This is a genomic window from Streptomyces phaeoluteigriseus (assembly GCF_001896135.2).
GTDB classification, from domain to species: domain Bacteria; phylum Actinomycetota; class Actinomycetes; order Streptomycetales; family Streptomycetaceae; genus Streptomyces; species Streptomyces phaeoluteigriseus.
Genome location: NZ_MPOH02000001.1, coordinates 26,272 through 80,916 on the forward strand (window position 1 = coordinate 26,272; position 54,645 = coordinate 80,916).

Annotated in this window: 55 protein-coding genes and 6 pseudogenes (1 of these 61 only partly in view); 28 read left to right on the plus strand and 33 right to left on the minus strand. The window is 70.3% G+C overall.

Going from position 1 to position 54,645, the window contains the following annotated elements; all coding sequences use genetic code 11:
• Positions 1-959: 959 nt before the first annotated feature.
• Together BM536_RS00115 and BM536_RS42045 are read left to right on the plus strand one after the other, a co-directional pair.
• The gene (locus BM536_RS00115) at positions 960-2,450 is read left to right on the plus strand and encodes an alpha/beta hydrolase family protein (protein WP_073497148.1); all 1,491 of its coding nucleotides are present in this window, start codon (positions 960-962) and stop codon (positions 2,448-2,450) included.
• A gap of 2,297 nt (positions 2,451-4,747) precedes the next feature.
• Positions 4,748-5,071, plus strand: a complete 324-nt coding sequence (locus tag BM536_RS42045; protein WP_245873192.1) for a peptidoglycan-binding domain-containing protein — start codon at positions 4,748-4,750, stop codon at positions 5,069-5,071.
• A gap of 37 nt (positions 5,072-5,108) precedes the next feature.
• On the opposite strand, the gene BM536_RS42050 is transcribed toward BM536_RS42045, so the two are convergent.
• Together BM536_RS42050 and BM536_RS00130 are read right to left on the minus strand one after the other, a co-directional pair.
• The gene (locus BM536_RS42050) at positions 5,109-5,312 is read right to left on the minus strand and encodes a helix-turn-helix domain-containing protein (protein WP_245873183.1); all 204 of its coding nucleotides are present in this window, start codon (positions 5,310-5,312) and stop codon (positions 5,109-5,111) included.
• 5 nt (positions 5,313-5,317) lie between these two features.
• Complete coding sequence (locus BM536_RS00130) at positions 5,318-6,781, minus strand: AAA-type ATPase lid domain-containing protein (protein ID WP_245873184.1); 1,464 nt, start codon at positions 6,779-6,781, stop codon at positions 5,318-5,320.
• A 293-nt stretch (positions 6,782-7,074) separates the two neighbouring features.
• On the opposite strand from BM536_RS00130, the gene BM536_RS00135 reads away from it, so the two are divergent.
• The 7 genes from BM536_RS00135 to BM536_RS00165 all read left to right on the plus strand — a co-directional run bounded on the left by BM536_RS00135 (position 7,075) and on the right by BM536_RS00165 (position 14,302).
• Positions 7,075-8,100, plus strand: coding sequence for an NAD(P)-dependent alcohol dehydrogenase (locus BM536_RS00135; protein ID WP_094102334.1), 1,026 nt, complete (start codon positions 7,075-7,077; stop codon positions 8,098-8,100).
• An 18-nt stretch (positions 8,101-8,118) separates the two neighbouring features.
• Positions 8,119-9,720 carry an extracellular solute-binding protein gene (locus BM536_RS00140; RefSeq protein ID WP_073497158.1) on the plus strand — a complete coding sequence of 534 codons (1,602 nt, stop codon included), beginning with the start codon at positions 8,119-8,121 and terminating at the stop codon, positions 9,718-9,720.
• Between the two features lie 81 nt (positions 9,721-9,801).
• Positions 9,802-10,680, plus strand: a complete 879-nt coding sequence (locus BM536_RS00145) for a carbohydrate ABC transporter permease (protein ID WP_073497160.1) — start codon at positions 9,802-9,804, stop codon at positions 10,678-10,680.
• A complete protein-coding gene (locus BM536_RS00150; protein ID WP_073497162.1) occupies positions 10,677-11,522 on the plus strand; it encodes a carbohydrate ABC transporter permease in 846 nt (281 codons plus the stop codon). The genes BM536_RS00145 and BM536_RS00150 overlap by 4 nt, the downstream gene beginning before the upstream one ends.
• Positions 11,519-12,607 carry an ABC transporter ATP-binding protein gene (locus BM536_RS00155; protein WP_073497164.1) on the plus strand — a complete coding sequence of 363 codons (1,089 nt, stop codon included), beginning with the start codon at positions 11,519-11,521 and terminating at the stop codon, positions 12,605-12,607. The genes BM536_RS00150 and BM536_RS00155 overlap by 4 nt, the downstream gene beginning before the upstream one ends.
• A gap of 1 nt (position 12,608) precedes the next feature.
• The gene (locus BM536_RS00160) at positions 12,609-13,688 is read left to right on the plus strand and encodes an ABC transporter ATP-binding protein (protein ID WP_073497166.1); all 1,080 of its coding nucleotides are present in this window, start codon (positions 12,609-12,611) and stop codon (positions 13,686-13,688) included.
• A 281-nt stretch (positions 13,689-13,969) separates the two neighbouring features.
• The gene (locus BM536_RS00165; RefSeq protein WP_073497168.1) at positions 13,970-14,302 is read left to right on the plus strand and encodes a putative quinol monooxygenase; all 333 of its coding nucleotides are present in this window, start codon (positions 13,970-13,972) and stop codon (positions 14,300-14,302) included.
• Positions 14,303-14,385: 83 nt separating this feature from the next.
• Here BM536_RS00165 and BM536_RS44605 read toward each other — a convergent pair.
• The 3 genes and pseudogenes from BM536_RS44605 to BM536_RS00180 all read right to left on the minus strand — a co-directional run.
• Positions 14,386-14,574, minus strand: a pseudogene (locus BM536_RS44605) (IS110 family transposase); the annotation flags it as partial.
• 233 nt (positions 14,575-14,807) lie between these two features.
• A complete protein-coding gene (locus BM536_RS00175) occupies positions 14,808-15,182 on the minus strand; it encodes a VOC family protein (protein ID WP_073497183.1) in 375 nt (124 codons plus the stop codon).
• Positions 15,183-15,205: 23 nt separating this feature from the next.
• Entirely contained in the window at positions 15,206-15,727 is a 522-nt protein-coding gene (locus BM536_RS00180) for a cupin domain-containing protein (protein ID WP_073497181.1), read from the minus strand.
• Positions 15,728-16,060: 333 nt separating this feature from the next.
• Here BM536_RS00180 and BM536_RS00190 point away from each other — a divergent pair, with 333 nt between their 5' ends.
• A complete protein-coding gene (locus tag BM536_RS00190; protein WP_245873185.1) occupies positions 16,061-16,441 on the plus strand; it encodes a hypothetical protein in 381 nt (126 codons plus the stop codon).
• Between the two features lie 48 nt (positions 16,442-16,489).
• Positions 16,490-16,822, plus strand: coding sequence for a glyoxalase superfamily protein (locus BM536_RS00195; protein WP_073497173.1), 333 nt, complete (start codon positions 16,490-16,492; stop codon positions 16,820-16,822).
• 440 nt (positions 16,823-17,262) lie between these two features.
• Here BM536_RS00195 and BM536_RS00200 read toward each other — a convergent pair whose 3' ends face one another.
• On the minus strand, positions 17,263-17,898 hold the full coding sequence (locus BM536_RS00200) for a TetR/AcrR family transcriptional regulator (protein WP_073497175.1): 636 nt from the start codon (positions 17,896-17,898) through the stop codon (positions 17,263-17,265).
• A 110-nt stretch (positions 17,899-18,008) separates the two neighbouring features.
• On the opposite strand from BM536_RS00200, the gene BM536_RS00205 reads away from it, so the two are divergent.
• Positions 18,009-18,398, plus strand: coding sequence for a VOC family protein (locus BM536_RS00205; protein ID WP_073497177.1), 390 nt, complete (start codon positions 18,009-18,011; stop codon positions 18,396-18,398).
• A gap of 45 nt (positions 18,399-18,443) precedes the next feature.
• A complete protein-coding gene (locus tag BM536_RS00210) occupies positions 18,444-19,055 on the plus strand; it encodes a dihydrofolate reductase family protein (RefSeq protein WP_073497179.1) in 612 nt (203 codons plus the stop codon).
• A 57-nt stretch (positions 19,056-19,112) separates the two neighbouring features.
• Here BM536_RS00210 and BM536_RS44610 read toward each other — a convergent pair.
• Positions 19,113-19,355, minus strand: a pseudogene (locus tag BM536_RS44610) (DUF6417 family protein); the annotation flags it as partial.
• Positions 19,356-19,811: 456 nt separating this feature from the next.
• Here BM536_RS44610 and BM536_RS00215 point away from each other — a divergent pair.
• Positions 19,812-20,234, plus strand: coding sequence for a pyridoxamine 5'-phosphate oxidase family protein (locus BM536_RS00215; protein WP_073491471.1), 423 nt, complete (start codon positions 19,812-19,814; stop codon positions 20,232-20,234).
• Positions 20,235-20,702: 468 nt separating this feature from the next.
• Here the strand turns inward: BM536_RS00215 and BM536_RS00220 are convergent, their stop codons facing one another.
• Both BM536_RS00220 and BM536_RS00225 read right to left on the minus strand, forming a co-directional pair.
• On the minus strand, positions 20,703-21,401 hold the full coding sequence (locus tag BM536_RS00220; protein ID WP_073491503.1) for a response regulator: 699 nt from the start codon (positions 21,399-21,401) through the stop codon (positions 20,703-20,705).
• 253 nt (positions 21,402-21,654) lie between these two features.
• Positions 21,655-22,284, minus strand: coding sequence for a DoxX family membrane protein (locus BM536_RS00225; protein ID WP_073491504.1), 630 nt, complete (start codon positions 22,282-22,284; stop codon positions 21,655-21,657).
• Between the two features lie 172 nt (positions 22,285-22,456).
• Here BM536_RS00225 and ppk2 point away from each other — a divergent pair, with 172 nt between their 5' ends.
• Entirely contained in the window at positions 22,457-23,260 is an 804-nt protein-coding gene (ppk2, locus tag BM536_RS00230) for a polyphosphate kinase 2 (RefSeq protein WP_073491472.1), read from the plus strand.
• 9 nt (positions 23,261-23,269) lie between these two features.
• Here the strand turns inward: ppk2 and BM536_RS00235 are convergent.
• Positions 23,270-23,477 (minus strand): annotated as a pseudogene (locus BM536_RS00235) (universal stress protein); the annotation flags it as partial.
• A 19-nt stretch (positions 23,478-23,496) separates the two neighbouring features.
• On the opposite strand from BM536_RS00235, the pseudogene BM536_RS42060 reads away from it, so the two are divergent.
• The 4 genes and pseudogenes from BM536_RS42060 to BM536_RS00255 form a co-directional block, all read left to right on the plus strand.
• Positions 23,497-23,997 (plus strand): annotated as a pseudogene (locus BM536_RS42060) (SulP family inorganic anion transporter); the annotation flags it as partial.
• A gap of 349 nt (positions 23,998-24,346) precedes the next feature.
• Positions 24,347-25,564, plus strand: a complete 1,218-nt coding sequence (locus tag BM536_RS00245) for a globin domain-containing protein (RefSeq protein WP_094102335.1) — start codon at positions 24,347-24,349, stop codon at positions 25,562-25,564.
• A gap of 340 nt (positions 25,565-25,904) precedes the next feature.
• Positions 25,905-26,357, plus strand: coding sequence for a cyclic nucleotide-binding domain-containing protein (locus BM536_RS00250; RefSeq protein ID WP_094102336.1), 453 nt, complete (start codon positions 25,905-25,907; stop codon positions 26,355-26,357).
• A 119-nt stretch (positions 26,358-26,476) separates the two neighbouring features.
• Positions 26,477-27,142, plus strand: a complete 666-nt coding sequence (locus BM536_RS00255) for a CBS domain-containing protein (protein ID WP_211362788.1) — start codon at positions 26,477-26,479, stop codon at positions 27,140-27,142.
• A 239-nt stretch (positions 27,143-27,381) separates the two neighbouring features.
• On the opposite strand, the gene BM536_RS00260 is transcribed toward BM536_RS00255, so the two are convergent.
• The 3 genes and pseudogenes from BM536_RS00260 to BM536_RS44615 form a co-directional block, all read right to left on the minus strand.
• Positions 27,382-29,121, minus strand: coding sequence for a sensor histidine kinase (locus BM536_RS00260; RefSeq protein ID WP_094102337.1), 1,740 nt, complete (start codon positions 29,119-29,121; stop codon positions 27,382-27,384).
• 130 nt (positions 29,122-29,251) lie between these two features.
• Positions 29,252-29,449, minus strand: coding sequence for a hypothetical protein (locus tag BM536_RS42065; RefSeq protein ID WP_245873186.1), 198 nt, complete (start codon positions 29,447-29,449; stop codon positions 29,252-29,254).
• Positions 29,409-29,519: pseudogene (locus tag BM536_RS44615) on the minus strand (type I glyceraldehyde-3-phosphate dehydrogenase); the annotation flags it as partial. The gene BM536_RS42065 and the pseudogene BM536_RS44615, both read right to left, overlap by 41 nt.
• 375 nt (positions 29,520-29,894) lie before the next feature.
• Between BM536_RS44615 and BM536_RS00270 the strand changes: the two are divergent.
• From BM536_RS00270 to BM536_RS00280, 3 genes are all read left to right on the plus strand, one after another.
• Positions 29,895-30,800 carry a universal stress protein gene (locus BM536_RS00270; RefSeq protein ID WP_073491475.1) on the plus strand — a complete coding sequence of 302 codons (906 nt, stop codon included), beginning with the start codon at positions 29,895-29,897 and terminating at the stop codon, positions 30,798-30,800.
• A gap of 36 nt (positions 30,801-30,836) precedes the next feature.
• Positions 30,837-31,859, plus strand: a complete 1,023-nt coding sequence (adhP, locus tag BM536_RS00275) for an alcohol dehydrogenase AdhP (RefSeq protein WP_073491476.1) — start codon at positions 30,837-30,839, stop codon at positions 31,857-31,859.
• Between the two features lie 158 nt (positions 31,860-32,017).
• Positions 32,018-32,935 (plus strand): phosphorothioated DNA-binding restriction endonuclease, encoded by a 918-nt coding sequence (locus BM536_RS00280; protein ID WP_073491477.1) that lies wholly within the window; start codon positions 32,018-32,020, stop codon positions 32,933-32,935.
• Positions 32,936-33,085: 150 nt separating this feature from the next.
• On the opposite strand, the gene BM536_RS00285 is transcribed toward BM536_RS00280, so the two are convergent.
• From BM536_RS00285 to BM536_RS00295, 3 genes are all read right to left on the minus strand, one after another.
• A complete protein-coding gene (locus BM536_RS00285) occupies positions 33,086-33,670 on the minus strand; it encodes a TerD family protein (RefSeq protein ID WP_073491478.1) in 585 nt (194 codons plus the stop codon).
• Between the two features lie 101 nt (positions 33,671-33,771).
• Entirely contained in the window at positions 33,772-34,305 is a 534-nt protein-coding gene (locus BM536_RS00290; protein WP_073491506.1) for a P-loop NTPase family protein, read from the minus strand.
• A gap of 263 nt (positions 34,306-34,568) precedes the next feature.
• A complete protein-coding gene (locus BM536_RS00295; protein WP_073491479.1) occupies positions 34,569-35,216 on the minus strand; it encodes a DUF7691 family protein in 648 nt (215 codons plus the stop codon).
• Positions 35,217-35,347: 131 nt separating this feature from the next.
• On the opposite strand from BM536_RS00295, the gene BM536_RS00300 reads away from it, so the two are divergent.
• The 4 genes from BM536_RS00300 to BM536_RS00310 all read left to right on the plus strand — a co-directional run bounded on the left by BM536_RS00300 (position 35,348) and on the right by BM536_RS00310 (position 38,685).
• Positions 35,348-35,746, plus strand: coding sequence for a nuclear transport factor 2 family protein (locus BM536_RS00300; RefSeq protein ID WP_073491480.1), 399 nt, complete (start codon positions 35,348-35,350; stop codon positions 35,744-35,746).
• Between the two features lie 118 nt (positions 35,747-35,864).
• Positions 35,865-36,101 carry a hypothetical protein gene (locus tag BM536_RS40125; RefSeq protein WP_143650721.1) on the plus strand — a complete coding sequence of 79 codons (237 nt, stop codon included), beginning with the start codon at positions 35,865-35,867 and terminating at the stop codon, positions 36,099-36,101.
• 482 nt (positions 36,102-36,583) lie between these two features.
• The gene (locus BM536_RS00305; protein ID WP_073491481.1) at positions 36,584-38,095 is read left to right on the plus strand and encodes an FAD-dependent monooxygenase; all 1,512 of its coding nucleotides are present in this window, start codon (positions 36,584-36,586) and stop codon (positions 38,093-38,095) included.
• A gap of 365 nt (positions 38,096-38,460) precedes the next feature.
• On the plus strand, positions 38,461-38,685 hold the full coding sequence (locus BM536_RS00310) for a hypothetical protein (RefSeq protein WP_073491482.1): 225 nt from the start codon (positions 38,461-38,463) through the stop codon (positions 38,683-38,685).
• Between the two features lie 99 nt (positions 38,686-38,784).
• Here the strand turns inward: BM536_RS00310 and BM536_RS00315 are convergent, their stop codons facing one another.
• The 7 genes from BM536_RS00315 to BM536_RS00340 form a co-directional block, all read right to left on the minus strand.
• Positions 38,785-39,417 carry a TetR/AcrR family transcriptional regulator gene (locus BM536_RS00315; RefSeq protein WP_073491483.1) on the minus strand — a complete coding sequence of 211 codons (633 nt, stop codon included), beginning with the start codon at positions 39,415-39,417 and terminating at the stop codon, positions 38,785-38,787.
• A 367-nt stretch (positions 39,418-39,784) separates the two neighbouring features.
• Positions 39,785-40,096: a hypothetical protein gene (locus tag BM536_RS41560; protein ID WP_079274886.1), complete on the minus strand. Its 312-nt coding sequence runs from the start codon at positions 40,094-40,096 to the stop codon at positions 39,785-39,787.
• Positions 40,093-41,478 carry a hypothetical protein gene (locus BM536_RS00325; RefSeq protein ID WP_073491484.1) on the minus strand — a complete coding sequence of 462 codons (1,386 nt, stop codon included), beginning with the start codon at positions 41,476-41,478 and terminating at the stop codon, positions 40,093-40,095. The genes BM536_RS41560 and BM536_RS00325 overlap by 4 nt, the downstream gene beginning before the upstream one ends.
• A 6-nt stretch (positions 41,479-41,484) precedes the next feature.
• The gene (locus BM536_RS42070; protein WP_245873187.1) at positions 41,485-41,625 is read right to left on the minus strand and encodes a hypothetical protein; all 141 of its coding nucleotides are present in this window, start codon (positions 41,623-41,625) and stop codon (positions 41,485-41,487) included.
• The gene (locus BM536_RS42075) at positions 41,622-41,933 is read right to left on the minus strand and encodes a hypothetical protein (RefSeq protein WP_245873194.1); all 312 of its coding nucleotides are present in this window, start codon (positions 41,931-41,933) and stop codon (positions 41,622-41,624) included. Before BM536_RS42075 ends, BM536_RS42070 begins: the two co-directional genes overlap by 4 nt.
• A 119-nt stretch (positions 41,934-42,052) precedes the next feature.
• Positions 42,053-43,045 (minus strand): pirin family protein, encoded by a 993-nt coding sequence (locus tag BM536_RS00335; protein ID WP_073491485.1) that lies wholly within the window; start codon positions 43,043-43,045, stop codon positions 42,053-42,055.
• Between the two features lie 179 nt (positions 43,046-43,224).
• Positions 43,225-43,692 (minus strand): MarR family winged helix-turn-helix transcriptional regulator, encoded by a 468-nt coding sequence (locus tag BM536_RS00340; protein WP_073491486.1) that lies wholly within the window; start codon positions 43,690-43,692, stop codon positions 43,225-43,227.
• 371 nt (positions 43,693-44,063) lie between these two features.
• On the opposite strand from BM536_RS00340, the gene BM536_RS00345 reads away from it, so the two are divergent.
• On the plus strand, positions 44,064-44,468 hold the full coding sequence (locus BM536_RS00345) for a PPOX class F420-dependent oxidoreductase (protein ID WP_073491487.1): 405 nt from the start codon (positions 44,064-44,066) through the stop codon (positions 44,466-44,468).
• A gap of 180 nt (positions 44,469-44,648) precedes the next feature.
• Here the strand turns inward: BM536_RS00345 and BM536_RS00350 are convergent, their stop codons facing one another.
• From BM536_RS00350 to BM536_RS00380, 7 genes are all read right to left on the minus strand, one after another.
• Complete coding sequence (locus BM536_RS00350; protein ID WP_211362789.1) at positions 44,649-45,602, minus strand: sigma-70 family RNA polymerase sigma factor; 954 nt, start codon at positions 45,600-45,602, stop codon at positions 44,649-44,651.
• Between the two features lie 10 nt (positions 45,603-45,612).
• Entirely contained in the window at positions 45,613-46,815 is a 1,203-nt protein-coding gene (locus BM536_RS00355) for an NAD(P)/FAD-dependent oxidoreductase (RefSeq protein WP_094102340.1), read from the minus strand.
• 201 nt (positions 46,816-47,016) lie between these two features.
• Positions 47,017-47,760: an SOS response-associated peptidase gene (locus BM536_RS00360; protein ID WP_073491489.1), complete on the minus strand. Its 744-nt coding sequence runs from the start codon at positions 47,758-47,760 to the stop codon at positions 47,017-47,019.
• 148 nt (positions 47,761-47,908) lie between these two features.
• Entirely contained in the window at positions 47,909-48,112 is a 204-nt protein-coding gene (locus BM536_RS00365; protein WP_073491490.1) for a cold-shock protein, read from the minus strand.
• 242 nt (positions 48,113-48,354) lie between these two features.
• Positions 48,355-49,329: an NAD(P)-dependent alcohol dehydrogenase gene (locus BM536_RS00370; RefSeq protein WP_073491491.1), complete on the minus strand. Its 975-nt coding sequence runs from the start codon at positions 49,327-49,329 to the stop codon at positions 48,355-48,357.
• A complete protein-coding gene (locus BM536_RS00375; RefSeq protein ID WP_073491492.1) occupies positions 49,326-49,562 on the minus strand; it encodes a helix-turn-helix transcriptional regulator in 237 nt (78 codons plus the stop codon). The genes BM536_RS00370 and BM536_RS00375 overlap by 4 nt, the downstream gene beginning before the upstream one ends.
• Complete coding sequence (locus BM536_RS00380) at positions 49,559-49,987, minus strand: hypothetical protein (protein ID WP_211362791.1); 429 nt, start codon at positions 49,985-49,987, stop codon at positions 49,559-49,561. Before BM536_RS00380 ends, BM536_RS00375 begins: the two co-directional genes overlap by 4 nt.
• A gap of 306 nt (positions 49,988-50,293) precedes the next feature.
• On the opposite strand from BM536_RS00380, the gene BM536_RS00385 reads away from it, so the two are divergent.
• Positions 50,294-50,698, plus strand: a complete 405-nt coding sequence (locus tag BM536_RS00385; protein ID WP_073491494.1) for a ChaB family protein — start codon at positions 50,294-50,296, stop codon at positions 50,696-50,698.
• A gap of 174 nt (positions 50,699-50,872) precedes the next feature.
• Here the strand turns inward: BM536_RS00385 and BM536_RS00390 are convergent, their stop codons facing one another.
• The 3 genes and pseudogenes from BM536_RS00390 to BM536_RS44175 all read right to left on the minus strand — a co-directional run.
• On the minus strand, positions 50,873-51,436 hold the full coding sequence (locus BM536_RS00390) for a hemerythrin domain-containing protein (protein WP_073491495.1): 564 nt from the start codon (positions 51,434-51,436) through the stop codon (positions 50,873-50,875).
• Between the two features lie 1,201 nt (positions 51,437-52,637).
• Positions 52,638-54,380 carry a family 78 glycoside hydrolase catalytic domain gene (locus tag BM536_RS42085; RefSeq protein WP_281258525.1) on the minus strand — a complete coding sequence of 581 codons (1,743 nt, stop codon included), beginning with the start codon at positions 54,378-54,380 and terminating at the stop codon, positions 52,638-52,640.
• Positions 54,352-54,645, minus strand: a pseudogene (locus BM536_RS44175) (alpha-L-rhamnosidase N-terminal domain-containing protein); its annotated part runs 555 nt beyond the window's last position; the annotation flags it as partial. The gene BM536_RS42085 and the pseudogene BM536_RS44175, both read right to left, overlap by 29 nt.

Consider the following 54,645-nt stretch of genomic DNA (forward strand, 5'->3'; position numbering starts at 1 on the left):
CGCGGGCGGCGGTGGGTTCAGCCGACTTCCGCGCACAGTGGCCGCAGACGCCGCCCAGTACTGTGACGCGCGGGTCCCCGATCGGCGCAGCCCGGAGAACGGGGCCGGCGCGGTCGGCCCGGGGCGTGTTCTTTCCTGCTGCGCGCCGGGCTGCAGGGCGGTGCACCAGTCATCCCCGAGTCGGCTGCGGGTTTGCGCTGGTGGGAGCGGCTTGCCAGTCAGCTACTGGTTCCCACCGTGCGGCCTCGGCGGTGGGGCCGACGAACTGTAGGGCTCGGAGCATTACGCCAACGGCCCGGCCCTGAAGGCGGCTGCTCTTACAGTGCGCGGCGCAGCAGCAGAACGAGCCGCGGCACGCAGCGGCGTGGATGCCCGACGCACCGGCACGACTGCCCGCAGCTCACCAGCTCACCAGCTCACCAGCTCACCAGCTCAGTGTGCAACTCCACCTCGTCCGGGTTGCCCGGTTAGTACGCGGCGCGGCAGTTCCGGCAGGCAACCCACCCAGGTGAGAGATCTTCGGCGCATCGCGTCGGGGCGGTCAACAGGGCCCCGCCCCGCACGACGGCAGCGGCGACAAACGCGCCGCGCCGGCCCGGATTCGCGGCCGCCGTGCAGCGCGTCCCACACCATGGTGGCCCCGACCGGCGCCACCGTCGCGTACAGCCGGAACGTGTCGGGTACAAGGGACGCACACCCCACGCTCCCCGGCCTCTATCGGGGCCTGTCACGGTAGGCGCGGGCCCGCGAAGCTGATGAGTCCACCGTCTGATGGCATCGCGCCGAGGTACGACTGCTGCAGGGGTCCCGCTTCCTTCCGCGGTCGCGTAGCGGCCGTTCCCCGGGCGTGCTCGATTGCGACTCCGGTTGCACTGGCGAGACGCCCGATGCGACTCCGGTCGCACAAGGGACATGCCTCGGATGCGACTCCGGTTGGATGCGGTGGCGACCCTGGATCGATGTGGCATCGTGTGCCCCGCCCCGAGGATGGCCGGGTGACCGAGATCATCGCGGGGCTGTACATGTCCCCTCTGGAATTTCTTGCCTTGCTAGGCGCCGTCGCCGTGGTGGTGGCACGCTGGCTCCCCCTCGCTGCCCGCCCACGCGTCACGGTCGCGGCGGGGGCAGTTCTCGCGCTGTCCGTGATCGTGCTGAGTGCGGTGGGTATCCGCTGGCAGATGTTGCCGGTACTGGCAGGCGCTGCCGTCGCGTTGCCGTTCGCCCTCTCTCCCCTGTTGCGACGCCGTGCAGGCCGACCGGCGTGGCGGGCCCGATGGTGGCTGGCGTTGCCGGGGTCGGCGGTCTGCGTCGGTCTGATTGCCATGGGTCCGGTGGCTGCCTGGGCCTTTCCCGTACCCGTGTTCCCCGAGCCGTCGGGCCGTTTCGCGGTCGGCACCCACGTGGTGCAGTGGACCGACCCACGCCGCCCCGAGAGCTTCACCGCCGATCCGCACGACCGGCGCACGGTCGTGGTCCAACTCTGGTATCCCGCGCAGAAGAGCCCCGCAGGCACGCAGCGGGCCCAGTACCTCGGACGCACGGAGCACGAGGCGCGCACCGTTTCCGATGCCCTCGCCCGCGAGGCTGGCTTGCCTGGCTTCCTGATCGACGGCGTTCCGCGTGCCCGTACCCATTCGGTCTTCAACGCCCCGGTGGCCGGTGGGGGCGAACGGTTCCCGGTCGTGCTGTTCTCTCCCGGGTCGGGCGGCGTGCGTACTCAGAACACCGCGTGGGCGGAGGAACTGGCCAGCCACGGCTATGTGGTTGCCGCCCTCGACCACCCGTACGACTCCGCCGCCGTCGTCCTCGCCGACGGCCGAACGGTTCAAGCCACGATCGCCTCCACCGGAGACCGGGGCAAGGACGGCAAGCTGGCGATCGGCTGGACGGCTGTTCGGGCCGCCGACCTCAGGTTCGTCCTCAACCAGCTGGAGCGTGTGGGCCGAGGTGAACTTGCCGGCCCGCTGACCGGACGCCTGGACACCAGTCGGGTCGCGGTCACGGGCCACTCCATGGGCGGTGCCGCCGCTCTGCAGGCAGCCCGCCAGGACCGCAGGTTCGACGCCGTCATCGATCTGGACGGCTACCCCCACGGCCCCACCTCCCCCTCCCTCCACCAGCCGACGCTCGCGCTCACCCAGGCCATCACCCCCGGAACCGACCCGGGTTACATACCCCGCCTCACCAAGGCCCTCGAGCTCAGTACCGCGACGAGCTACCGGCTCACCATCCCCGGCGCCGCACACCTCAGCTTCATGGACGGCCCCCTGTACCTGCCGCCTACGCCCTCGATAGTCGGTTCCCTCGGCCGCACCGAGAGCCCGCACGTCGTCGCCGCGACCACTCTCGCCTTCCTGGACACCACCCTGCGGCACAAACCCGGTGACCTGGCCGACGCCCTGTCGGCCTATGGCGACCTCAGCGTCCACCACGCGGCCAACAGCCGCTGATCAGCTGTGGAGCAGCTCGGCGTCGGCGTGGAGAACCGCCGGTCGTGGTGGCCGACGCCGCCTATGGCGCCGACGCACAGTCTTCTGCGGCTGGGGAGCCCGGCCAGTGACTCAGTCACCGGCTTCCCCTCTGCCACTCGGTGAGCCACTCACGGAGGGAGAGGCGCTGACGCCGCCAGAAGGGCTGGCGGAGGGCGTCGCGGATGGGGTCGCCGTCCGCGAGGGCGAGGTGGGGCGGCTGCTGGAGGTTCGGGGGGTAGGTTTCGCCTTCCCTGGTGGCGGCGTACTGGTGGTGGCGACGGGGGGCCGAGAGACCGGTGACTTGCTGCGAGTCGCCGTCGGCAGGGGACGTCGGATCCCGCCACCGTCCAGGTCCCGGACGCCTTTTCGGGCCGGGTGCGTGGTCACACGCTCCGGTGAAGCCGGTGCAGCCGGTGAATCGGTGACGCGGCCCCCTGGATCCTCGAGGGATGGCGGTGCCGGGATCGAGGCTGCTCGTGGGGCTGTCGGCTGGGAAAGCACCCAGGCGGTGGCCAGGCCTCCGAGGAGGGTGAAGGCTGCTGCGGCAAGAGACCGGACTGCATACTTTCTCAGCCGCGCCGGACGGTCGTCTGCCGGCAGGTCCTGCGAGGGCGTCGGTGATCCGGGAAGTGGGGACCCGGAGGAGTTCGGCCCCCCGCCGAAGCGGGCCTCCGGCATCGCGGCGTCGACGTCCGGAGTACCGTCTCTCCGATCGCTCGACTGTGCCACGTCAGGGTCGTATGCCCCACACTCCGGGCAGGTTACGGCGCCGTTGAGCGTGCGGTTGCACGGGATGCAGTAGTCCATGAAGCGACCGATCTCAGTCCTTGAGTCGACGGGAGAGAAATGCCCCCAAGCCGGGCAGCAATCAGCGTCGGGGAGACGCCCACTTGGTTCGTTTCGGACCGATCTTCAGCATGTGTGAACCTCCCTTCCTTACCGGGCTGCAGGCGGGTCACCGGTTACTGGGGTCAACGGGACGGATCGAATGAGTGCTCAGCCGCCATCTCAAAAGTGGGGTAGGTAACTCCGTCCGGAGAATCGTTGGTGCCCGGGACGGCGCGGCGGCCTCCGCGTACGAGCCGACGGTTGCGGCTCGATCCGGGCCGGTTCCACGGACAAGATCGCTACCCAAGGACGATCCCGATCGAGGAACACGGCAACCCGCCCTACGACTGGCCAGGTACGCGCCGCAATGGCCACGACGACGGCGTGTTCCGGGCGGCCGGACCACTGCCGGTCTTTGAATGAGGTGTGGGTTACATACCGGCCGCGGGATGAGGACGAAGCGCGCCGCCTACGTATCTCCCTCCGAGACAGGAAAGTAGGGGAACCCGCCACCAAGGCGCCCTGTGCGGAGGTCCTCGTCACCGTCCGACCCGTGGCACCTGACCGCCGCCGACGAAACACATGGCCTGTCAGGAACAAGACAAGCTGAGGAGGAACCGGTGGGTCACCACGACGCCAACCCTGAGCGGACTCCCGCCGCAGATCCTGACATCGCGCACGAGATCAGGGACTCCTTCCAAGCCGTGCTGGACGCTTTGGATGCCGCACGCGCCGACCTCCTGCGCGAAGAGCAGCAGGAACACGCCGAGGGCCCGTCCCCGTCCCAGAGCCGTCACGGTCCCCCGACCGGGGATGACCGCCTTCCACACCCGTCCCCGTCCCCGTCCTCGACCCCGGCTTCCTCCGCATCCCGCCGGGCACTGCCGGTCAGACGTGTGTCGTCAGGCACGCAACCAGAACGTCCCGGGCCCCACCGGTCAACTGCCGCTGAGTCGCTGCCTACCGGCGGCCCGCGCCAGGCCAACGCCCCGCAGGCTGTCGTGGTGGATGCACCGGGGTTGCCCAGAGGGCTGGAGGCCGTCCCGCCGCCGTCGGTGGGAAGGCCGCCGACGGCCAGGGGACCGGGCCCGGAAGCTGTCGCACCGACCGTGGCCTTTCCAGCTCCGGCTCCCTGGCAGGAGAGCGGGCAGAGCAGGAGCCCCCGGGCGGGCACCGCTTGGTCGGACTCCCCCCCTTGTCCGGCCGTCCCGCCCGACCAGCTCGCCACCGCGCCCATCAAGGGGTCTGTGCCGCCTGTCCGCGCACACGGAAGAAGGACCAGCGGCAGGCGGCGGCGAGCCACCAGCAGCAGGAACCTGCGCGTCACCGGAATCTTCGGGCTGGGCGCGGCCAGCGGGTTGATCCTCGCCTCCTGGCTGCTGATCGACCACAACGCCGAGCCCGCGACCTCCTCTTCGCCTCCCGGGCACCTGGAAACCCCACTGCCGGTGACTCCCGCGCCACGGGCCCCCTCTCCCCGGACTCCAGGGCAGACGAACCCCTCGCAGCCCGGCACACCGGACCCGCCACTCCCCGAAATCCCGGGCACGGGCGTCCTACGCCAAGGCGACAGCGGCCATGGGGTCTACGAGTTGCAGGTACGTCTTCTGCAGATACCGGACATCTACGACGGTGGCCCGATCAATGGCCGCTACGACACCGGGGTCCGAGCGGCAGTGACCCTGTTTCAGAAGCGCTACGGCATCCGCGGCGATGAGAGCGGGGTCTACGGCGACAACACACGTCTCGCCCTCATGCTGCGGACCAAATAAGGGGCAGCGGAAGGTCGGGGCCCGGGGATACGGCCCGTTACGTCAGGCTCGACGGGACGATGCCGTAGCGGCGCATCTTGCGGTACATCGTGGCGCGGGAGATCCCGAGGTCCTGCGCGGTGCGCTGGACGTTGGAGTTGCGGTCAACCAACCCACGCAGAATGGCGTCACGTTCCAGCGCCTCGATGGTGGTGAGGACCTTGTTCGACGACACTCGGCATTCCGGCGGCAGGTCCTCCATGTGGATCATCCGGCCCGAAGGCCGCGCGCCAGGCCCCGGATCACCAACTCCAGCTGCCGGACGTTCTCCGGCCAGGGGCATCGCTGCAGCATGGTCAGCGCATCCGGGGAGAACCCGCTCTCGCCGCTCGGCCGGTACTTGCGCAGGAAGAAGCGCGCCAACTGCTCGATGTCTCCATAGCGATGACGCAGGGGAGGCACCTCCACCGAGGCGCCACAGCGCTGGTCGAGCTGGTCGTCGGCGCCGACCTGCGACGGCTGGCTGGTCATGACCAAGTGCCCGGGCGCGTTGCCCTCCAGCCGTACCAGCAGGTTCGTCAGCCGCTGCCGCAGCTGGTCGCCCAGCAGGTGGACATCGCTCAGGACGAGCACGTTGGACGCCACGGCGAGCAGCTCTCCGATGTCGTGCAGCCAGCGCTCGGTGACGGCCGGTGCATCCGACAGCGGCGCTTGCCTCAGCTCCAGCCGACGTCCGGCGCCGTGGGCCCGGTGCAGGGCCTCGACCAGCGTTCTCTTGCCGACGCCGGCTTCACCCAGGAGATGGAGCCATGTCCCGGCGACGAACGCTGTTTCGCTGTCGGCGACCGCGCGCAGCCAGTGCGGGGACGAGCCCACCAGTCCCAGGTCGTAGCGGGCGGGCGCGGCGGAAGCCGCAGGTGTGGGCTGGGGCCGTCCGATCAGCCGGACCCGGAAGACGGCGCCCGCGTCGCTGTCCTCGCGCCGGCAGCGACTGACCCTGAGTTCGGCGACCCGTCCCGAGGGCAGGGCGATGCTACGGATCCCCTCCAGCCGGGGGTGGTCGGCGATCTCGCGGGCATGGTCGAGCAGCGCATAGTGATCCGGTCCGGTCACGGCGGCGCTGAGCTGCTCGTTCATCATGACGACATCGCGGTTGAGGGCCAGCACGGGTCCCGGGCGCGCCGAGGAGCACGCCTCCATGTAGTCCTGGAAAAGAGCCCGCTCGCGCCGCGAGGTGATCGCCGCGATCTCGGCCTCGATCTGGGCCGCGACCGACCGGGCGAAAGCCATCAGCATGCCGTCGGAGCCCTGACGGATGGTGGTCAGGTTGAAGGCTCCCAGCAGGGTGCGCCGGGTGGGATGCAGGATCGGCACGGCCGCGCAGCGGAAGTCCCGCAGCGCCTCGACGTAGTGGTCCATTCCGGCGATCATGACCGGTCGGCCGCTGGCCAGCGCGGTCCCGATGCCGTTGGTGCCCACGTAGCGCTCGGCGAACACATGGCCCGGTGCCAGGTGCACGCGGTTGAGGTTCGTCGTCAGCCCCTCGTGGGAGACCTTGCGAGAGAGGACCACACCGTTGCGGTCCGTGATCATCGTGGAGACGGGGTCGTCGGCGAGCTGCTCGTGCAGTCTGTCCAGGATCGGCAGCGCCGCCCTGGCGAGGTGGCTGTCCAGATTGGGGTTGTCCAGGTACGGAGCGTCGAGGCTGCCCGGCTTCACGTCGTATTCCATCGAGCGATGCCATGAGGCCACCACGAGCGGTCGGGCGCTTGGATCCTTGGTGACTTCCAGGTAGAGCTCTTTGGCTGCTCTCAGTGAGCTTCCGGGTTGTTGGCGGGGCATTAACACTCCCGTACTGCGCGCGTCACAATCCCTCGGTGCAGTGATTGGACCAGTTCGAACGCGTGGCGCCTACGGCGTGTATCACATTGAGACATTCGCGGACGGATTCTGAGACATCGACCTGCGAGCGGCTGCCTGTGTAATCGGCGCACCACCCACCCGCCGACTCGCAGGGAGCCGCTATGAAAGCCGTGCAGGTCATCGAGTACGACGAGCCGCCCGTGCTCGTGGACGTACCGGACCCCCACATCACCGGTCCGCTGGATGTGATCGTGAAGATCGGGGGCGCCGGAGTCTGCCGGACCGATCTGCACATCCTCGAAGGACAGTGGAAGGAGAAGAGCGGGGTCGCCCTTCCCTACACGATCGGTCACGAGAACGCCGGCTGGGTCGCGGAGGTCGGGCAGGCCGTCACCAACGTCAAGGTCGGTGACCCGGTCATCCTGCACCCGCTGGTGACCTGCGGTCTGTGCCGCGCCTGCCGGGCCGGCGACGACGTGCACTGCATGAACTCGGCCTTCCCCGGCATCGACGCCGACGGCGGCTACGCCGAGTACCTCAAGACCAGCGCCCGCTCCGTCGTGCCCCTCGCCCCGTCCCTGGAGCCGGCCTCGGTGGCGGCCCTGGCCGACGCCGGACTCACCGCGTACCACGCCGTCGCCAAGGCGACCCGGGTGCTGCGGCCCGGCGACAAGGCCGTGGTCATCGGCGCCGGCGGACTCGGACACATCGGAATTCAGGTGCTGCGGGCCCTGTCGCCGGTGGAGATGATCGTCATCGACCGCAGTCCGGAGGCCCTGGCCCTGGCCGAAAAACTGGGCGCCGACCACACCCTCGTCGCGGACGGAAGCGAAGTCGAGCGCGTACGGGACCTCACCGGCGGTCACGGGGCGGAGACCGTCCTGGACTTCGTCGGCGAGGGTGGCGCTGTCGAGACGGGCGTGGCCTGTCTGCGCCGCAACGGCAACTACTACGTCATCGGCTACGGCGGCCACCTCCACGTGCCGACGATCGACGTCATCTCCACGGAGATCAACTTCATCGGCAACCTCGTGGGGTCCTACAACGACCTCTCCGAGCTGATGGTCCTGGCGGCCCAGGACAAGGTCACCCTGCACACCCGGCGGTACCCGCTCGCCTCCTTCCGCCAGGCCCTCGACGACCTGGACACCGGGGCCGTACGCGGCCGAGCGATCTTGATCCCCTGACACCGCAGGAGAAGCCCCATGCGCAGCAGACCGTACAGAGCCCTGGTCGCCGTAGCCGCCGTCGCGGCCCTGACCGCCACCGCGTGCACCGCCCAGAGCGAGGCACAGCACAAGCCCAAGGACAAGGCCGGGCTCTTCAAGCCCGGATCGGAGATCAGCTACAAGAAGTACGGCAAGGACTACCCGGCCACGAAGGTCAAGGACGTCCCCGGCCCCTGCAGCTACGACTCGATCAGCCGCAAGGACTACTCCGGGCAGACACTGAAGATCATCAGCCACGCCGTTCCCGTCATCGGCGAACCGACCCAGCTGCACGCCAAGCAGTTCGAGGACATCACCGGCGGGAAGGTCGAGGTGGTCAACGTCCCCTTCGGTGAACTGCATCAGAAGATCCTCACGCCCCTCCAGGCGGGCCAGCCGGCGTACGACGTCATGTTCTACCCGTCCCTGTGGATCGGCGACATCGCCCCGTATCTGGCCCCGGTACCGAAGACGTACCTGGACAGCCCCGGCATGAAGGACGTCACCCCGGCCTACATGGACGTGGCGACCTGGAACGGGAAGGTCGTGCAGTACCCGGTGGACGGGGACCGCCACTACCTCAAGGTCCGCACCGATGTGCTGGAGGACCCCGAGCGGCAGGCGCAGTACAGGAAGGCCACGGGCAAGGACCTTCAGGTCCCCAGGACGTGGGCCGAGTACCAGGAGATGGCCGAGTTCTTCGGCGGCGAGGACCTCGACGGCGACGGCAAGGCCAACTACGGCAGTGCGGAGGTGACCAAGCGCGACGACCTGACCTTCTCCGCTTTCATCAGCCGGGCGGCGCCGTACGTGAAGAACCCGGACGTCAAGGGAGGCGTCTTCTTCGACGTCAAGACCATGACGCCGCTGATCAACACGCCGGGCTTCGTCCGCGCCCTGGACGACATGGTGAAGGCCAAGTCGACCTGGGCACCCGGCGGCGCCAACTTCGGCCTGGGAGACGAGATCTTCTCCTTCGGAGGCGGCCAGACGCTGATGTCCTACTCCTGGGACGACGCCTTCATCCAGGCCCAGCAGCCGGAGAGCAGGATCCGCAACAAGGTCCAGGCGGCGCCGCTGCCGGGCTCCGCGGAGGTCTACAACCGCACGACGAAGTCGTGGGACAGGAAGGCGAACCAGGCTCCGTACTTCACCTGGGGGTGGACCTCGGCGGTGGCCAAGGCCTCGCGTCACCAGCAGATGGCCTTCGACTACCTCTGCTTCTTCAGTAACGAGGCCAACGCCGCCCTGGACCTGACCATCGGCCGATTCGGTGTCAACCCCTACCGCTATGCCCACTTCGACCCGGCGTTCTGGGAGCAGCAGGGCTGGGAGAAGGACGTCGCCGAGTCGTACGTCCGCACGCTCGCCGGCATGGAGAAGAGCACCAACCGCGTCTTCGACCTGCGCGTTCCCGGTGTCAACCAGTACATGTCCGCGCTGGCCAACGGTGTCGCCGCGGCTCTGGCGGGACAGAGCTCCCCCCAGCAGGCACTGGACGGCGTGGCCGAGGAGTGGTCCAAGATCACCGATCAGATCGGCAAGGACAAGGTCCAGAGCGCCTATCGCGACGTGGTCGCTCTTGAGGACAACTCCTGATCCGACCGCAGGACGCCCCGGGTGGCCGGCCGGTCCGGTCCGGCCACCCGGGGGCGCCCGCCCCCTTCCGCAAGGAGAACCATGGACGGCCTGCGCCGGCACAAGAGCATGTTCCTGCTGCCGGGACTGCTCACGCTCTTTCTGATCATCATTTTCCCGCTCCTGTTCACCATCCGTGTCAGCTTCTCCGGCTGGAACGTCAGCAACCCCCAGATGGACTTCATCGGAGGCGCCAACTACACGGCGATGCTGCACGACAGTCGCTTCTGGGCCTCCATCACCCGGTTGCTCCTGCTGGCGGGCGGCACGGTCCTGATCCAGTACGTCATCGGGTTCGGTATGGCCCTGCTCGTCTGGCGCGAGGTACACGGCCGCAGATTCTGGCGGGTGCTCTTCCTCGTCCCCATGATGACCACGCCCGTGGTGATGGCCGCCATCTGGCAGACGATCTTCCATGAGTCACTGGGACCGGCGAACGATCTGCTGGGGATGCTGGGCCTGACGAGAATCCCCTGGCTCACCGAGTCCGGTCCGGCGCTGGTCGCGTTGATGACCGTCGAGGTCTGGCAGTGGACGCCGTTCATGTTCCTGTTGCTCCTGGCCGGCCTTCTCAGCCTTCCCAGGGAACCGTTCATGGCCGCCGCGATCGACGGCGCCGGCACCTGGCGCACCTTCTGGAAGGTGACCTTCCCGCTGATGGCACCGGTCTCGGTCGCGGCGGTCATCATCCGGCTGATCGAGGCCTCCAAGCTGTCCGACAGCGTCTACGTGCTGACCTCCGGCGGCCCGGGGTCCTCCACGGAGACCCCGGGCTACTACCTCTACATCAAGGGCCTCCGCGATCAGCAGACCGGCTACGGCGGGGCGATGTCCCTGACCTACCTCGTCCTGATGACCGTCACGCTCACGGTCGTCGCCGCCCTGCTCACCAGGGCACTCAAACTGAAGGGAGCCTCATGAGGTCGCGCCTTTATCCCGTATTCAAGTACACCGTGATCGCCCTGTGGGCGTGCTTCGTCGCGGGACCGTTCTTCTGGGCGATGACGACCAGTTTCAAGAACGCCAACGCCGTCCAGGGCGGTCCCACCTACATCCCCTGGGCGCAGTACGAGCCGACCCTCACCGGCTGGCGCAACATCTTCGGCGGAGCCGGCGGTATCGATGTGATCGATCCCTTCATCAACAGCGCGATCATCACCATCGCCGCGTCCGCCATCAGCCTTGCCCTGGGATCCCTGGCCGCCTACGCGCTGTCCCGGTACCGGTTCAAGCTGGGCTTCATCAAGAACAGCGACATCGTCTTCTTCTTCGTCTCCCAACGGATCATGCCGCCCGTCGTCCTGGTGATCCCCTTCTTCTACCTCCTGCAGTGGGGCGGCCTCCTGGACAGCATCCCCGGCCTGGTCATCGTGACGGTCGCTCTGCTGCTGCCGATCGCGGTCTGGGTGATGGTGGACTTCTTCAACGGCATCCCCCGGGAGATCGACGAGATGGCGATGCTGGACGGCTGCCCCCCGTTCCAGACCTTCGTACGGGCGATCCTGCCGAACTCCCTGCCCGGGTTGACCGTGGCGGCGATGTTCTGCGCCGTGTTCGGCTGGAACGACTTCTTCTTCGCCTTCCGGCTGACCTTCACCGAGGTCCAGACCCTGCCCCAGGCGGTCGTCGCCCTCAACTCCTCCATTCCACCGTGGTGGACGCTGTCAGCCGCCGCGCTCTTCGGTGTGGCACCGCTGGTCCTGCTCGCCCTCTGGGTGGAGCGCCTACTGTCCAAGGGGAACCTGTCGGGAGCGGTCCGATGAACCTCAGCGCCACTGATCTGTCCCTGACCGTCGACGGCGTCGACCACCTCAAGAACGTGACCGCCACCTTCCCGCCGGGACGGCTCCACACCGTCATCGGCCGGACGATGGCCGGGAAGACGACGCTGCTGCGGGCCCTGGCCGGCCTGCAGAAAGTGGACTCCGGCTCGCTGACGCTGGCGGGATCCGACTTCCTGAAGACGCCGGTGTGGCGGCGCGACACCGCCATGGTCTACCAGCAGTTCATCAACTACCCGCATCTCAATGTGTTCGACAACGTGGCCTTCCCGCTGAAGCGGGCCGGGCTGTCACGGCACGAGATCCAGCGGCGGGTCCGGCAGAGCCTGGCGAGCGTGGGGCTTGCGGACTTCGAGAAGCGCAAGCCCTCCCAGCTCTCCGGCGGCCAGCAGCAGCGCGTCGCGATGGCTCGCGCCCTGGCCCGCGGTACCGGCATCCTCCTGCTCGACGAGCCGCTGGCGAACCTGGACTACAAGTTGCGCGAACAACTGCGCGACGAGTTCAAGGCTCTCTTCTCGGACCGGGGCGACACGATCGTCATCTACACGACCACCGAACCCGCCGAGGCGATGATGCTCGGCGACGTGGTCCTGGTCATGCACGAGGGGCGGATCATCCAGACCGGCACCCCGCAGGAGGTCTTCGAACGTCCGGCGACCACCACGGTGGCGTCCATCATCAACGACCCGCCCATGAACATCTTCGGCGGCCGGACCGAGGGTGGCCAGGTCACGGTGGCCGGCTTCCAGGCCACGCACGTCTCCGCGCACCTGACCGACCTGCCCGACGGCGCCTACCAGTTCGGCCTGCGCGCCACCGACGTCAGCCTGGCTTCCAGCGGGGTCGAGGCCGAGGTCACCTTCGTCGAGATCTCCGGCTCGGAGACCTTCGTCCATGTGGTCGTCGGCGAGACCCCCTTCGTCGTACAGATCGAGGGCATCCACGACGTCGCCCTCGGCGACCTGGTCAAACTTCAGCTCCGTCCCGACCGGCTGTTCGCCTTCGACGAGCAGGGGACGCTCGTGCGAACACCTTCATACGATCTCGCTTCAGTGGAAAGGCGTTGACATGGCGCAGTTGGACATCGTCGACGTCGGGCACGCGTATGCGCCGGGTGCCGAGGAGGAGCAGTGGGCCCTCAAGCCGCTGAAGCTGACCTTCGAGTCCGGCAGGACCTATGCGCTGGTCGGTCCCTCGGGCTGCGGCAAGACGACGCTGCTGAACATCTTGTCCGGCCTGGTCAGACCATCCCGGGGGCAGGTGCTGTTCGACGGCGTCGACGTCACCGCCCTGCCCACGAAGGCGCGCAACATCGCCCAGGTCTTCCAGTTCCCCGTCATCTACAGGTCGATGACGGTCTACGAGAACCTCGCCTTCCCGCTGCAGTGCCGGCGCTGGGACAAGGCGAGGATCGACGCCAAGGTCCAGCAGGTCGCCGAGGCCCTGGACCTGCACGACCGGCTGCGCCAGCCCGCCCGTGGCCTCACCGCCGACGACAAGCAGCTGATCTCGCTCGGCCGCGGCCTGGTCCGTGACGACGTGGCGGCCGTCCTGATGGACGAGCCGCTGACCGTCATCGACCCACAGCTGAAGCACTCGCTGCGGCGCAGGATCCGTGAGATCACCGAACAGTTCCGGCCCACGGTGATCTATGTGACCCACGACCAGTACGAGGCGATGAGCTTCGCGCAGGAGTTGCTGGTCATGAAGGACGGCCGTGCCGTGCAGCAGGGCACCCCGGAGCAACTCTTCGAGGCGCCCTCCTCCACCTACGTCGGCTACTTCATTGGCTCACCTGCGATGAACTTCCTGACCGTCGACCGAGGCGACGGGCCCTTCGAGCTGGGCGGCCGGACGCTGTCCGCTGCCTGGGACATCCCCCACAGCACGACTGACGTCCAGGTCGGCGTCCGGCCCGAATACGTCAGGGTCGTCACGGACCCCGGCCTCAACACCTTCCCCGGCCGACTGCGGGGAGTCAGCGACCACGGCGCGCAGCGCGTGCTCGACGTGGAGGTCGCCGGGCAACTCGTCAGGGCCAAGACGCCGCGGGAGGAGGGAGTTCCGGTCGGCGAGGAGGTCCTCGTGCACCTGCCGCGCGCCAAGGTCCTTCCGTACGCGGGCGGCCAGTTGGTACTCCGGTCGTAACGTCCGCCGGGCATGCCCGCGCCCCTGCCGCGCAGCGCGTTGGGGGCCGCGGGCCGTCCGGCGCAGTGCCGCGACGCGCCGGCCGTCGGGGGTCCGTAAGCCGGCGACGGCAAGCCGAACTCGTACGATCGTGTCGCCATGAGTCCTGATGGCGCGGCCGGAAAGAAGGCAGAGCCCCAGCTGCCCGTAAGTCGCCTCGTCGTCCCTGCCCGCGACGTACGCGACGCCTGTTCGATGCAGGACATACAGACATCACATACAGACATCAGCGAAGGAATCCCATGATCTTCATCACCGCCAAGTTCCGAGTCCGTCCCGAGCATGCCGACCGCTGGCCCGAGATCGCCGCCGACTTCACCCGGGCCACGCGCGCCGAGCCCGGCTGCCTGTGGTTCGACTGGTCGCGCAGCGTGGAGGAGCCGACGGAGTACGTCCTGGTCGAGGCCTTCCGCGACGACGAGGCCGGGGCCACGCATGTGCAGTCCGCGCACTTCAAGGCTGCGCAGCGGACGCTGCCGCCCCATCTGCTCGAGACGCCGCGCATCGTGAACGCGACCGTTCCGCAGGACGACTGGTCGCTCCTCGGGGAGATGGCGGTTCCCGAACAGGAGTAGCTCTGCTCAGAAACCGTTGTCCTTGCGGACCTGAGGGCTGTGTTTCCGCTGGGCGCAGGACCGGAGTCTCCCTGACGAGGTCGAGCCGCTTGCGTCACCGGTGGGGCGGCGGTGAAGACCCGTCCGTCACCCAGCAGTGCCCACAACACGCTCGCGGACAGCGGGCCAGGGCGATCACGACCGGCCTGGACGTTTTGCAGCCCTCGCCACTCCTCTTCGAGGTGGCAGTCGCGGTTCGGTCCTTCGCGGATGATGCCGGTCTGCGCGGACATGCTCTCCGCGCTTGCTCCGGACCTCGCCGGATATGCCGGCCCGGTGCTGGACCGCTCCCGCGACCGTGTCTTCGCTCTCGACGAGTTCGCTCGGGTCCGGCCCATCGCAGACCCGTACTGGCCGGACGCAGGCACCCCGCCGGGTGCCTGCCACCAACCACCGCTCGCGCCGTCCGATACTTCCGCACCCCAGCCACGCCTCGTGGGCCGAACTGCCGTACCAGGCCGTGGACTCAGACGGTCCAGTCGCGTGAGCACAGGACGAGGAAGTACTTGTCGGGGTCGGCCACGGTCACGCCGTACTTGTCCCAGTAGGGGTTGTGCGCGGGTGTCTTGGTGCCCCCGTGGGCCACCAGGCGGTCGACCAGCGACGGGTCGACCGGAGCGCCGAGGTAGACGACGAACAGGTCGTCCGGTGTCGGGGTGGGATCGATCGGTCGTTCGGGGTCATGGGTGAGTTCGAAGTGCCAGGCGGCGCCCGGCGGCCCGACCATGAGCAAGTCGTGTTCGCCTGGCACCCGTTCAGTGGTCCGCCATATCACCTCGAGTCCGAGACCCGCGACGTAGAAGTGTTCCGCGGCGGCGAGGTCTCTCGAGGGCCGAGCCATACGGATGCGGGTCGTGGAGTCGATCACGCGGAACCCTCCAGGGCGGCACGCCAGGCAGGGCTGTCGACGTAGTGGTTGTCGAAGCGCTCCGATGACTCGGCGATCTCCTTCGGGTCCGCCTCGCCACGCATCACCCGGCCGAGCAGGCGCAGGTAGTCGAACCTGCCCATCCCGGGGGTGAAGACGAACAGGACATCCGCTTCACAGCCCGGGGCAGCCGCGAACGCGTGCGGGGTGTGGGGCGGCACCGCGAGGAAGTCGCCTTCCTTCAGGACGGTGACTTCCTCGCCCACCAGCACCTGCAGAGCCCCTTTGATCACGAAGAACAGTTCCGTTGCGCGGGTGTGGAAGTGGGCCGGCGCCCCTGCCCCACCCCTCGTGAAGGTGGACCGGTAGCTCGTGAAGCCGCCTGTGGTGCCGTCCGAATCGGCCAGAAGGGTGATCACACTGCTCGGGTCGGAGCAGGTCTCGGCGTCTGCGTGGCGGGTCAGCACCGCCGCGGGCGGAATGTTGGTCTCGGACATGGTGGGTGTCTCCTCGTTCATGATCATGATCCTAGGATCTTGAGTAGCTCTCGTATTCGGGTGCGGGGTGCGTCGAGGCCGGCCGGGTGTTTCAGCCGCCCAGTGTGATCAGGGCCGCGATAGCCGGGCCGAAGGCGCCGCCCAGCTGATAGCAGAGGTTGAACAGACCGATCGCCGTGGGGCGCTGGGCGGCCGGCGCTGTCTGGGCGGCGTACACCGCCAGCGTCGCCTGGCCCGCACTCGTCGCGAGGACTGCCAGCGTCGCGACCCGCGGATTGAGTTGAGTGTCAAAGACCCCGGCGCAACCTCCGCCGAAAAGTGCTGCTGGCCCACGGGACTGCCTATGGTTCAGGCATGTCATCTCTCAGTGTCAGTCCGGACCCGCGGTCCGGCGATGTGCCGCCTGATCGCCGGATGCCGTCCGGGGTGGACCGTGTGATCACGGGATTGTCGTGCTGGTGGGTGGCTGCTCCCCTTCTCTTGCTGACCCCTGTGATCGCTCGTGCGATGGGGTTTCCGGAGGTGCGGGAGGAGTTCGGCAGGATATTCGGGTTGGCTGCTCTGGGCAGTGCGGTGGTCGCGCCTGCTGTGGGGTTCGTGGTGGCGCTCATCGGGCGTCGGCGGCGGGCTCGCCGGCGCTTCGCCATCATGGGAGCGGTGTCCAGCGTGCCGGTCCTCTTCTTCTGGGTCTTCGGTGTACTGCTCGCCGAGTGCCCTGATGGCTATCACTGCTAGTGCCGCATCAGGCAACGTTCGCCCCGGGTGGTCTGCGACGATGGCGCCATGGACGAGGAAGTGATTCCCATTCTTCGCGTCGAGGACGCTGCGGCGGCGATCGCGTGGTACGAACGACTGGGTTTCGCCAAGCAGTGGGAACACCGCTTCGAACCGGGACTTCCCGCGTTCGTCGAGGTCGCCCGGGGCGGGGTGCGGTTGTTCTTGTCGGAGCACAAGGGAGATGCCCGCCCCGGCACGTTGGTGTACCTCCGCGTTCGTGACGTCGAGGCCATCGCCTCCGAGTTCGGTGTGCAGGCGAAGGACGCTCCGTGGGCGCGTGAGATCGAGCTGCGCGACCCTGACGGCAACCGGCTTCGGATCGGCACGCCGACGGAATGACACTCACCGGCAGGGCGCGGCAGGGAAGCTGGGCACGGTCGCCCCGGCGTCTTCGGTTGCTTCCTCGACGCCGTTCACCGCAGCGCGGCAACACCGTTCCCCATGGCCGGCCGACCGAAGGAGTGCCCGCGCCTGCGAAGGTCGAGCGGCACCTGGAAGCGGCACTCGACCCGTCCGCACTGGTCCGCCTGGGCAGCCAGGTCGGCCCGTGCGCCACCTGCCAGCGCAAACCCAGTGATACGGCCGTGGCGGCAGCCCACTCTGCCAGTGGTGCATGACCCCTTCTGTCATCCAGGCGTGGGGCGCCGCCGTCGGCCACCCCAGGACCCGTCCCTGTAACTGCTGTCGCTCCGCTCGGCATGGCCGGCCCGCATTGCCCCACCCTCATGCAGGGCGATCGCCCGGTCCCGAGCGCCGTTCCCGGCCCTTGGAGGCTGCGCTCATGCCACGGCGTAGTGCCCGAGGGCCGGTTCGAGGAGTCGGAAGGCGTCGGCAGCCTCGTGCGCGACGACTGCGGCGATCTCGTCGTTCGTGCGGCCGGCGAGGGTCAGCTCCTGGATGCGGCGAAACAGGACGCGGTGTACCGCCGCGAGGAGGGCCGCGGCGGTGTGCGCCGTGATGTCGTCGGGGGAGGAACCTGTGGCCTCTGCGAGGGCTGCGGCGAGTACTTCTTCGCGCCGGTCGTGCAGCGTACGCAGGCAGGTGGAGAGAGTCGGGCTCTCGTGGATCATCCGGGAGAAGTCCGCGCCCGCGAAGCCGATGACCGGGTCCTGGGCGGCGACGCCCGCCTCGAAGGTACGGCGCAGCGCCCCGAGGGCGGATTCCCCGACGAGGCGGGCGGCCACGGCCTGGGCCAGACTCGCCACGAACGCGTCCTGGTGGTCGAAGGCCATGTCCTCCTTGCGCGGGAAGTAGTTGGTCACGGTCTTCTTCGCGACGCGGGCGGCGTTGGCGATCTCCGCGATGGTCGTCGACTCGAAGCCCTGCGCCATGAAGAGGCGGGTGGCGTGGTCGGAGATCAGCTGCCGGGTCTCGCGCTTCTTCGACTCGCGCAGCCCTGTGCTCTCGATACTCATGGGGCAATCTTACTCTCGTAGCAAAATTATATTGACTTCTTCCTTGCCTTCGACCTAATGTTACAACCAACGTAAGTTTGCTCCTCGCACCCCGACCCGAAGGAACCCGCGTGCAGATCACCGCTTCCACCGTCTCCCTCACCGTCGACGACGTGGCCGCGTCCCGCTCCTTCTTCACCACCCACCTCGGCTACGAGGAGCGCATGGCCGCCGACGGCTTTTCCTCGCTGAGCCGTCCCGACGCCGCAGCCGACGTCGTCCTGCTGCGCCGCGGCATGGAGATTCTGCCGAGCGATCAGCGCGATGAGCGCGCCCGTGGGCTCATCCTCGCGTTCACCCTTGACAGCGGCATCGCCCATGAAGAGGACAGACTCCGGGCCGCGGGCGTCGACATCACCATGCCGCTGCGTGAAGAGCCGTGGGGCGAACGCCTCTTCCAGATCACCGACCCCAACGGCGTCGTCGTCCAGTTCGTGGAGTGGGCCTCCCCCACGACGTGACCCCCCGGCATCACAGACAAGACGACCGCTCCACGAAGGGCATTCATGCGCAAGCTCGTGTACTTCATCGCCTCCAGCCTCGACGGCTTCATCGCCGGCCCGGACGGCGCGGACCCCACCGGCCCCGACGGCTTCTGGCCGATAGCGCCGGACTACGTCCAGCACCTGGCCACCACGTACCCCGAGACCCTGCCCGCCGGGGCCCGCGAGGCACTGGGCATCACGGCGGAGAGCACCCATTTCGACACCGTCCTGGAGGGCCGCAGGAGTTACGAGATCGGCCTGACGGCCGGAGTCACGGACGCCTATCCGCATTTGCGCCACCTCGTCTTCTCACGGACGCTCACCGAGGCGCCCGGCCCGGCCGTGGAGCTCGTCGCCGACGATCCCGCGGCGAAGGTCCGTGAACTCAAGCGGGAGGACGGCAAGGACATCTGGCTGCTCGGCGGAGCAGAACTGGCGGGCGCCCTCTATCCGGTGATCGACCAGCTGATCGTCAAGCTCAGCCCCCTCACCATCGGCGACGGCATACCCCTGTTCTCCCGCAAGACAGCTTTCGCCCCCCACCTGTGGCAGCTCACCGACCACACCACACTCGAGAGCGGCGTTCTCTTCCTCACCTACCAGCGCGCGCCCGACTCTCAGGCGCAGGGCTGAAGTCGCCCGCACGCAGAGGGCCGGCGGCCGGGAAGTCGGTTCTCCCTCCGACGGAATGCGCGAGGCGGTCTCGTCGGACACCCCGTCTGGTTCGGCCGCGACCGGGCCAGCACCCTCCACGGCGACCGTCCGCGGCACCCTCAGCAGCGCGTGCTGCTTCCCCAGCGAAAGCGAGGGGAATTTCTCCTGGTCGTACTCCACGGGCGCGAGGTCGGTCTCGTCCAGGTCGAGGTGCGCGTAGTCGTCGTCGATGACCGGCACAACACCCCCAGCCCGGTCACGCACACCGGACCCGGACACACGAGCAGCCCCTGCCCCGGTGAGGAAACACCGGGGCAGGGGCTGCGACGAACGAAGGGTGTGGTTGTGAAGGGCGGTCGCCTACGCGGCGAAAGGCTCTGCAGGGCTTCAGCCGAACGATCGTCCCTGCAGGCTATAGGTGAGGCCCGGGGACACTGTCCCCCTTCACCACCACGCCCCCCTACACGGCTGTCGGCTTGCGGTCAGCCGGTCAGCCGGTCAGCCGGTCAGCCGGGTCAGCCGGTCAGCCGGTCAGCCGGTCAGCCGGTCAGCCGGTCAAAGGCTGCCATCCGGGGAGACCCGGACCAAGGGTCTCTACCGGCGGACAGAGGGGCTTCCCTCGGGCGCCCTGGGACCCGGCCGGCCTCCACGCCGCCCTCCACGTGGCCCTCCGGCGGGTGGGGACAGGGCCGGTCGGCCCTATCCCCGGGCCACGGCGACGGGAACGATGGAGCGATGTCCCAGAACGACGCCTTCCGCGCACTCGACCGGCAGGAGTGCCTACGCCTGCTGGCCGAGGCACCGGTCGGCCGCGTGGTCTACACACGGCAGGCACTGCCCGCGGTCCTCCCCATCAACTTCTGCCTGGACACCGACCTCTCGGTGCTGCTGCGCACTTCACCGGACTCCGACCTCATCAGGGCCATCGACGGCGTCGTGGTCGCCTTCGAAGCCGACGAGTTCGACGCGACGACCCAGTCCGGCTGGAGCGTCGTCGTCACCGGACGGGCCACCCTCGTGACCGACCTCGCCGAGCACGAACGGCTGTCGCACTCCGGTCCCACGTCCTGGATGCCCCTGCGTGACGCCGTGTTGGTACGGATCGAGTCCGGGATCGTCACCGGACGGGAACTCAAGGGCACGCACGGAGCCCGGTGAGGTGCGCCTCGTAGCTCCCGTGCGCCAGGCCTGTGGCCCACGCCTCGGTGCACTCACCTCGGCATGGCCCGCTCCTGATCGGCCGCAGCAGGACCCGCTCGCCGCCCAGTAGCGGAGGCGCCAGGGTTGCGCGTTGTGCATGGAAGGCGCTGCGGTGGCCCCGGCCTCCAGCGTGCTCACGGTCTTCGGCTCCAGCGGTCGCTCTGCCAGGGCATCCTCCTCGCACGTCGCCGGGTGACACCCGTCCGAACGGCCGGATACCCCGGGTCGTCGACACGGGGTGCCTTCCGGCGCACCGTCGGTGTCCCTTCCCGGCACGGATCACGCGGAGCGGGTCCCGCGACGTCCCCTGGTCCCCGGGCCGGGGTCGGTCTGCCCCTTCACCTTCGCGCGGCCGGTGCGGGAGGCAAGGTGCTGTGCCGCGGTCGAGCCGCGAGACCTCCGGCTCCACGACTCTCCCGGGCGGCCTCAGCGGCCTTCGTGCCTGAGCCGGCCCTGGGCCTGGGTGGCGATCACGGCCGCCTGGACCCGCCGCTCGACACCGAGCTTGGCGAGCAGCCGGGAGATGTGGTTCTTCACCGTCTTCTCCGCCAGGTACAGCCGCTGACCGATCTGGCGGTTGGTGAGTCCCTCACCGATCAGGGCCAGGATCTCCCGCTCCCGCTCCGTCAGGCCCGGCAGGGCGTCGGGCTCCGGTGCCGTATCCGGTTCCTGACCCTGGCGCAGGCGTGCCATCAGCTTGGCGGTGGCGCTGGAATCGAGCAGGGACTGGCCGGCGGCCACCGTACGCACGGCCGACACCAGGTCCGAGCCCTGGATCTGCTTCAGGACGTAGCCGGAGGCGCCCGCCATGATCGAGTCCAGCAGTGCCTCCTCATCGTCGAACGAGGTGAGCATCAGGCAGGCGAGGTCCGGCATCCGGGAGCGAAGCTCGCGGCACACCGTCACACCGTCACCATCCGGCAGGCGCACGTCGAGCACGGCGACCTGGGGGCGCAGGGCGGGCACACGCACCAGAGCCTGGGCGGCATTGGCGGCCTCGCCGACGACGGTGATGTCCGGCTCATCGTCGAGCAGGTCGTGCACTCCGCGCCGAACCACCTCGTGATCGTCCAGCAGGAAGACCCGGATCGGACTACCGGGTCCGGACTGCTCGCCGTCCGCCATCGAATACTCCCTGCTCTGCGTCTCGTACCGCATCGTTCGCGTTCCGCGCCGGACCTCGCCCGAACGGGCGGTACCGGGCTTGTCCAGTGCAGATCCTGCTGGATCCCGGGCCGAAGGGCCAGGGCCGTTCGGCCCTACTCGTCTCTGACGATTGTCCCCTCCGGGCCTGCCGCACCCGGCGCACGGTGCACGAACGACCGGAAGCGCCTCCGACGGTGTGCGGAGGCGCTTCGGTCCGGACGAACGTGCGGCCTCACATCAGCCAGCGGTTGCGGCTGACGAAGGGCAGGCGCGCCCAGGCCCTGCCCAGACCCCAGGTGTCCCCGGCGCCCACTGCCGCAAGCAGGATGAGGACGACGGCGTAGACGAGGTGGTAGTCGGCGAACGGGTTCGTCGACATGCTCGCCGACCCGTCGGAGAGGTGCTTGGCCGGCGGCCACGCCGCGATCCACATGAGCGCCATCATCGCGGTGCCGGCGACCGCGGCGAGCCGCAGGCCGATGCCCGCGATCAGGGCGAGCCCGATGCCGAGCAGGCCCAGCATGAAGAGCCAGTCCGCCCAGGCCGCGCCGGCCCAGGCGTGGAAGGTGGACTCCATCGGGCCGACGGCCACACCGCCGAGGAAGCCCTTGGTGGGCGAGCCGCCGTCGATCCAGCCCTTGCCGGAGCCGGTGGCGTAGCCGAGGCCGAAGGTCTTGTCCAGGAAGGCCCAAAGGAACACGAACCCGGTCAGGAGGCGAAGCCCGGCGAACACGTACGCCTGGGTCGCCGTGGCCACGGCGGTCGCCTCACCGGCGGAGGCTGAGGCGGGAGCCGTCGAGGTCCGGGCCAGGGACCGGAAGCCCATTCCCAGGTGCCGCTGCGGGTGGTTGTGAAGTGCCATGATGCTCATCCCTTTCGGGGAGGGTGAGGCGCCGGTCGTGGTGGACTCTCGTTGCGCTTTCAATGTGCCGCGTCGCGAACCTCCGTCAGAGGGGCTGCAAGACCCCGGACAGCGGGCCGAACGTCCCTGTGTGCGGGATCATCGACGCAGGGACTCGGGCGAAGGAGGCGGCATGACCGGCAAAACGGCGGCGAAGGTACCCCGTGCGGCGTACGAGCGAGAACTGCTGCGTCTCCAGACGGAGTTGGTGAAGCTGCAGGAGTGGGTGCGCGCCGAGGGTGCGCGGCTGGTGGTGGTGTTCGAAGGCCGGGACGCGGCAGGCAAGGGCGGCACCATCAAGCGGGTCGCCGAGCACCTCAACCCGCGCGTGGCGCGGATCGCTGCACTGCCCAAGCCGAGCGAGCGCCAGCGCACCCAGTGGTACTTCCAACGGTATGTGGAGCATCTGCCGGCCGCCGGGGAGATCGTCCTGTTCGACCGTTCCTGGTACAACCGGGCCGGTGTCGAGCACGTGATGGGCTTCTGCACCAAGGAGGAGTACCAGCTGTTCCTGCGGCAGTGCCCGACCTTCGAGCGGATGCTGATCGAGGACGGGATCCTGCTGCGCAAGTACTGGTTCTCGGTGAGCGACACCGAGCAACAGGACCGTTTCCGGCGCCGGCTGGAGGATCCGCTGCGCCGGTGGAAGCTGTCCCCGATGGACCTGGAGTCGATCACCCGCTGGGAGGCCTACTCCCGGGCCAAGGACGAGATGATGGTGCACACCGACATCGCCGAGGCGCCGTGGTTCGTCGTGGAGAGCGACGACAAGCGCCGGGCCCGGCTCAACATGATCGCCCATCTCCTGGACTCCGTGCCGTACCGCGAGGTGCCCCCTCCGGTGCTCGAGCTGCCGCCCCGGCCGTCGTCGACCGGTTACGAGCGCTCACCGCGCGATCTGCAGACGTACGTCCCCGATCACGCGGCGAGCCTCTGATCCGCCCTGTCAGGCGTCGTGCGGCACGACGGCCACCGGGCAGCCGGAGCGGTGCAGGGCCGCGTGGGCGACCCTGCCGACCTGCAGCCCGAAGTGCCCTCTCATGACGAGCGGCCCCGACAACCAGCGGGCCGACCCCGTGCGAGGCGTCGACCAGCACCTGCCGGGCGTGGCCCTCGACGGTGCGCCGGCGCACGTCCACATCGTCAGGGACGTCCGCAGCCGGTCCCCTGCTCGTCGGTGGTTCCCTGCTCGTCGTGGTGTCCGGCACGGCGGCTGTGTCCGTGTTCGATCTCGACGACCGCTTCGGCGTCGAGGTGATCGGCGGCATCCCGTCGGGACTGCCGAGCACCGCCGTGCGGACCTGGCCGAACTGCCACAACTTCTGCTCCCCGCGTCGGGCGTCCTCCTGGTCGGCTACACCGACTTCATCCTCACCGCGCGGGACTCCTCAGCCGGTGCGACGGCGAGGGTCCCGGGCTCGACGCCAACCAGGAGTTCCTCACCCTGGGCGCGGCCAACCTCGGTGCCGGTGCACTGCACGGCTTCCCGGTGAGCCGCACTGCTTCCCGGTGAGCAGCAGCGCCGGCCGCACCGCGCCGGCCTCCTCGGCCGGTGCGAGCGGTCAGGCGTACGCGCTGGTCGCGGGGGCGGGCTTGCTGTCCGTCCTGCTGTTCATGAGCCCACTGCTCGCGCGGACTCCCGCGGGGGCCCGTGGGGCGCTCGTGGTGTACGCGACGTGGGCGGCGACCGTGTCTCCCCACCCTGCCGACAGCCGTGGCCGCGTATCGGACGTGGTGCCACGACCGGTAGGCCGTCCATCCGTCCCTGCGTGCGTCCCACGCCGGCCGGGCGCCTGGGACAGGTGGCGCGGGCAGGGCCGAGAGGGTGGTGGTTCCGGTGCCGTTCGGCCCTGTGCCGCAGCGGGGTGCGGGGCCGATGTGCCCGAATCGGCAGGGCGTTCGGCCCTGGTTCGTCCAGGGCGTGAAACAGCGCCGAAACACGGTCCGGTGCCTGGTACACAGAAGGTGCCGCCCGATGCGATGGGCCGCACTTCCCACCTCATCCCCCTGCCCGGGAGGCTTCATGCTGTCCGCAGAATCCGCCGCCGTGATCCGTGCGACCCTGCCCGCCGTGGGCGGCGCACTCGACGAGATCACCACTCGTTTCTACGGCGCGATGTTCCGTGACCGGCCCGAACTGCTCGACGGCATGTTCAACCGCGGCAATCAGGCCAGCGGGGCCCAGCGCCGTGCCCTCGCCGGTTCGATCGCCGGGTTCGCGACCGCGCTTGTCGACGACCCGGACACCCGCCCGGACACTCTGCTGGACCGCATCGCGCACAAGCACGCCGCCGTCGGTGTCACCGACGACCAGTACACCATCGTGCACAAGTACCTCTTCGGCGCGATGGCCGAGGTCCTCGGCGACGCCGTCACCCCCGAGGTGGCGGCCGCCTGGGACGAGGTCTACTGGCTGATGGCCGGCGCCCTGATCGGCCGTGAGGCCCGCCTCTACCAGGACGCGGGTGTGGAGCCCGGCAAGGTGTGGCGACGGTGGACGGTGGTCGAGCGCCGGGTCGAGACCCCGGACGTGGTGTCCTTCCTGCTCCGTCCCGCCGATGGCCGGCCGGCGCCGCGCGCACGTGCGGGCCAGTACGTGAGCGTCCGGGTCCGGATGACCGACGGCGTCCACCAGTTGCGCCAGTACAGTCTGTCCTCCGACCCGGGCGGGGACCTGCGGCGGATCACCGTCAAACGTGTGGCCGGCACCGCCGGGACCCCGGACGGCGAGGTCTCTGGCCTGCTTCACGAGCAGGTCCGCGAGGGCGACGAACTGGTTCTCTCCGCGCCGTTCGGCGATGTCTTCCTCGACGACCCGGCCGACGCCACCGCCCCGGTCACGCTGGTCTCCGCGGGCATCGGCGGCACCCCCATGGCCGGCATCCTGGCCCATCTCCAGGCCCTGGGATCGACCCGGCCCGTGCTGGTCCTGCACGCCGACCGCTCCCCCGCCGACCACGCCCTGCGCGCCGACACCCGTCGACTCGTCGAGCGGCTGCCGAACGCCCGCGCCGTGTTCTGGTACGAGCGTCCGGGCACGGAGGACCCGGATGCCCGCGAAGGCCTGATGAACCTCGACGGCATCGAGGTGCCCGCGGACTCCTCGGTGTTCCTGTGCGGACCGCTGCCGTTCATGCGCGAGGTCCGCGCCCAGCTCCTGCGCGCCGGGGTCCCGGCACGGAGCATCCGCTACGAGGTCTTCGGTCCCGATCTGTGGCTGCCCGCCGGTCCGGCGGCCTGACAACGGGCGCGAGCCGGCGGTGTGTGCGGGGCCCGGTCGGCGGCCTGACAGCGGGCGCACGCCGAGGCGCGAGCCGGCGGTGTGTGCGGGGACGGGCTGCACGACCAGGGCGGGGTGGGACCTTGACAGGGCCGAAGGGCCCTCATGAGGGCCTTGCGGCCCGTGGCCCCCGCGGGCCGACGGGCACAGGCTGGAATCAGCGGAGTTGCCATGGCGACTCGCCGCCGGGCACGCGCACCCGCCAGGGCACGGGTCGGTCCGACCGCCGGCGGCGGGAGCGCGCTCCGTTCGACCCACACGTCGGCCGCCTGCGGCCGGAGGAAAGAAGGGAACCGGGACGATGACCTCCACCACACTGGCCGCCGGCCTTCCGATCGAACACCGTGAACAGCTGATGCGGAGCGCCCGCGAGGTCTCCTTCGACGCGGGGACCCGCCTGTTCGAGGAGGGACGCCACGCCGAGCGGTTCTGGATCATCAGGACCGGGGCCGTCGCCCTCGATCTCCGGGTACCCGGCCGTCGCGCCCCGGTCATCGAGTCGCTGGGTCACGGCGAACTGGTCGGCTGGTCCTGGCACTTCCCGCCTTACCGGTGGCAGTTGGGCGCCGAGGCGGCCACTCCGGTGCGGGCGTACGAGTTCGACGCGGACGCCGTGCGGGCGATATGCGCCGCCCATCCGGAGTTCGGCCGCGCGATCGCCGTGTGGGTCGGCCGGGTCGTCGCCCACCGGCTGCAGTCCGCCCGCGTCCGCCTGCTCGACCTGTACGCCCCGTACGGCAGCGGCAGCGTCTGACAGCCAGGGCGCCTCGTCGACGCACGAGAGCCACCCGGCCACCCGGCCACCCGGCCACCCGGCCACCCGGCCAACGACCCCGACCCCGACCCCGACCTCGACACTCGGAGGAGTTCATCGTGTCCACCGGTCCGCACATCGTCAGCGACGTCATGACACACACGGTCGTTGCGGTGGGTCGCGACGCGCGCTTCAAGGACATCGTCCAGCTCATGGAGGAGTGGAAGGTCAGCGCCCTGCCGGTGCTCGAGGACGAGGGCCGGGTCGTCGGCGTGGTCTCCGAGGCGGACCTGCTGCCCAAGGAGGAGTTCCGTGACGACGACCCCGACCGGTTCACGCAGCGAAGTCGACTGGCCGACCTCGCCAAGGCGGGCGCGCTGACCGCCGGAGAGCTGATGAGCACCCCGGCCGTGACCGTCCACGCCGATGCCACCCTTGCCCAGGCCGCCCGCATCATGGCCCAGCGCAAGGTCAAGCGGCTGCCCGTCGTCAACGCCGAAGGCGTTCTCGACGGCCTGGTGAGCCGGGCGGACTTGCTGAAGGTCTTCCTGCGGACGGACGAGGACCTCGCCGGGGAAGTCCGACGAGAGGTGATCGGCACCCTCTTCCCCGCCCCGGCCGAGCCGTTGGGCGTGGTGGTGCGGGACGGTGTGGTGACCCTCACCGGCCACGTCCGCGACACGTCGTCGATTCCCGTCGCCGCCCGCCTGGTGCGCGCCATCGAGGGCGTCGTCGACGTCGAGTGCGACTTCTCGACGGGATTTCCGCGCAGCATCCCGGGGTGAGATGCGGCAGCGGCTCGAAGCGGGGCGTCGGGCCGCTGCCCGGGGAGCTGGAAGACGTGCCCCCACGGACCGGCCGCGCCGCGCGGCTCCGCGCGGAGTGGAGTGGGCCGCCCCGGAGGCTGACGCGCGAAATGGTGACCCGTCGTCGCAGTCAGGTCCGACAAGCCTGTCCGCTCGGCCGACGGGGCGGACTGGTCCGGAACGGTTCTCTTCCGGGCGGGCACGCCGTCGGGTCACGGTCAGCCGGCCGTCGGAGTCTCCGACTCCCGCACCGGGGCATGCCACACGAGCCGGGTGCCCCCACCCTCGCGGTGGGCGAGTTCCATGTTCCCGCCGAGCTTCGCGGCCCGTTCGGCCATGTTGGCGAGGCCACTGCGGCGGCCTTCGGCAGGGATGCCCACACCGTTGTCGGACACCGTGAGGCGCACCTCGTTGCCGTCCGTCTCCAGCACGACTTCGGCTCGGTCGGCGCCGGCATGTCGGGCGATGTTCGTCAGGGACTCGGACAGCACCGCCACGATGTGGTCGGTGGTCTCCTTCGGGACGTGGGTGTCCAGCAGGCCCTCCATGCGGACGCTGGGGGCGAAACCCAGGACAGGCGCGGCTTCTCCGACCACGCGTACCGCTCGGGCCCGCAGGCCGGGCGCCGCTTCGTCGCCGCGGGTGCGCAGACCGAAGATCGTCGAACGGATGATCTTGATCGTCTCGTCGAGGTCGTCCACCGCCCTCAGCACACGCTCGGAAGCACCCGGGTGCTCGATGAAGCGGCCCGCGCTCTGCAACGTCATGCCGGTGGCGAACAGCCGCTGAATCGCCAGGTCATGAAGATCCCGGGCGATCCGGTCGCGGTCCTCCAGAAGAACGATCTGCTCGACGTCCCGACGACGCTCGGCCAGCTCCATGGCGACGGCGGCCTGGGCGGCGAAGCCCCGCAGCGGTGCCATCTCCTTCTCGGTGAACTCGCTGCCGCCCGCCTTCCGGACGAGCAGCACCACGCCGCGGGCGCTCTCACCGGAGCCGATCGGGATGGCCACGGCCGGGCCCAGGCCGGTGAACCGCGGCGGGCCCGCCGAGATCCGGTCGTCGCGAGCGACGTCCGCACTGGTCACCGGCGTGTCCTGGGCGAAGGCCTGGCCGATGAGACCGCCCTCCAGCGGCAGTACGAGCCCACGGTGGGCTTCCGCCTGCAGGCCGATGGCCAGCTCCACCGCCAGCGAGTCGGTGCCCTCCATCGGTATCGCCACCACGGCGAGCGCCGCGCCGGTGATCTCCCGTGCCTGTTCGGCGATCAGGGCGAGGACGTCGCCCTGATCGCTGCCGGACATCAGACGGTGGGTGATCTCGGCGTTGGCATGGAGCCAGCGCTCACGCAGCCGGGAGTCCTCGTACAGCCGCGCGTTGTCGATGGCGACACCGGCCGCGACGGCCAGCGTCGACAGCACCGCCTCGTCCTCCTCGTCGAACTGCAGCCCGCCGCGCTTCTCGGTCAGGTAGAGATTGCCGAAGACCTGGTCGCGTACTCGGATGGGGACGCCGAGGAAGGAGTTCATCGGCGGATGGTTCGCCGGGAAGCCGTAGGAGGCGGGGTGCGTGGAGAGCTTCGCCAGCCGGAGGGGCTCGGGGTGACGGATCAGCTCCCCGAGGATGCCGTGCCCCTCCGGGTACGGACCGATGCGGGCGATCTGTTCCTCACCGACCCCGACCGTGTGGAACGCCGACAGCCGCCGCCCGTCCGGACCGATCACGCCGAGCGCGGCGTACTCCGCGTCCACGAGGGCCGCGGCGGCCTCCACGATGCTGTGCAGAGCCTGTTCCAGGTCGAGCTCCCTGCCCACCGAGAGCACGGCCTCCAGCAGGCTGTGCACCCGGTCCCTGGTGCCACGGGCCGCGTCCAGGCGCGCCTGCAACTCCTCCAGGAGCTCGTCCAGTCGCAGCTGGGGCAGCCTGATCCGGGCCTGCTCACCCTCGGTGCCTACCACCCGTTCTCCTCCCCCTCTCCGCCTCCGGCCTGCCGTCTACCGCTGCGCCCGCTGTCTGCGACGGTAGCGGTCGGCGCCAAAGGAGGATACGGGGTCGTTTCGTCGCGGTGGGAAGCCGTCGGGCTGGTCGTCAGAGGCGTGGCAGGCGCGCGGCGACGTACTCGGTGAGGTCGAGCAGGCGGTTGGTGCAGCCCCATTCGTCGTCGTACCAGCCGAAGAGCGATGTTGACCGCGGCGCTGCGGCCGCGACGCAGGTCCTTGTGCGGGCCGTCGAGCACCACCTGGTCAGCCACCACCTCCACGGGTGTTCCGCTACCTGTCTCCGCACGCTCCAGCCCGCCCGGCAGGTAGTTGCGTCCGATGCGGCGGAATCCGTTGACGCCGACGCGTACGGTCATGTCGTCCGCCGTCCTCCCCGATGAGTTCTGCGTGTCCGGTGCTTCCCGGATGCTGTGCCGGACTCCCGTCCGGTTCACGGAGCGGTCTTGGGCCGTACGGGAGCCGACAGCGGGCCGTTCGGCCCTGCTCCGCACCACCGGGCGGTTCGGCCCTGCTCCGCACCACAGGGCGCCCCGGGGTGTCGCCCCCACGTGCCCGATCCTGCTCAGCTGCCCCCGTCGAGTACGCCTGAAGGTGTTGACGGCTGCGACCGCGGCGGCCGGGACCGCGCGACAGGGCCGGTCGGCCCCGGCGGGGGACCTGCGGCCCCTGCACCGGACTCGTCCGCTCCCCCCAAGCTGGATGGAGAAGCCCACTTCAGGAGGCAGAAAATCATGGTCCGCACTGTTGTCGCCGGGATCGACGGTTCGTCCGAGAGCCGTGCCGCCGCGGAATGGGCAGCCCGCGAGGCGAAGCTCCGCGGCCTGCCGCTGACGCTCGTGCACGTCTGGCAGCCCGTCCCCGAACCGATGGCCCAGGCGCCGCTGCTGGGCGCCGAGACCCGGCAGCACTGGAGCGAACGCATCCCGCGTGAGACGGCCGAAGGCCTTCGGCTGCGCCACCTCGGCGTCGAGATCACCCAGCGGCAACTGACCGGCACGCCCTCCGACGTGCTGGCGGACGCCGCGAAGGACGCCGAACTGCTCGTCCTCGGCTCCCGCGCCCTGAGCGGGCTCGGCGGGTTCCTGGTCGGGTCCGTCGGCCTGTCCGTGGTCGCGCACACCGACGTCCCGGTGATACTCGTCCGGGCCGGAGAGCAGGCAGCGGACGAGCACGTCATGGATCCGGCCGGCATCCCGTCGGCGGCGGCCCCGTACCGTCCGGTCGTGCTCGGCGTGGACGTGGTGAGGCCCGACGACAGCGTCCTCGCCTTCGCCTTCGAGGAGGCCGCCCGCCGCGACACCGCCCTGCACGTCGTGCACGCCTGGACGCTGGCGCCGTACTACGTCTACAGCCTGCCCGCCGCGCCCGAGATCGGCGCCGAACTGGGCAGGCAGGAAGCCGCCGCCCTCGCGGACCTGCTGCGTCCCTGGCGCACGAAGTACCCGGATGTCGAGGTCGTCGAGATCTCCCGCACGGGCACCGCCGCCGACCGCGTGCTGGACGCCGCCCGAGAAGCCTCCCTCGTCGTCGTGGGCCGCCGGATACGCCGCAACCCGTTCGGCACGCATATCGGCCCGGTCACGCACGCGGTGCTGCACCACTCCACCGCCCCCGTAGCCGTCGTCGCCCACGACTGACGCCACGCAAGCATCTGCACAGAGGAGAAGGGAGCCATGAAGGCAGCGGTCGTACGAGCGTTCGGTGAGCCCCTTGTCATCGAGGAGCGTCCGGACCCCGAGCCGGGCCCCGGCCAGGTCCGTGTCCGGGTGGAGGCGTCCGGGCTCTGCCACACCGACATCCACGCCGCGCACGGCGACTGGCCGGTCAAGCCCAGCCCGCCGTTCGTGCCCGGTCACGAGGGCGTCGGTCTGGTCGAGAAGCTCGGAGAGGGCGTCACCCACCTGTCCGTCGGTCAGCGGGTCGCCGTGCCCTGGCTGGGCCGGGCGTGCGGGCGGTGCGAGCACTGCCTGTCCGGGTGGGAGACGCTCTGCGAGCAGCAGATCAACACCGGCTACGGCTGTGACGGCGGATACGCCGAGAAGATGCTCGCCTGGGCCGACTTCGCCCAGCCGGTGCCCGACGGCATCTCCGCGGCGGAGGCCGCTCCTCTGACCTGCGCCGGCGTCACCACGTACAAGGCCCTCAAGGTCGCCGACGTACGGCCCGGCCAGCTCCTCGCGATCTCCGGCATCGGCGGACTCGGCCACCTGGCCGTGCAGTACGCGAAGATCGCCGGCGCCACTGTCGCCGCGATCGACGTCACCGACGACAAGCTCCGACTGGCCGCCGACCTGGGCGCGGACCTTGTCATCGACGCCCGCAAGCAGGACGTGGCCGAGGTGCTGAAGCGGCACGGCGGCGCCCACGCCGCGATCGCCCTCGCCGTCAACGAGTCCGCGTTCGCCGCCGTCAACGCCGGCCTGCGGCGCGGTGGCAAGCTCGTCATGGTCGCCCTGCCCGCGCACGGCACCATCCAGGTGCCGATCTTCGACACCGTCCTCAACGGCACCTCCGTCATCGGCTCCATCGTCGGCACCCGACAGGATCTCGCCGAGGTCTTCCAACTGCACGCGGCCGGCCGCACCGAGGTCATCTACGAGACCCGTCCCCTCGCCTCCGTCAACGACTCCATCGACGAGGTACTGCGCGGCGAGGTCAAGGCCCGCATCGTCTTCGACCTCGACGCGGGACGGTGACGAGAGCGACCTGCCTCTCCTCCGGTCGACGGCGTGGGCGGTTCGCAGCCGCACCTCCGTGCCGCCGACCGGGCGCCCGCGCGTCTCCGCTTCGGTGGGAGTCATCGACACTGCACCCGCACGGCAGCCGTAGACGCCCCCTGTGCCAGGGTGGGGGCGTGAGACAGGACGAACTCCTCCAGGCGCTGTCCGCGCTGCGTCGCGCGCAGGTGGGTGGCCAACGCGCCCCGCACAAGCCGCTGTTGCTGCTGTGGCTGTTGACTCGCCTGTACCGGTCGGGCTCCAGCGCGGTCACCTACGCCGAGGCCGAGGGGCCGGTCAGCCGGCTCATCAACGACTTCGGCCCCGCCCTCGCCAGTCCCGCCCGGACGCTGGAGCGAGCCGCGATGCCGTTCGTGCACCTGGAGCGAACCCTGTGGGACCTGCGCGACGCGCAGGGCACGCCACTTCCGCCGTCCACGGCGGAGCGAGGCGGCCTACTGAGGAAGGCAGGCGCCCACGGCCGACTGCATCCGGCCGTGGAGATGCTCTGTGCCGACCCGGCGACGTTGGCATCGGCGGTCCGGCTGCTGTTGGAGGAGCACTTCACCCCTTCGTTGACGCAGCCGCTGTGCGACGCCCTGGGTCTGGAGCCGGAGACGCTCCTCGCGGGTGGGGATCTGCGGGAAGTCCTTGTCCGGCGGCGGGCACGGCGGGCGGGCTTCGCCGAGGAAGTCCTCGACGCCTACCGCCATGCGTGTGCGGTCTGCGGCTACGACGGCCGCCTGGCCGGCCGCAGCGTCGGACTGGAAGCGGCACACATACGCTGGCACAGCCACCACGGCCCCGACACCGTCACCAACGGCCTCGCCCTGTGCGCATTGCACCACACCCTCTTCGACCTGGGCGCCCTCGGTCTCACCACCGAACTCCGCATACGGATCTCACCCCTGTACGCGGCCCGCAGCCAGGCGGGACGGTACTTGCACACCCTCCAGGGCCGGCCCCTCGCGCAGCCCCACCACCACTCCCCCGGCCCTGACCACATCCGCTGGCACCACCGGCAGGTCTTCAAACACGCGACTGCCGCCGCCTGAGAGCGGATGGTCCGCACAGCAGGGCCGGCGGCGTCCGCCCTCCCGCCGGCTCGACGGCAGCGCAACCGCAGCCGCAGCCGGGGGCCGGTACTACGGCAGCAGCAGTACGGCGACCTGCTGCCGGATCCGCGCCGCCTCCCGCCGCGACCACTACTTGCTGACGGCGAAGCGCATCAGGGCGTGTTCGTCACCCTGCTTGATCTTTCCCGTCACATTGATCACTTCGAGCTTCCAGCTGTCGCCCACGCGAACGGCCTTGGCCACGGCGCAGCCGTTGTCCTGGGTGAGGAGGCTGGGCCAGATGTCGGCGACCTGCTGCGAGCTGCCTCCGGATGCGTCGTACACCTTGAAGCTGATGTTGCGGGCCTTCTGGAAGGAACTGCCCTTCTTGAAGGCGGCAGCGACGAACACGATCGACGTGACGTTGCGCGGGACGCCCGCGAATTCGACCGTCACCGTCTCGTCGTCGCCGTCTCCACGCCCGCTCTGGTTGTCACCGCTGTGGACCAGGGCACGGTTGCCCAGGGGATCCAGCGAGTCGAGACCCGCCAGGCGCACCGGGTCCGCGCCCTGCATCGCGACCGCGATCAGGTCGAGGTCGGTGCCCGCCTTCCGGCGGAGAACGCCCAGGACGCCGCCGCTGGTCCCGGCGGTGGGGTCCCAGGAGACTCCTATGGACAGGTGGGTCACTCCGTCGAGATCTGCCGGGCCGTCTTCTTTGGTCAGCGTCAACATGCGTGGATCATCCTCTTGGTTGAAGGGGCTACTACACGCAGAGTCTGCCTGGTCGTGCGGCGGTTCCAGAACACGGGTACCGATCCCACGTCTGAACACGCTCACCGGTCCACCGCGGGCAGCTGTGCGAGGCCGGTTTCGCGCATGATGCGGTCGACCGTCTCGGGCAGGGCGCTGTCGGCGCCGATGACGGTCTCGGTGCCGCCGGGAAGGAGGTCGCTCGGCCGGTACCAGTCGCGCAGTCGGGCCTCGTCGACATCGTCGGCGACGGGTTTGGTGGCGTGCCGGATGAGGGTCTCGGTGAACGGCACGTCCAGGTAGTAGCCGTGCGTCGGCCCGTGGTGGTCGGCGCGAAGGCGGGCGAGCATGTCGCCGTAGTGGTCGGCATGGAGGATGCCTTCGACGACGACGTGGTAGCCGGCGTCGAGGGCGTAGCGGGCCGTCAGGTCGATCAGGCCGATGTTCGCCGCCCCGGGCCGGTCGCGCTCGCGGAGCACGATACGGCGGAGGTTGTCCTGGCCCACCAGGGCCAGGCCTCGGCCGAACCTGTCACGCAGTCCGGCCGCGACGGACGACTTCCCCGACGCGCTGTTGCCCCGGAGGACCACCAGCCGGGTTTCCTCGGTGCCCACCATCATGGCCGCCACGCTATCGCCCGGGTGTGGTGAGGCCCCTCCAGCGTCCGCCGCGGAGGACGGCATCGATCGCCCGTCGTCCGCGCGTCCGAGGGCGGACCCCGCGGCCTCGGCCGCCCACACCGGCGCGCCCCTCCTGCACCTCGGCGTCGAGCCGCGCCGTGGAAGCATCACGCCCGACGGCGGCTGTACGCGGCCGTCGCGACCTGGCCGGGCGTGATGGAAGCCCCGGACCTGCCGGACTGCCAAGGCCGCCGAACTCCTCAGCCCCTGATGGAGAAGAACACCGTGTCCATCGTCCAGCCGTGCCGCAGGGCGTTCTGCCACTCGTCGTGCTCCGTCTGGAGGCTTCCGGCGAGTTGCTGCAGCTCGAACCGGAAGTCGGCCTCCACCCGGTCCATGACCGCGCGGTAGGCGTCCGCCGCCGGCTCGGCGCGGTCCAGGGGCAGGCGGCCTATCTCCGGGGAGCCGTCGACCGGGTGCGGGATGGGGAACGGGATCTCGTCGGGCGGACCGGCGTACAGGAAGGTGCCCGGGAGCAGTTCCGTGGGGACGCCGAGGCGGCGCAGTTCGTCGTCGAGGAGGCCGAAGAAGGTGCCCGGCCTGGAGAAGACGCCCAGGTCGTACGGGTCGGAGGCGTGGTTGTCGATGATGTGTTGCAGGGCGCTGTAGTAGGCGTTGCCCGCGTAGGAGGCGTCCGAGTCGGCCCGGCCCGCGAGGAGATGGTCCAGGGCCTCGGGGATCGTCAGTCCGTAGTCGATGTCCTGACGGTCCAGGTCGAGTTGGTGCTGCTCGCAGGACTTGCGGATGTGGCCGAGGAGACGCTGCTGATCGGCGGTCGGTTGGCCGGCGCTCAGGAAGTCGACGACGCGGCGGGCGTCAGCGACGCTGTACGAGATCACTTTGCTCATGGGCCCATCATGGCAACCGCCACCGACACTCGGGTCCGCCCCTCCGGCGGCCCGCCAACACCCGTGGCATCGACGGCACTCACCCGTTCGCCAGGGCTCGTCGGACCACTCTTCGCTGTTACTGTCGCGCCATGGCCAAGAGCGAGATAGACGCGGTGACCGCCGAGTTCTTCGCAGCCTTCGACAACCGGGGCGGCAGGGCTGCCGACGTGGCCCGGATCCGTCGGCTCGTCCTTCCGGGCGGCGTGATCGTCAAGACCGGTCCGGAGTTCGCGGCGTACACCGTGGACGAGTTCATCGAGCCCCGTGAGCGGCTGCTCTCCGACGGTCGGCTGGTCGAGTTCTCCGAGTGGGAGACCTCCGAACGGACCGACATCGCCGGTGACATCGCGTCGCGGTTCGGCGAGTACCGCAAGTCCGGGATCCTGGACGGCGAACCGTTCGAGGGACGTGGGACCAAGACGATCCAGTTCGTCCGCACTTCGGCGGGCTGGCGGATCGCGGCGTTCGCCTGGTACGACCAGCCCTGACCGTCTACGGGTGAGCGTGACGGTCGGCCGTCGCGGGCTTGCGCTCTCCCCCGGTCCTCCTCCCGTCAGTGCCCCGGTGCCCAGTCGTCGCGCCGACACGTCTCCCAACACGTCTCCCATGACCACCTTGGCACCCGGTCGACCCGATGCCGAGCAGATCGACGCACTCGTCGACGACGACCGCATCTGCGCCGTGGGGCCTCACCGCGACATCGTCGATTCCGACGCCCGCGCCGACGACACCGAGGTCGTCGATGCCTTGCGGGCGCATCGTCATCCCGGGGCTGGTCGACGCGCACCTGCGCACACCTGCACATCTGGCAGTCCGCGCCGCGATGCGTGGGCGTCGAGTTGACCCTGCTCCAATACCTCACCCACCCGCACGGCGGGCTCGCCGGGGCGTATCGGCCCGCCGGCCCACCAGCGCGCCCTCGGCCATGAGGAGCGTCGGCGGCGGCCGATCGCTCATGATCCGATCGCCGCGGCGCTGCACGCCGACGTCGCGAACATCGAAGCGGTGACGGTAGCCGGCCGGTGGCGTATGCACGCCTTTCGCATACTCGGCGCGGATCTCGAAGGCGTGCGGGGCCGGCTGCCGGAATCCGGCGAGCGGCTTCTGAGGACGCGGGGCGCCCCTGGTGTCACAGGGGCCGAAACCCGGCACTGACCCAGCCACGACGAGGTGGGCGGCTTGCCCCCTCCTCTTTAAACGGATACGGTGTAACCGAAATTAAGTGGCTACGCCGTAGCCATAAGCGTGGCGGCGAGATGCTCAGGCCGCTCGCCGCCGCTCTCCACAGAGCCAATCGCCCGAAGAACCGATCGAGGTCCCCCGCCATGACACCAACCCACGACACGGACGTCCTCATCGCCGGAGCCGGTCCGACCGGCTCGACCCTGGCGGCCGACCTGCTGCGGCGCGGGCTTCGCGTCCGGGTCGTCGACAAGGCACCCCACGCCTTCGAGGGCTCGCGCGCCAAAGGGATCCAGCCGCGCACCCAGGAAGTCCTCGAGGACCTCGGCGTACTGCGTGAGGCGCACGCGGAGGGCGGGCCCTACCCGCTCGCGGGCATCCATCTCGGACCCGTCACCGCGCCCTGGAAGATGCAGCAGCGCAGCAGGCCGACCCCCGACGTCCCCTACCCGAACATCCTGCTGCTCCCCCAGCACCGCACCGACGCCATCCTGCACCGCCTGCTCGAGCGCCTCGGGCTGCGCATCGAGTACGGGGTCGCTCTGGAGGGCTTCGAGCAGGACGCCGACGGCGTCACGGCGACGCTCTCCACCGGCGAGCGGGTGCGCGGCAAGTACCTGGTCGGCGCCGACGGCGGCGCGAGCGCCGTCCGGACCGCCGCCGGTCTCGGCTTCGTCGGGGAGACCGACGACTCCGACAAGACGCTCATCATCGACTGCAGGATCGACCAACTGTCCCGCGGCCGGTGGCACATGTGGCCCCGGGCGTCCGCGGGAGCGTGCCCGCTGCCGCACTCCGACCAGTTCCAGGTGATGATCCGGCTGAAGCCGGGTGACACGCCGGACCTCGATCATGCCGCTCTGGCCGACCGGTTCCATTCGCTCACCGGCCTCAAGCTCCGTGACATCACCTGGGTTTCGGCGTTCCGGCCCAACGTCCGGCTCGTCGAGCACTACCGCAAGGGCCGCGTCCTCCTGGCGGGCGATGCCGCACACGTGCACACACCGGCCGGCGCGCAGGGCCTCAACACCGGTGTGCAGGACGCCTACAACCTGGGCTGGAAGCTCGGCCAGGCGATCGCCGGCGCGCCGGACAGCCTGCTCGACAGCTACGAGGCCGAGCGGCTCCCGATCGCCGCCGGCGTCCTCGGCAAGTCCAGCGAGCTGTACCGGAACCTCAGCAACCACCGTGTCGCCGGCCTCAAGCGCGGCGACGACGAGCGGCAGCTCTCGCTCACCTACCGCGGTGGTCCGCTCGCCCCCACCGACGCCCCGGCCACCAGGACCCTCCACGTGGGCGACCGGGCACCGGACGCACCGTGCGCCGCCCCCGGCACCGGCCGCCTGTTCGACGTCCTCCAGGGACCGCACTTCACCGTGCTGGCCTTCGGACCCGACGCCACCGCGGCCCTGCCCGACCTGCCGTGGCCCACCGGAGGTGCCGAACTGCGCCGCTACGCCGTCCGCGGCGGGCGCGGAATCGACATGGCGCACCTCACCGACCACACCGGTCGACTGGCCGACATCTACGGCATCAACGGCACCGAAGGCGACGCGCTGATCCTCATCCGGCCCGACGGGTACGTCGGCGGCATCCTCACGGCGGACTGGACGGCCTCCTTCGCCGCCGCGACCAGGGCCTTCACCCCGCGCTGACCCGCCACGGACCGACCACTCGCGCCACACCGAACGCCACACCGAACAGGAGGAGCTACAGGGATGTCAGCACGGCAGGAGGCCGCCGGGGGCAGCCCGGCGCAGGTCGTGACCTTGACGTTCGTGGGCAGCCGTGCGGAGACGGAGGAGGCCACGTCGAGGCTCCCGGTCGCCTCGCAGGCCGCACTGCGCCAGTTCTCCCTGGAACGCATGACCGGCTACGGCGTCGACTACGCGGACGCCGTCGAACTGCGCGCCCGTGTGATCGAGGGAGAGGACTGGCGCTCGGCCGCGACCGAAGTGGCGGATGTGTGCCTGCGACGGGTCGAGGGCACCGCCGGGTCAAGGCCACGGGCGTACCGAGCATGGCGAGGGAGCCGTACCCGTTCGCCGACACCCACGACGTACTGCGGCAGGTGTTCGACGCGTTCGGTGCCGAGCGGATGTTCTGGGGCACCGACATCACGCGGCTGCACTGCTCGTGGCGGGAGGCGGTGACGATGTTCACGGAGGAACTGCCCTGGCTGCGGGGCCGCGACCTGGAGCTCGTCATGGGCCGCGCCGTGGCCGAGTGGATCGGCTGGCGCTGAGGCGGCGCGGTCGGCGACGCCCGGCCACCAGACATGCGGCCGGACCGCCCGGCCACCACGCGTACGGCCGGGCTTAGGGCCCGTGACGTCCTCACACTCCTACGCCGCGTCGAGCACGGCCTTCTCCAGCCCGTCGAGGAGCAGGTCGAGACCGAACCGGAACTCCTCGTCGAGCGGTACGGAGGTCAGCTCCTCGGCCGCGGCCGTGGTGGCCGGATACGAGGCGGGGTCGAGCGCGCTGTAGTAGTCCCGCAGCTGCGACTGCTCCTCGGGGGGCGGTGTCCCCGGGCCGTGCTGCTGGACGGCGAAGCCGATCACGTAGTGGCCGATGGCCGTGAAGGCACGGGCGGCCAGGCCGAGCGGGAACCCGTGGCTGACGAACAGGGTGATGAGCCGTTCCCTGGCGCGGAGCCCGTTGGGGCCGACGGGGACCTGGGCGGCCAGCAGCGGCAGGACGTCGGGGTGCCGGCACAGGGTGCCGTAGAAGGCCTTCGCCGACACGGTCACGGCCTCTCGCCAGGACAGGCCGTCCAGTTCCTCGGCCGGTACGCGGACTTCGCCCAGGACGCGGTCGGCGACGAGTGCGAGGAGTTCGTCCTTGCCGTCGAAGTGCCGGTAGAGCGTGGCCGTGCCCGAGTCCAGGGCCTCGGCGAGCATCCGCAGCGTCAGTGCTTGGATGCCGACCTCGTCGATGAGTTTCAGAGCCGTGTCGACGATCCGTCCGACGTCCATCGGGGGCCGTCCGCGCCGGTACGCGGGGGCGGGCGTGCGGCTCGCCCACCAGGCGGGGCTTCCCGGAACAGGCTGCGCCCCCGAAGCCACGAAGCGGTCACCCTCTCGGCCAGATCTGCGGCGGACACGTCTCCAGAGAACAGGAGTTTCGGCCTTATCGTATCCGTTTCCGACAGCGAATCCGCCGACTGCGCCGACACGGCTGGCGCGAGGTTCGTCACGGGCGTTCGCCTTTGGGACTCCGGCAGCTTGCGCAGCCGAAGTTCACCAACTTACCGGGGCAGAAGCCCGGCTGCCGCCGAGTATCCGTAGCGGTCCGGGAAGCGCCGGTTCACTCAGCGGTCGCGCGCCGGTCGAGGCGTGCCGCTCATCCGCCGGGCCCCTGTGGGTAGGTCTGGACGATGTACGTCCAGCGTGCCGCGCCCACCGTCAGGAGGATCAGTGACGGGGCCAGCCACCAGCGGCTGAGGGTGCCGCGCCGCACGGGGAGCAGGGCGAGCAGGGAGGTGACGACGCCGAGCACGATCAGCAGGGCCGACGCGAACTCGATGGCTGTCAGCGTCTGTTCGTCCCAGTCCCCCAGCGGCTGGGTCACCAGTGCGCCGTAAGCGACGTAGGCGTTGAGCAGGTTCGCGAGGATGAGGGTCACGCCCCATGGCCCTCGCAGCAGACCGGTCACTTCAGGGCACTCCTCGCGTCGTCCAGATTCCGGTCGAAGCCGCGGCCGTAGGCCTGGGCCTTGTCATCCTGCCAATAGGGTCCGCCGTTGTAGCGGGCGGCCAGTTCCTGGCGCTGCTCGCGCGTCATCTCGTCCGCGGGTACGTCGGCGAAGCTGCTCTCCTCCTTGAGCATGGCCAGGTACTCGGAGGCGATGAAGATGTTCTGTCCGGGGTCCTGGAGGGATGCCTCGATGGTGTCCCGTTGCCCCTCGGTGAGGTTCGCCGGATCGTATCCGAGGACCTCCGCCGCCCTCCTCACCTGGATGGCGATGGGCCCGAAGGACGTCTCGTCCGGGGTGCCGCCGAGCCGCGAGGGCAGGTTCTCCGGGGTGTCGGACAGCCAGCCGTCCCTGGCGAGTCCGCGGACGGTGTCGACACCGTCGTCCATCCAGCCCCACTGTCCGCCCACCTCCTGCCAGGCGATGCCGGCGACCATGTCGGGCGGCAGGCCGGATCGTCGGGCGGCGGCGGTGACGATGTCCTTGTTCGCGGCGATCCACTCGCGGCGTTCCTCTGCGTCCCTCGGCACGGCCCAGTAGGCATCGGTGGCCTCGGGCAGCCCGGTGAGGCGCATCCTGATGTCCAGGAGGGACGGCGACACGTCGTCCTTCCCCACCGGTCTGGTGAACTCCGCCTTGGCCCCGCTGCCGGGGAGGTGGGTGAGCGAGTCCCCGCCGGCCTCGGCGGCTTCGGCCCGGAGCGCGGGAATCGCGTCGATCAGACCCGCAGCGTCGACGAAGTCGCCGCCGCGGAAGTCGGGCAGGGCCTCGTACGCCTTGTCCAGCGCCGCCGTGCAGGTGTCCCGGGCCTCGGATTCCACCGTCTTGGCGCGCTGGTACGCCGCACTGGCCTGGCCGTGGGCGCGGTTCGCCTCGTCCTTGATGTCGTCGATGTCCACCGTCAGCTCGGCGGCCCAGTCCAGGAACCCGGTCGTGCCGCGCAGGTCCTCCCACTGACGCATCGGCCCGGCTTCCTGTGCCTCTCGCGTCACGGCGTCCGCGACCCGGGAGACGAGGCCGGCCAACGTCTGCTCCGCCGCCTTGCCGTCCGAGTAGTGGGACTTGGCGGTCCCGAGCGCCGACGCGTAGTGCAGGAGCGCGCTCTGCGCCTTGTCGTAGCCGTCGGCCAGGTGCGTGATCAGGTCACGTGCCTCTCGGAGGCGGTTGTCGTACGGCTTGCGGTTCTGGCTCACCCACCGCGTGTGGGTGGCGGCCCGCTGCGCGCCGGGCTCGACATCGATCAGAAGGTCACGCAGCCTCTTGAACTCCAGGGCGTTGCGCTCCACGAGAGCGGGGTTGCAGTCCTCGAGGAACCTGACGTCCTGTCGGTAGGTGTGGGCCATGAGGGCTCACCTGTCTTCCGGGGCTATGTACTGCCCCAGTTCGAGGATGGCGTTCATCATCCCGCCGGCCACTTCACCGTCGTAGTCGACGAACGTGCCGTTGGCCGCTCGCAGTCGCGTGGACAGTGCGGCGAGCAGCGACGTCACGTCCTGGTACTGGTCGTCCGCGAAGCGGCGAACCGGTCGGCCTTCGCCGCGACGTCCGGGTGTGAGCGCGGGGCGCGCGCCATCGTGCACAGATCGCCGTCGGGCCGGCCCTCGTGCAGCAGCCCTGCCAGCTCGATCAGGTCGTTCGCATTCCCGTTCAGCGAGGAGTGGTTGACGTGGAGCGCGTCGCCCTCACCCCCTTGGCCTCCGCCTCCGCCGGCATCGGCGGGATACTGGTTGAGCCGCATCCGCGTCGGATGCCTCTCCACCGCCTCGGCCTTCAGTTGCTCCCACTCGTCCCACGCCATGCGTCCCCCGTCCCCCGACGCTCCGCGCGGCGCGTTCCGCGGCACGGAGTCCATGATCCATCCGACTGTAGCCACCGACCGGGCCGCGCCGCGAATCAACGCCCGCCTCTCGCGGAGGGTCAGGCGCGCGGAGGGTTCCGGCGCGGCGTGAGGACGGCGTTCGGCAGGGCCGGTGCGGGAAGGCGGTTGCCCGGATACGCCTCGACGTGTCCGAAGCGGTCGGAGGAGGATTCCCAGTCCGCTCGGGCGCGGACGATGTCCTCGTGGCTGCGGCCGATGAAGTTCCACCACATGATGATCTCCTCCTCGAACGGAGGGCCGCCCAGCAGAACGGTCCGCGCCGGGCCTTCCGACTCGTTCACCAGCGTCAGGGCACCGGTGCCGGGCGCCACGTAGCCCAGCTCGGTCGGGCGCAGCACGGTGCCGGCCAGACGGACGTCACCGCTGTCGACGAGGAGGCCGTGCTCGAAGGCGGTGTCCACGGTGAGATCGACCGACGCACCCGGTTCGAGGACGATCTCGGCGCCGAGGAGGGGCGTGAAGGTCCGCACCGGTGAGACGGTTCCGGCGAGCGCGCCCAGAAAGACCCTGATCTCGGCCCCGTCGACCCGTACGGGCTCGGGGACGTGGTGCTGGAAGTCGCGCTCGGCGCTCCGGTGTTCGTCGGGCAGCGCCACCCACAGTTGGACGCCGTGGAGAACGGTGGTGGCCGGGGTGGAGACCTCCGAGTGGGCGATGCCGTGTCCGCCGGTCATGAGGTTCATCTCGCCGGGCCGGATGAACGCATGGGTACCCAGGCTGTCGCGGTGCTCGATCTCCCCGCCGAACAGCCAACTCACGGTCTGGAGGCCCGTGTGCGGATGCGGTGGGACATCCATGCCGTGCCCCGCGGTCACCTCGACGGGGCCGTAGTGATCGGCGAAGCACCACGCTCCGATCAGGGTCCGGGCCCGCTGGGGCAGCGTCCGTCGCACGTGCATCGCCCTCGGCCCGCCGAGTGGCACGTCCCGCGCGGCCAGCACATCGACCCCGGACGCCGCCTCGCCGGACTGCCCGCCATCGACCTGTGCTCCGCACCTCAGCTCCGCGGGTTCGGTTTCCACATTGCTCACCGGGACCACCTCCTACGCCTTCTAGTTGTTACATCAACAATCATGTCACGAGTGTCGGGCGCCGGCCTCTCGCACCACCGCAACCCGGCACCCGGGCACCCGGGCACCCCGGCAGCCCGGCAGCCCGGCAGCCCGGCACCCGGCACCCGGCACCCGGCACCCGGCACCCGGCACCCGGATCAGGAGGCGTCCTCGTCCAGCTTGGCGACCACTCGTTCGGAGACCTGGGCGAGTGTGCGCAGCTCCGCCGGCGTGACGTGGTCGAGGAACAAATCCCGGACCGCCTCCACATGCAGCGGCGCGGCCCCCTCGATCGCCTCGCGCCCCGCGTCCGTGATCACCACGAACGCGCCGCGCCCGTCCTCCACGCACTCGTCCCGCACCACCAGCCCGCGCTTCACCATCCGGGCGATGTGGTGGGACATCCGGCTCTTCTCCCACTCCAACGCACGGGCGAGATCGAGGAACCGCTGCCGCCCCTCGGGCACATCCGTCAGCTGGACCAGGACCGCGAAATCGGCGACCGACAGACCGGACTCGGTCTGCAACATGCGAGCGAGCCGGCCCCCGAGTCTCTCCTGCAACCGCACGAAGGCGCGCCACGCACGCTGCTCCTCCGGCGTCAGCCACCGCACCGTCTCGTCCATGACGAAAGTGTAGACGTAGTTGACATGTCATCGTCCTGTCCCGGCGCGCCGCGCCGACGGCCGAACGCCGCAAGCCGAACGCCGCAAGCCGCAAGCCGCAAGCCGCAAGCCGACCGGAACTCCGAGCGAGCAGTTGTAGGTTCCCTGCGCAATCCCCGGCGACTCGCATGGTCGTCGCCCTGCGTGCCGGCCGCGGCCGGGCCCCGCCGAACGCTGCTGCAGGCCCCGCGCCGACCCGCTGAGACAGCGGCCCGAAGCGACGCGTGGTGGGCAAATCCCCCTGCAGAAGAATGCGTTGGCGCAGTATCTATCGGGTACGCGTACGGCCCCTGCCGTGCAGGAGCCAACTCGACATCAGCAGAGAGGCCACCATGCCCGCCGAACTGTCCGACAGCCTCAAGGCGCTGCTCGACTCCCCCGTCTTCATCACCGTTGCGACCCTCCAGCCCGACGGGAGCCCTCAGGTGTCCCCGGTGTGGGTGAAGCGGGACGGCGACGACGTGCTGTTCTCCACGACCGTGGACCGCCAGAAGTACAAGAACCTGGTGCGCGACCCCCGGGTCACCTTCGTCGTGCAGCCGGCCGACTCGCCGTACACGTACGCTGAGGTCCGCGGCACCGCGGAGATGAGCACCGAGGGCGCCCGTGAACTGATCGACGAGCTGTCGGTCAAGTACACCGGCAAGCGGTACGCGGACTTCAACCCGGCCTCGGTCAACGACGCCGACCGCGTCACCGTGAGGATCAAGGCGCGCAAGGTGGTCGGAGCCTTCTGACGGTCCGCCGGGCGGGGCAGACCTGATCACTCACGACGTCGATCCCTTACGCAACCGCCAGGGCGGCCCCAGCATCATGCTGGGGCCGCCCCTTCTTTTGACGCACCCACCGAGGTGCGCCGGCTCACGAGCCGGCTCACCCCCCGATGGCTGGCGCCGCGCGCACCGCGTGACGCCGCCTCACCACTGGGCGACGAGGGGCGCGTCCGGTTCGTGTTGCCGCCAGTATTCGGTGATGCGGGCGAGGCGGGTGGGGGCGGCGATGCCGCGTACGGTGGCGATCCGGCCGTGGGCGATGTCGAACGTCACCGCGCCGACGACCCGGTCGCCGAGCACGAAGAGGATGGCGGGGGCGCCGTTGACGAGCGCGTAGTGGACGGCCGGTGTGCCACCGGCAAGCCTCCGTTTCGCGGGTGTGGGTCTGAAGCCGGCCCGTGCTACGGCGGCGACGCGCTGCGGAGTGTCGTACCGCAGCAGCCTCGCGGTAAGGCCGGCGCCGTCGGAGATCGCGGTGGCGTCGTCGGTGAGCAGCGCCACCAGCCGTTCGGTGCGGCCCGAGGAGGCGGCGGCCAGGAATTCCTCGACGATCCTGCGGGCGGACGCCGGGTCGGCCTCCCCGCCGCCGCGGCGCGCGGCGGTGATGCGGCGGCGGGCCCGGTGGAAGTGCTGCTGGCTCGCGGCCTCGGTGATGTCGAGGATCTCGGCGATCTCGGCGTGGCTGTAGGAGAACGCTTCGCGCAGGAGGTAGACGGCCCGTTCGAGGGGTGAGAGGCGCTCCATGAGTGTCAGCACGGCCAGGGAGACCGATTCGCGCTGCTCGAAATCGTCGGCCGGGCCGAGCATCGGGTCACCGTCGAGGAGGGGTTCGGGCAGCCAGGCGCCGACGGTGCGTTCGCGGCGGGCCCGCGCCGAGCGGAGCCGGTCGAGGCACAGGTTGGTGACGACCTTGGTCAGCCATGCTTCCGGCACCTTGATCCGTTCCCGGTCGGCGGCCTGCCAGTGCAGGAACGCGTCCTGTACGGCGTCTTCGGCGTCGGCGGCGGAACCCAGCAGCCGGTAGGCCAGCGAGGCCAGTCGGTTCCGGCTGGCCTCGAACCGACTGGTGTCGAAGCGATCGGTGGCGGTGCTGTCCACGCGGACCACGCTAGGCGGCGACGCGGAGCTGGGCGGACGCATCCGGCGCGGCGGCCAGGCTGCGCCTGCGCTTGGGCAGGCCGAAGGTCGGGTGCGAGGTGGCCCACAGCGACATCCTGAGGATGCCCGCCTTGATCCGCGCGGCCTTTCGGCCGCCCACGTACTTCGGCTTGGCCCGCGCTTCGTCGTCGACCAGCTGCAGGATCCCGTCCCGCCGCCCGAGGCTGATGTGGTTGGCGAGGTACTCCAGCTTGGTGTGCGGGATCGCGCGGCCGGTCAGGCTTCCCACGATCGCGGCCGTGGCCTGCCGGCCCGTGTAGCCGGCCGAAGCGCAGGACATCGGCAGCGGCCGGCCGTTGTCGCCGATGGCGTAGGCACTGTCGCCGACGGCATAGACGTTCGGGTGCGAGACCGACCGCATGGTGCGATCGACGACGATCCGACCGCTCTCGGTGACCTTCAGCCCGCCGGTGGCGGCGATGGGGTCGACCGTGAACCCGGCCGTCCACACGGTTGCCTCGGACGCCACGGCGGTGCCGTCGGCGCACAGTACCCGGGCCGCTTCGACGGCTTCGACGCTGGTGTGCTCCAGGACGGTGATGCCCAGCCGGTCACAGGCCTGGCGCAGGTGGCCGCGGGCTCCGGCGGAGAGCTGGGCGCCCAGCTCTGCGCGGGCGACCAGCGTCACCGACAGGCCGGGCCGGGACTCGGCGATCTCGGTGGCGGTCTCGATGCCGGTCAACCCGTCGCCGACGACCAGCACCCGCCCGCCCCCGTCCCGCCTGCCCAGGCTGTCCAGGCGCTCGCGCAGCCGCAGCGCCGAGGGCCGGCCGGTGACGTCGAAGGCGTGCTCCGCGACGCCGGGGACGCCGTGGTCGGCGACGTGACTGCCGAGCGCGTAGAGCAGGGTGTCGTAGCGCAGCTCGCCGCCGCCGTCGGCGTCGGCCACGGCGACGACCCGGCGCTCGGGGTCGACGGCGGTGACACGGGCCATCCGCAGCTCGATCCCCGTGCCCGCGAAGACGTCGGCGAGCTGTGGGGCCTCGATCTGCTGGCCGGCCGCGAGCTGGTGCAGCCGCAGCCGCTGGACGAAGTCCGGCTCGGCGTTGACCACGGTGATCCCGGTGTCCGCCGGGGACAGTCGGCGGGCCAGGGACCCTGCCACGTAGGCCCCGGCATAGCCGGCGCCGAGGACGACGATGCGGTGCTTCATGTGATGCTCCTGTCGGTTCGCTTGCTCCCGTGACTTGAGCGGAACAGCGCCCCGATTACTGACAGGAACGGCATGTGGCGTGCGTCACAGAGCGGCGGGAGTGCCGCCACGGTTGGGGGCGGGCGCGACACGGCGCCGATGCGTTTCCTGCGCGACGCGGCGCCGATGCGTTCCGGACTGGGGCAGGAGGCGCGCCGGTGGCTACGGCGTGAGGGCTTCGAGGAGGTGCGGCCCGTTGTTGCGGACGTTGTTGACGGCCGGGGAGACGGGCCGGACGTCGAGGTGGCCGTCCGCCGGCCGGTCGAGCAGGGAGCGCAGTGCGTCGGGGTCCTGGTGGCCAGGGTCGAGCCACTCGTCGTAGTGGTCGTCGGTGAGTGCGAGCGGCATGCGCGGGTGCACGCGGCCGGCCGCGTCCGTGGCGTCGGTGGTGATGATGGTGCAGGTCATCAGCCAGGCGGCGGGATCGTCGTCCCGCTTCACCGCCGGATCGCGCCAGTACTCGTACAGGCCCGCCAGAGCCATGAGCCGACCGTCCTCGGGGTGGATGAAGTACGGCTGCTTGCGGGTCCTGCCCGTGTCCTCGGCCTTGACCTGCTGCCATTCGTAGAAGCCGTCCGCGGGCAGCAGGCAGCGGCGCCGGGTGAACGCACGGCGGAAGGCGGGCTTGTCGTGCAGCGTCTCCACCCTCGCATTGATCATCCGTGCGCCGGTCTTCACGTCCTTGGCCCAGGACGGCACCAGGCCCCAGCGCAGCGGCCGCAGCTCCCGCCTCGCCGGCGCGGCGTCGCCCTCGCCGCGTGGTGTGCGTTCGAGGACGGCCCATACGTCGTCGGTCGGGGCGACGTTCCAGCTCGGCGCGAGCGTCTCCTCGACGCGTAGGTCGTCGACGCGGAAGTGCTGGACGAGGTCCTCGGGACCGCGGGTGGAAGCGTAACGACCGCACATGCAGTCCACTGTCCCACCGGGCCGCTTCTTTTGGGCGCCGGCGGGGACGAGGACACAGAAGAGGGCCGGCACCCGAAAGGCACCGGCCCTCTTCTGTCACGTCAGCGACGGCAGGCCGCCAGGTCTGCGCGTGTGCTTGCTCGTGTGCTTACAGGGGGCGGACGCGCGAAGCCTGCGGACCCTTCGGGCCCTGCACGATGTCGAACTCCACCTGCTGGTTCTCCTCCAGGCTACGGAAGCCCGAGCTGTCGATCTCCGAGTAGTGCACGAAGACGTCCGGCCCGCCGTCGGCCTGGGCGATGAAGCCGAAGCCCTTCTCGGCGTTGAACCACTTGACGGTTCCCTGAGTCATTGCTGCTCCTTACAGGGGCTGGGTTGGGTTGCTCACACCGCGTGAGTACCCGGCCGGTTAACGACGCGGCTGCTCCAGCACAACCTGGAGAACAAGCTTCGCGCCCGCAACATCGTTCTCTGCGAGCATGCGACTGGCACAAACACACAAGTAAAACTGCGACCGGCTTCTACAACCAGGCTACCGCCGGAATCATTCCCGCTCGCGTCCACCGCCCCGTCGGCGTGGTCCCCCAGCGGGGCTCAGACGGTGAGCACGAGCTTGCCGCGCGTGTGGCCCTTCCCCCAGTGCCGGATGGCGTCGGCCGCCTCGGCGAGGGGGTACGTCCGGTCGACCACCGGAGTGACCTGGCCGGCCGCGATGTAGTGGGCCAACGGTTCGAGGACGTCCCGCGTGGGCTCCTTCACGAAGGGCGCCCGCAGGTTCTGGCGTACGAACGGGGACAGGGCCATTGCTCCGAGGGCGCGGTGCAGACCGCCGAGCCAGCGTCCTCCTCCTTCGCCGCCGACGATGACGAGGGTTCCCCGCGGGGTGAGGGCGCGTCGGAGGTGGGACAGCGGCCGGTTCCCGGCGGTGTCGAGGACGAGGTCGTAGCGGCGGCCGTCGGCGGTGAAGTCGTCGCGGGTGTAGTCGATGACGTGGTCCGCCCCGAGCGAGCGGACCAGTTCGACCTTGTCGGTGCCGCAGACGCCGGTGACCTGTGCCTCGAACACCTTGGCCAGCTGGACGGCGTACGTCCCCACGCCTCCGCCGGCCCCGATGACCAGGACCTTCTGCCCCGGCTGGACACGGCCCTGCTCCCGCAGCGAGTACAGGGCGGTGAAGGCGGAGATCGGCACGGCCGCGACCTGCTCGAAGCCGGCGTTCGGCGGCTTCGCCGCCAGTCTGTCCTCCCGAGCGCACGCGTATTCCGCGAAGGAGCCCTCGCAGGTGCCGAAGACCTCGTCGCCGGGCCGGAACCGGGTCACGTTCCGCCCGACCGACTCGACCGTGCCGGCCACGTCCCAGCCGCGCACCCGGAGTTTGGGCCTGCGCAGGCCGAAGCCCATGATGCGTATCGGGTAGGGCAGGCCCGTCATGAGGTGCCAGACGCTCGGGTCCACCCCGGCCGCGCGCACCCGGACGAGCACGTCGTCGTCACCGGCCACCGGCTTGTCGATGTCCCTCAGCTCCAGCACCTCGGCGGGGCCGTAGACGTCCTGGACGATCGCCTTCATGCGGTGTCTCCTTCTTCTTCGTCCACGTACTGGAAAACCCTGTCGAGCGAGACGCCGAACACGCGGGCGATCTGGAAGGCCATCTCCAGGGAGGGCGAGTAGCGGCCCTTCTCGATGGCGATGACGGTCTGCCGCGTCACGCCGATCCGGTCGGCCAGTTCCGCCTGTGTCATCTCCCCCTGCGCGAACCGCAGGGCCCGGATCGAGTTGGTGACCCTGGTCGGCTCCCTCACCAAGGCTGGAATCCCCAGCGGTAGGCGGCGATCTTCGCCGCGCATCCGAGGATCGCCGAGAGAGTGAACCCCGCGTAGATCACGTTGGCGATCCAGAAGGGGTGCGCCTCGGCGAGTGCCAGGACCAGGGCCGCCACCCCACCGATGACGACGAACGACTGGCCGATGTACTCGCCGAACCGGTGAATCTCCCGGTCTCGTTGGTCCCTCGTCCTCGCCCCCTTGGGCGCGCCGATCGAGACGACGATGCTGAGCACGATCGACGCCCCGATCGAGACGCCGACCGCCCACAGCAACGGCGACGCGTACGCCACGTCGGCCACGGGCGTGCCGGCGGCCCGTCCCAGCACGACGGCGAGGTAGGCCGCATAGGTACCGACAGCGAGGATCCCGATGATCCACGCACGTTTCTCTTCGTGTGTCACACGAGGAATGTAAAGCAGATCAGACATCGAGTAAAGGATTCTTGACATGCCTGCCGAATCGGAGTGCCGGCCCGCCCGCCCAAACGGATCGGCCGGCCACGGCCACGGGCGCCGGCGCGGGTGCGGGCACGGCAGGATGCGGGATCGTCGTCGCCGCAGGAACGGGACAACCAGTGGCAGGGAGACTTCCTCGCCCGCAGGGGGGCGGCCGGGCGCGCTCGGCCCCGCGGCCGTGCGCCGTCGTTACCGCGCCTGAGTCAAGGGAACCCGGCCGGCAGGGCCGCCGTACCCGAGGAGGTGAGTCACGTGCCCGGACGACAAGAACTGCCGTCGACCCTAGAACGCTCCTCGCAGGAGGCCCAGCGCACCTGGATCAAGGCCCATGACTCGGCCGTCGACCAGTACGGGGAGGGCGAGCGGGCGCACCGGGTCGCCTACGGCGCGCTCAAGCACACGCACGAGAAGGTCGGCGACCACTGGGAGCGCAAGGAGGGCGGCAGCAAGGGGCCCTCGGACCCGCGGTCGGCCCGCCCCCGCCAGCAGGGCGGACGCAGCGGAGAGGGCGTAGACGAGCAGGCCACGAAGGAGCACCTCTACGATCTCGCGCGGCGACTGGACATCGACGGGCGCTCGCGGATGTCGAAGTCCGAGCTGCTCGACGCGATCCGCAAGGCCAACCGGTCCCGCACCCGCGCGTCCCGTACGAGCTGACTCCGCGTACGCGGACGGCGCGCCACCCGACTCCCTGTCGGGTCGCGCGCCGTGGTTCACGCCGAGGACCAGTCCGCGGCGAGCGGGCCGCTCAGAGGTGAGGACCGCCCATGAATGGGGGCAGCACGTCCACTTCGTCGTGGCCGCTGTCCGCGGCGGAGGGGGCGGTCCCGGTCATCCCTGTCCTCCGCGCCCGGAGAGCATGTCGCGCAGGCGGTCGACCATGCCGGTGCCGGGGGCGAGGAGCTTGTCGGCGGGCGGGGTGTCCGGTGCGGACGGGTGCGGACGGGTGGGGGCCTTCTTCTTGGCCGCGCGGACCTTTTCGCCGAGGTCCGCCAGGGCGGTGCCGGAGCAGACCTCCGCCAGCATCGGGAAGAGCCGGTTCTCCTCGCCGCTGACGTGTGCGGTGACGGAACTCTTCAGCTCGGTGATCAGCGCGTCGAAGCGCCCGTCGCCGGGCCGGCAGCCTTCGAGTTCCTTGAGCATGCGTTCGACCTCGGCATGCTCGGCGATCTCCTCGTCGGCAAGGTCGTCCCCGTCGTCGACGTACCGGCGCACCGTCGGGTACAGGTACTCCTCCTCGGCCACCGAGTGGCGGACCAGTTCCATGGTGAGCCGGTCCGCCAGTTCGCGTCGCTGCGGGTCGGCCGCCGGCAGGGCCTCGATCTGCGCGAAGAGGGCGTCCACCTCGCGGTGGTCCGCGGTCAGTTCCTGGATGACGTTCCCGCCGTGTGCCATGAGTTCTCCACTCCTCGTCGTGCTGAAGCCGGGTGCCGGTCGGCCGCCCTCGCGCGTGCGGAGGCGCCGTCCCCGTCCTCCTCCGGCGGAGGCGGGAACGGCCGCTGTTCCCCGAGCGCCCCGCCTGCTCGGCACCCAGGACCTATCCCTCCCCCGCCCGCTCCCACTACCTCACGATGCTCCGCCCCTTCACTCCGGCGGCCGACAGGATCGTCCGCGGCCGGTGCCCGCGAAACTCACCCGGCGTTGCCGGTGTTCCCGGCGTTCCCGGTGTTCCGGGACGGAGCGCGCCGACGATCTCCGTCCCGTTGGCGTACCGGCCGCCGTGGTCCGGTCGGCCGGATACGGGCGGTTCCCAGGTGGCGGTCGAGTTCGTCGCGCAGCGTGTTCGCCCGGGTCTGCGTCCCGGGCCCGTTCACGTTCCTCGCCGGGCGGGGGTACCGGTCGGCCCGGGGCCACACGGATGTCGTCGTCCGCGGCGGCTCAGGCTCGCAGGCCTCCTGCGCCGCGTACTCACATGGGTTGGTTCTCCCCCGGGGTCCGCGCCTCTGTGCGGCGCACCGCCACCTGAGCGGGTCGGCTCCGACCCGTGTCTCGCGGGCCGGGTCCGCCCCGTCGGGCCGGATGCGCAGCGTGTCGACGCGATGCTCCCGGACGGTCTCCACCAGTGCCGGTACACCCTCGACGGCGCCCGTCGGTTGGGCGGCCACGCATGCCCCGAGCGTGCCCTCCGCGTCGATCGCACGGCCGATCCGGTACGCCAGTTCATCGTCGAACGTCGCCGCCGGATCCACCGGCACCGGGAAGGCGGTCACTCCCCGCTCAGCCCGGCAGCCGCCGACGCGTGGGCCAAGGACAGCGCCGGGATGCCCCGGTGGGCGACAGCAGAGGTCGTACCGCACCAGGGCCTCCTGTTCACGGCCGTCATACGGCGAGCAGCGCGGCGGCCCGGCTCTGAGCGGCGGTGTGCGGGCCGCGGTGCTCGGCCGATCGCTCATGGCGGGGTCCATGGTCACGGCCAGGGCGGTGACGGTGGCGGCAGTGAGGTGGATGCGTCCGTTCACAGCGGCTCTCCGGCGGCAGGTGGCGGCTGTTCGACGGCAGGTGGCGGCTGTTCGACGGTCGTCGGCGGAAAGGGAGAAGGGGCCGCCGAGAGTCAGGTTCTCGGCCGGCCCCGGCTGGTGGGGTCGGAAAGATCAGGTCAGGCGGCCTCTGTGGCGAGTTCCGCCGTGTCCAGGACGTGTTCGCCCGGTCCCAGGGCGATCGGTGCGCAGCCGGGGAGTTCGGCGGTGGCGGTGCAGCCTTCCGGGACGGTGACGCGGGCCGTCAGTCCGGTGGCGGTCAGTTCCCAGAACAAGGACACCGTTCCGTACGGCGACTCGTGGCGGGTGCGGGCCCAGGTGATGCCTCCGCCGGGGCGCGGCCGGAAGGCGATGGTCCGGTAGCCGGGTGCGGTGGCGGTGATGCCGCCGACGACGCGGTGCAGCCAGTCGGCGACGGCGCCCAGGGCGTAGTGGTTGAAGGACGTCATGCCGCCGGGGTTGAGGGTGCCGTCGGGGCGGAGGCTGTCCCAGCGCTCCCAGATGGTCGTCGCTCCCTGGGTGACCGGGTAGAGCCACGACGGGCATGCGGTCTGTGTGAGCAGCCGGTAGGCGACGTCGAGATGGCCGGTGTCGGTGAGGGCGTCGCAGATCAGCGGCGTTCCCACGAAGCCGGTCGCGATGCGGGCGTCGTCCTCGGCGACGAGTTGGGCCAGTCGATCGCCGGCGGGCTGCCGCTGGCGCGGAGTGAGCAGGCCGAAGGCGAGGGCGAGCGCGTAGGCGGTGGCACTGTCACTGGTCATCCGGCCGGTGGTCAGGACGTAGCGGCGCCGGAAGGCGTCGGCCACCTCGTCGGCGAGCGCCGTGTACCGAGCGGCATCCGCACCGTTCGCCAACTCCGCTGCTGCCAGGGCGAGATGGCGGGCGGAGTGGGCGAAGTAGGCGGTGGCGACGAGATGGCGGTCGGTGCGTCCGGCCGCGGGGTCGTCGGGCGGGGCGGCCGGGTCGAGCCAGTCCCCCAGTTGGACTCCGGTGTCCCACAGCCGGGTCGGGCCGGCGAGGCGCTCCACGAGGTCGACCCATGCCTTCGCCATGGGGTAGTGGCGGCGGAGCAGTCCCAGGTCGCCGAAGCGCTGGAACAGCGTCCACGGGGTGAGGGTGGCGACGTCTCCCCACCCGGCTCCCGGGTGGATCGGCGTCCACATCGGCTCGCCCGGGATGACGGGGACGTACCAGGGGACGGTGCCGTCGGGCAGCTGCTCCAGGCCGACGTCGGTGAGCCAGGAGTCGAGCAGGCCGGCGCAGTCGTAGAGGTAGCTGGCGGTGGGGGCGAAGACCTGGATGTCACCGGTCCAGCCGAGGCGTTCGTCGCGCTGGGGACAGTCGGTGGGGAGGTCGACGAAGTTGCCGCGCATGCTCCATACGACGTTCTCGTGGAGGCGGTCGACCAGCGAGTCGCTGCACGTGAACCAGCCGGTGCGGCGCATGTCCGTGTGGTACACCCGGGCGGTCACCGCATCGGCCGTCAACTCTCCCGGCCAGCCCGTGACTTCGGCGTAGCGGAAGCCGTGCAGGGTGAAGCGCGGTTCCCAGGTGAGGGGGCCGCGGCCGGCGAGGATCAGGGTGTCGGTGGCGTAGGCCTCGCGCAGTGGTGCGGTGGCCAGTTCGCCGTCCTGGAGGACCTCGGCGTGCCGGAGGGTGAGGGTGGTGCCGGCCGGGCCGTCGACGGTGAGGTGGAGGCGGCGACCAGGTTCTGGCCGAAGTCGAGCAGGTGGCGGCGTCGTCGGTGCGGGTGACGGAGACCGGCGCGATCTCCTGGGTGCGGCGCACCGGTGGTCCGAGGGGGGCGACGAGGGTGCGGGGGTCGCGGCTTCGCACGGCGACCGGGGTACCGGACCAACCAGCCTGTGGAGTGGCCCAGTTCGGGTCGTCGAGGCGGGCGTCGAAGGTCTCCCCCTCGTACAGGCCGCTGGTGAGGATCGGTCCGGGGGCGGCGCTCCAGGTCCCGTCCGTGGCGACCACCGTGGTCGTGCCGTCGTCGTGGGTCACTTCCAGCTGGGCGATGAGGGACTGGTCGGTGCCGTAGATGTTGCGGGTGCCGCCGTCGAAGCCGTACTTGCCCCGGTACCAGCCGTCGCCGAGCCAGGCGCCGAGGGTGTTGGCGCCGCG

What these genes read in the sequence shown, in the direction of transcription:
- BM536_RS00115 (WP_073497148.1), top strand. Translation starts at nt 960, where the DNA reads ATGTGGCATCGTGTGCCCCGCCCCGAGGATGGCCGGGTGACCGAGATC.
- BM536_RS42050 (WP_245873183.1), bottom strand. Translation starts at nt 5,312, where the DNA reads ATGGAGGACCTGCCGCCGGAATGCCGAGTGTCGTCGAACAAGGTCCTC.
- BM536_RS00130 (WP_245873184.1), bottom strand. Translation starts at nt 6,781, where the DNA reads ATGGAATACGACGTGAAGCCGGGCAGCCTCGACGCTCCGTACCTGGAC.
- BM536_RS00135 (WP_094102334.1), top strand. Translation starts at nt 7,075, where the DNA reads ATGAAAGCCGTGCAGGTCATCGAGTACGACGAGCCGCCCGTGCTCGTG.
- BM536_RS00140 (WP_073497158.1), top strand. Translation starts at nt 8,119, where the DNA reads ATGCGCAGCAGACCGTACAGAGCCCTGGTCGCCGTAGCCGCCGTCGCG.
- BM536_RS00145 (WP_073497160.1), top strand. Translation starts at nt 9,802, where the DNA reads ATGGACGGCCTGCGCCGGCACAAGAGCATGTTCCTGCTGCCGGGACTG.
- BM536_RS00150 (WP_073497162.1), top strand. Translation starts at nt 10,677, where the DNA reads ATGAGGTCGCGCCTTTATCCCGTATTCAAGTACACCGTGATCGCCCTG.
- BM536_RS00155 (WP_073497164.1), top strand. Translation starts at nt 11,519, where the DNA reads ATGAACCTCAGCGCCACTGATCTGTCCCTGACCGTCGACGGCGTCGAC.
- BM536_RS00160 (WP_073497166.1), top strand. Translation starts at nt 12,609, where the DNA reads ATGGCGCAGTTGGACATCGTCGACGTCGGGCACGCGTATGCGCCGGGT.
- BM536_RS00165 (WP_073497168.1), top strand. Translation starts at nt 13,970, where the DNA reads ATGATCTTCATCACCGCCAAGTTCCGAGTCCGTCCCGAGCATGCCGAC.
- BM536_RS00175 (WP_073497183.1), bottom strand. Translation starts at nt 15,182, where the DNA reads ATGGCTCGGCCCTCGAGAGACCTCGCCGCCGCGGAACACTTCTACGTC.
- BM536_RS00180 (WP_073497181.1), bottom strand. Translation starts at nt 15,727, where the DNA reads ATGAACGAGGAGACACCCACCATGTCCGAGACCAACATTCCGCCCGCG.
- BM536_RS00190 (WP_245873185.1), top strand. Translation starts at nt 16,061, where the DNA reads ATGTCATCTCTCAGTGTCAGTCCGGACCCGCGGTCCGGCGATGTGCCG.
- BM536_RS00195 (WP_073497173.1), top strand. Translation starts at nt 16,490, where the DNA reads ATGGACGAGGAAGTGATTCCCATTCTTCGCGTCGAGGACGCTGCGGCG.
- BM536_RS00200 (WP_073497175.1), bottom strand. Translation starts at nt 17,898, where the DNA reads ATGAGTATCGAGAGCACAGGGCTGCGCGAGTCGAAGAAGCGCGAGACC.
- BM536_RS00210 (WP_073497179.1), top strand. Translation starts at nt 18,444, where the DNA reads ATGCGCAAGCTCGTGTACTTCATCGCCTCCAGCCTCGACGGCTTCATC.
- BM536_RS00215 (WP_073491471.1), top strand. Translation starts at nt 19,812, where the DNA reads ATGTCCCAGAACGACGCCTTCCGCGCACTCGACCGGCAGGAGTGCCTA.
- BM536_RS00220 (WP_073491503.1), bottom strand. Translation starts at nt 21,401, where the DNA reads ATGGCGGACGGCGAGCAGTCCGGACCCGGTAGTCCGATCCGGGTCTTC.
- BM536_RS00225 (WP_073491504.1), bottom strand. Translation starts at nt 22,284, where the DNA reads ATGGCACTTCACAACCACCCGCAGCGGCACCTGGGAATGGGCTTCCGG.
- ppk2 (WP_073491472.1), top strand. Translation starts at nt 22,457, where the DNA reads ATGACCGGCAAAACGGCGGCGAAGGTACCCCGTGCGGCGTACGAGCGA.
- BM536_RS00245 (WP_094102335.1), top strand. Translation starts at nt 24,347, where the DNA reads ATGCTGTCCGCAGAATCCGCCGCCGTGATCCGTGCGACCCTGCCCGCC.
- BM536_RS00250 (WP_094102336.1), top strand. Translation starts at nt 25,905, where the DNA reads ATGACCTCCACCACACTGGCCGCCGGCCTTCCGATCGAACACCGTGAA.
- BM536_RS00270 (WP_073491475.1), top strand. Translation starts at nt 29,895, where the DNA reads ATGGTCCGCACTGTTGTCGCCGGGATCGACGGTTCGTCCGAGAGCCGT.
- adhP (WP_073491476.1), top strand. Translation starts at nt 30,837, where the DNA reads ATGAAGGCAGCGGTCGTACGAGCGTTCGGTGAGCCCCTTGTCATCGAG.
- BM536_RS00285 (WP_073491478.1), bottom strand. Translation starts at nt 33,670, where the DNA reads ATGTTGACGCTGACCAAAGAAGACGGCCCGGCAGATCTCGACGGAGTG.
- BM536_RS00290 (WP_073491506.1), bottom strand. Translation starts at nt 34,305, where the DNA reads ATGGTGGGCACCGAGGAAACCCGGCTGGTGGTCCTCCGGGGCAACAGC.
- BM536_RS00295 (WP_073491479.1), bottom strand. Translation starts at nt 35,216, where the DNA reads ATGAGCAAAGTGATCTCGTACAGCGTCGCTGACGCCCGCCGCGTCGTC.
- BM536_RS00300 (WP_073491480.1), top strand. Translation starts at nt 35,348, where the DNA reads ATGGCCAAGAGCGAGATAGACGCGGTGACCGCCGAGTTCTTCGCAGCC.
- BM536_RS40125 (WP_143650721.1), top strand. Translation starts at nt 35,865, where the DNA reads ATGACCACCTTGGCACCCGGTCGACCCGATGCCGAGCAGATCGACGCA.
- BM536_RS00305 (WP_073491481.1), top strand. Translation starts at nt 36,584, where the DNA reads ATGACACCAACCCACGACACGGACGTCCTCATCGCCGGAGCCGGTCCG.
- BM536_RS00310 (WP_073491482.1), top strand. Translation starts at nt 38,461, where the DNA reads ATGGCGAGGGAGCCGTACCCGTTCGCCGACACCCACGACGTACTGCGG.
- BM536_RS00315 (WP_073491483.1), bottom strand. Translation starts at nt 39,417, where the DNA reads ATGGACGTCGGACGGATCGTCGACACGGCTCTGAAACTCATCGACGAG.
- BM536_RS00325 (WP_073491484.1), bottom strand. Translation starts at nt 41,478, where the DNA reads ATGGCCCACACCTACCGACAGGACGTCAGGTTCCTCGAGGACTGCAAC.
- BM536_RS42075 (WP_245873194.1), bottom strand. Translation starts at nt 41,933, where the DNA reads ATGGCGTGGGACGAGTGGGAGCAACTGAAGGCCGAGGCGGTGGAGAGG.
- BM536_RS00340 (WP_073491486.1), bottom strand. Translation starts at nt 43,692, where the DNA reads ATGGACGAGACGGTGCGGTGGCTGACGCCGGAGGAGCAGCGTGCGTGG.
- BM536_RS00345 (WP_073491487.1), top strand. Translation starts at nt 44,064, where the DNA reads ATGCCCGCCGAACTGTCCGACAGCCTCAAGGCGCTGCTCGACTCCCCC.
- BM536_RS00355 (WP_094102340.1), bottom strand. Translation starts at nt 46,815, where the DNA reads ATGAAGCACCGCATCGTCGTCCTCGGCGCCGGCTATGCCGGGGCCTAC.
- BM536_RS00360 (WP_073491489.1), bottom strand. Translation starts at nt 47,760, where the DNA reads ATGTGCGGTCGTTACGCTTCCACCCGCGGTCCCGAGGACCTCGTCCAG.
- BM536_RS00365 (WP_073491490.1), bottom strand. Translation starts at nt 48,112, where the DNA reads ATGACTCAGGGAACCGTCAAGTGGTTCAACGCCGAGAAGGGCTTCGGC.
- BM536_RS00370 (WP_073491491.1), bottom strand. Translation starts at nt 49,329, where the DNA reads ATGAAGGCGATCGTCCAGGACGTCTACGGCCCCGCCGAGGTGCTGGAG.
- BM536_RS00390 (WP_073491495.1), bottom strand. Translation starts at nt 51,436, where the DNA reads ATGGCACACGGCGGGAACGTCATCCAGGAACTGACCGCGGACCACCGC.